Annotated in this window: 53 protein-coding genes (1 of these 53 only partly in view); 27 read left to right on the plus strand and 26 right to left on the minus strand. The window is 65.1% G+C overall.

Going from position 1 to position 55533, the window contains the following annotated elements; all coding sequences use genetic code 11:
* Positions 1-109: 109 nt before the first annotated feature.
* Both ACEN9G_RS15615 and ACEN9G_RS15620 read left to right on the plus strand, forming a co-directional pair.
* A complete protein-coding gene (locus ACEN9G_RS15615) occupies positions 110-550 on the plus strand; it encodes a pilin (RefSeq protein WP_413346089.1) in 441 nt (146 codons plus the stop codon).
* A gap of 89 nt (positions 551-639) precedes the next feature.
* A complete protein-coding gene (locus ACEN9G_RS15620; RefSeq protein ID WP_483126747.1) occupies positions 640-2079 on the plus strand; it encodes an O-antigen ligase family protein in 1440 nt (479 codons plus the stop codon).
* On the opposite strand, the gene ACEN9G_RS15625 is transcribed toward ACEN9G_RS15620, so the two are convergent.
* The 8 genes from ACEN9G_RS15625 to pqqA all read right to left on the minus strand — a co-directional run bounded on the left by ACEN9G_RS15625 (position 2080) and on the right by pqqA (position 10074).
* Positions 2080-2796, minus strand: a complete 717-nt coding sequence (locus tag ACEN9G_RS15625) for a flagellar brake protein (RefSeq protein ID WP_413344423.1) — start codon at positions 2794-2796, stop codon at positions 2080-2082.
* Positions 2797-2912: 116 nt separating this feature from the next.
* Complete coding sequence (locus ACEN9G_RS15630) at positions 2913-4958, minus strand: S9 family peptidase (RefSeq protein WP_413344425.1); 2046 nt, start codon at positions 4956-4958, stop codon at positions 2913-2915.
* A gap of 114 nt (positions 4959-5072) precedes the next feature.
* Positions 5073-6785, minus strand: coding sequence for a methyl-accepting chemotaxis protein (locus ACEN9G_RS15635; RefSeq protein ID WP_483126749.1), 1713 nt, complete (start codon positions 6783-6785; stop codon positions 5073-5075).
* Between the two features lie 162 nt (positions 6786-6947).
* The gene (gene pqqE / locus ACEN9G_RS15640; protein WP_413337306.1) at positions 6948-8075 is read right to left on the minus strand and encodes a pyrroloquinoline quinone biosynthesis protein PqqE; all 1128 of its coding nucleotides are present in this window, start codon (positions 8073-8075) and stop codon (positions 6948-6950) included.
* A gap of 7 nt (positions 8076-8082) precedes the next feature.
* Positions 8083-8346, minus strand: coding sequence for a pyrroloquinoline quinone biosynthesis peptide chaperone PqqD (gene pqqD, locus ACEN9G_RS15645; protein ID WP_413337305.1), 264 nt, complete (start codon positions 8344-8346; stop codon positions 8083-8085).
* An 11-nt stretch (positions 8347-8357) separates the two neighbouring features.
* Positions 8358-9047, minus strand: a complete 690-nt coding sequence (gene pqqC / locus ACEN9G_RS15650; protein WP_413337304.1) for a pyrroloquinoline-quinone synthase PqqC — start codon at positions 9045-9047, stop codon at positions 8358-8360.
* Positions 9044-9952, minus strand: coding sequence for a pyrroloquinoline quinone biosynthesis protein PqqB (gene pqqB / locus ACEN9G_RS15655; protein ID WP_413337303.1), 909 nt, complete (start codon positions 9950-9952; stop codon positions 9044-9046). The genes pqqC and pqqB overlap by 4 nt, the downstream gene beginning before the upstream one ends.
* Before the next feature lie 47 nt (positions 9953-9999).
* Positions 10000-10074 (minus strand): pyrroloquinoline quinone precursor peptide PqqA, encoded by a 75-nt coding sequence (pqqA, locus tag ACEN9G_RS15660; RefSeq protein WP_081984033.1) that lies wholly within the window; start codon positions 10072-10074, stop codon positions 10000-10002.
* Positions 10075-10265: 191 nt separating this feature from the next.
* Here pqqA and ACEN9G_RS15665 point away from each other — a divergent pair, with 191 nt between their 5' ends.
* Positions 10266-10658 (plus strand): VOC family protein, encoded by a 393-nt coding sequence (locus tag ACEN9G_RS15665; protein WP_413337302.1) that lies wholly within the window; start codon positions 10266-10268, stop codon positions 10656-10658.
* Here the strand turns inward: ACEN9G_RS15665 and ACEN9G_RS15670 are convergent.
* The 3 genes from ACEN9G_RS15670 to ACEN9G_RS15680 are packed head-to-tail and all read right to left on the minus strand — an operon-like array spanning position 10655 to position 12089.
* Positions 10655-11059: a hypothetical protein gene (locus ACEN9G_RS15670; protein ID WP_413337301.1), complete on the minus strand. Its 405-nt coding sequence runs from the start codon at positions 11057-11059 to the stop codon at positions 10655-10657. The genes ACEN9G_RS15665 and ACEN9G_RS15670 overlap by 4 nt on opposite strands.
* A 1-nt stretch (position 11060) precedes the next feature.
* Positions 11061-11585, minus strand: coding sequence for a penicillin-insensitive murein endopeptidase (locus ACEN9G_RS15675; RefSeq protein WP_413337300.1), 525 nt, complete (start codon positions 11583-11585; stop codon positions 11061-11063).
* 12 nt (positions 11586-11597) lie between these two features.
* A complete protein-coding gene (locus tag ACEN9G_RS15680) occupies positions 11598-12089 on the minus strand; it encodes an Hcp family type VI secretion system effector (protein ID WP_413337299.1) in 492 nt (163 codons plus the stop codon).
* Between the two features lie 400 nt (positions 12090-12489).
* Between ACEN9G_RS15680 and ACEN9G_RS15685 the strand changes: the two genes are divergently transcribed.
* Positions 12490-13389 (plus strand): HNH endonuclease, encoded by a 900-nt coding sequence (locus ACEN9G_RS15685; RefSeq protein WP_413337298.1) that lies wholly within the window; start codon positions 12490-12492, stop codon positions 13387-13389.
* A 58-nt stretch (positions 13390-13447) separates the two neighbouring features.
* Here ACEN9G_RS15685 and moaC read toward each other — a convergent pair whose 3' ends face one another.
* The gene (gene moaC, locus ACEN9G_RS15690) at positions 13448-13933 is read right to left on the minus strand and encodes a cyclic pyranopterin monophosphate synthase MoaC (RefSeq protein WP_413337297.1); all 486 of its coding nucleotides are present in this window, start codon (positions 13931-13933) and stop codon (positions 13448-13450) included.
* Positions 13934-14029: 96 nt separating this feature from the next.
* On the opposite strand from moaC, the gene ACEN9G_RS15695 reads away from it, so the two are divergent.
* Positions 14030-15625, plus strand: coding sequence for a M48 family metalloprotease (locus ACEN9G_RS15695; protein ID WP_413337296.1), 1596 nt, complete (start codon positions 14030-14032; stop codon positions 15623-15625).
* Between the two features lie 104 nt (positions 15626-15729).
* Here ACEN9G_RS15695 and ACEN9G_RS15700 read toward each other — a convergent pair whose 3' ends face one another.
* From ACEN9G_RS15700 to ACEN9G_RS15710, 3 genes are read right to left on the minus strand one after another with little or no spacing between them, the layout of a single operon-like run.
* Entirely contained in the window at positions 15730-16332 is a 603-nt protein-coding gene (locus ACEN9G_RS15700; RefSeq protein WP_413337295.1) for a DUF2946 family protein, read from the minus strand.
* Positions 16333-16335: 3 nt separating this feature from the next.
* On the minus strand, positions 16336-17337 hold the full coding sequence (locus tag ACEN9G_RS15705) for a YheT family hydrolase (RefSeq protein WP_413337294.1): 1002 nt from the start codon (positions 17335-17337) through the stop codon (positions 16336-16338).
* Between the two features lie 37 nt (positions 17338-17374).
* Positions 17375-17569, minus strand: coding sequence for a zinc-finger domain-containing protein (locus ACEN9G_RS15710; RefSeq protein ID WP_036236204.1), 195 nt, complete (start codon positions 17567-17569; stop codon positions 17375-17377).
* 223 nt (positions 17570-17792) lie between these two features.
* Here ACEN9G_RS15710 and ACEN9G_RS15715 point away from each other — a divergent pair, with 223 nt between their 5' ends.
* The 12 genes from ACEN9G_RS15715 to ACEN9G_RS15770 all read left to right on the plus strand — a co-directional run bounded on the left by ACEN9G_RS15715 (position 17793) and on the right by ACEN9G_RS15770 (position 30749).
* Positions 17793-18536, plus strand: a complete 744-nt coding sequence (locus ACEN9G_RS15715) for an AzlC family ABC transporter permease (protein WP_413337293.1) — start codon at positions 17793-17795, stop codon at positions 18534-18536.
* On the plus strand, positions 18529-18873 hold the full coding sequence (locus ACEN9G_RS15720; protein WP_160409477.1) for an AzlD domain-containing protein: 345 nt from the start codon (positions 18529-18531) through the stop codon (positions 18871-18873). Before ACEN9G_RS15715 ends, ACEN9G_RS15720 begins: the two co-directional genes overlap by 8 nt.
* A gap of 40 nt (positions 18874-18913) precedes the next feature.
* Positions 18914-20119 (plus strand): phosphoglycerate kinase, encoded by a 1206-nt coding sequence (locus tag ACEN9G_RS15725; protein ID WP_413337292.1) that lies wholly within the window; start codon positions 18914-18916, stop codon positions 20117-20119.
* 58 nt (positions 20120-20177) lie between these two features.
* A complete protein-coding gene (pyk, locus tag ACEN9G_RS15730) occupies positions 20178-21626 on the plus strand; it encodes a pyruvate kinase (protein ID WP_413337291.1) in 1449 nt (482 codons plus the stop codon).
* A 160-nt stretch (positions 21627-21786) separates the two neighbouring features.
* The gene (fba, locus tag ACEN9G_RS15735; protein WP_413337289.1) at positions 21787-22851 is read left to right on the plus strand and encodes a class II fructose-bisphosphate aldolase; all 1065 of its coding nucleotides are present in this window, start codon (positions 21787-21789) and stop codon (positions 22849-22851) included.
* 241 nt (positions 22852-23092) lie between these two features.
* Positions 23093-23989 (plus strand): phosphoribosylaminoimidazolesuccinocarboxamide synthase, encoded by an 897-nt coding sequence (locus ACEN9G_RS15740; protein ID WP_413337288.1) that lies wholly within the window; start codon positions 23093-23095, stop codon positions 23987-23989.
* Complete coding sequence (purE, locus tag ACEN9G_RS15745) at positions 23989-24495, plus strand: 5-(carboxyamino)imidazole ribonucleotide mutase (RefSeq protein WP_371767239.1); 507 nt, start codon at positions 23989-23991, stop codon at positions 24493-24495. The genes ACEN9G_RS15740 and purE overlap by 1 nt, the downstream gene beginning before the upstream one ends.
* The gene (locus ACEN9G_RS15750; protein WP_413337287.1) at positions 24495-25685 is read left to right on the plus strand and encodes a 5-(carboxyamino)imidazole ribonucleotide synthase; all 1191 of its coding nucleotides are present in this window, start codon (positions 24495-24497) and stop codon (positions 25683-25685) included. Before purE ends, ACEN9G_RS15750 begins: the two co-directional genes overlap by 1 nt.
* Positions 25682-26707 (plus strand): L-threonylcarbamoyladenylate synthase, encoded by a 1026-nt coding sequence (locus ACEN9G_RS15755; protein ID WP_413337286.1) that lies wholly within the window; start codon positions 25682-25684, stop codon positions 26705-26707. The genes ACEN9G_RS15750 and ACEN9G_RS15755 overlap by 4 nt, the downstream gene beginning before the upstream one ends.
* Positions 26708-26816: 109 nt before the next feature.
* On the plus strand, positions 26817-28328 hold the full coding sequence (locus ACEN9G_RS15760; RefSeq protein WP_413337285.1) for an alpha/beta hydrolase family protein: 1512 nt from the start codon (positions 26817-26819) through the stop codon (positions 28326-28328).
* Positions 28329-28524: 196 nt separating this feature from the next.
* Positions 28525-29895, plus strand: coding sequence for an SGNH/GDSL hydrolase family protein (locus ACEN9G_RS15765; protein ID WP_413337284.1), 1371 nt, complete (start codon positions 28525-28527; stop codon positions 29893-29895).
* Between the two features lie 176 nt (positions 29896-30071).
* A complete protein-coding gene (locus ACEN9G_RS15770; protein ID WP_413337283.1) occupies positions 30072-30749 on the plus strand; it encodes an OmpW/AlkL family protein in 678 nt (225 codons plus the stop codon).
* Positions 30750-30811: 62 nt separating this feature from the next.
* On the opposite strand, the gene ACEN9G_RS15775 is transcribed toward ACEN9G_RS15770, so the two are convergent.
* A complete protein-coding gene (locus ACEN9G_RS15775) occupies positions 30812-32005 on the minus strand; it encodes an acyl-CoA dehydrogenase (RefSeq protein ID WP_413337282.1) in 1194 nt (397 codons plus the stop codon).
* 132 nt (positions 32006-32137) lie between these two features.
* On the minus strand, positions 32138-32638 hold the full coding sequence (locus ACEN9G_RS15780; protein ID WP_413337281.1) for a flavin reductase family protein: 501 nt from the start codon (positions 32636-32638) through the stop codon (positions 32138-32140).
* A gap of 106 nt (positions 32639-32744) precedes the next feature.
* On the opposite strand from ACEN9G_RS15780, the gene msrA reads away from it, so the two are divergent.
* Positions 32745-33284 (plus strand): peptide-methionine (S)-S-oxide reductase MsrA, encoded by a 540-nt coding sequence (gene msrA, locus ACEN9G_RS15785; protein ID WP_413337280.1) that lies wholly within the window; start codon positions 32745-32747, stop codon positions 33282-33284.
* Between the two features lie 2 nt (positions 33285-33286).
* Here msrA and ACEN9G_RS15790 read toward each other — a convergent pair whose 3' ends face one another.
* Positions 33287-34501: a class I SAM-dependent methyltransferase gene (locus ACEN9G_RS15790; RefSeq protein WP_413337279.1), complete on the minus strand. Its 1215-nt coding sequence runs from the start codon at positions 34499-34501 to the stop codon at positions 33287-33289.
* 38 nt (positions 34502-34539) lie between these two features.
* On the minus strand, positions 34540-35736 hold the full coding sequence (pdxH, locus tag ACEN9G_RS15795) for a pyridoxamine 5'-phosphate oxidase (RefSeq protein WP_413337278.1): 1197 nt from the start codon (positions 35734-35736) through the stop codon (positions 34540-34542).
* Between the two features lie 100 nt (positions 35737-35836).
* Here pdxH and tcdA point away from each other — a divergent pair, with 100 nt between their 5' ends.
* Genes tcdA through cysK form a run of 3 tightly spaced genes read left to right on the plus strand, consistent with a single transcriptional unit; the run spans position 35837 to position 38256 of the window.
* The gene (tcdA, locus tag ACEN9G_RS15800) at positions 35837-36715 is read left to right on the plus strand and encodes a tRNA cyclic N6-threonylcarbamoyladenosine(37) synthase TcdA (protein ID WP_413337277.1); all 879 of its coding nucleotides are present in this window, start codon (positions 35837-35839) and stop codon (positions 36713-36715) included.
* A gap of 35 nt (positions 36716-36750) precedes the next feature.
* The gene (locus tag ACEN9G_RS15805) at positions 36751-37293 is read left to right on the plus strand and encodes an FKBP-type peptidyl-prolyl cis-trans isomerase (protein ID WP_413337276.1); all 543 of its coding nucleotides are present in this window, start codon (positions 36751-36753) and stop codon (positions 37291-37293) included.
* Positions 37294-37323: 30 nt separating this feature from the next.
* Entirely contained in the window at positions 37324-38256 is a 933-nt protein-coding gene (gene cysK / locus ACEN9G_RS15810; RefSeq protein ID WP_413337275.1) for a cysteine synthase A, read from the plus strand.
* 48 nt (positions 38257-38304) lie between these two features.
* Here the strand turns inward: cysK and ACEN9G_RS15815 are convergent, their stop codons facing one another.
* From ACEN9G_RS15815 to ACEN9G_RS15835, 5 genes are all read right to left on the minus strand, one after another.
* Positions 38305-39294, minus strand: coding sequence for a cation diffusion facilitator family transporter (locus ACEN9G_RS15815; protein ID WP_413337274.1), 990 nt, complete (start codon positions 39292-39294; stop codon positions 38305-38307).
* Complete coding sequence (locus ACEN9G_RS15820; RefSeq protein WP_036236165.1) at positions 39291-39608, minus strand: ArsR/SmtB family transcription factor; 318 nt, start codon at positions 39606-39608, stop codon at positions 39291-39293. The genes ACEN9G_RS15815 and ACEN9G_RS15820 overlap by 4 nt, the downstream gene beginning before the upstream one ends.
* Positions 39609-39697: 89 nt before the next feature.
* Positions 39698-42484, minus strand: a complete 2787-nt coding sequence (locus ACEN9G_RS15825) for a M16 family metallopeptidase (RefSeq protein WP_413337273.1) — start codon at positions 42482-42484, stop codon at positions 39698-39700.
* A 15-nt stretch (positions 42485-42499) separates the two neighbouring features.
* Complete coding sequence (locus ACEN9G_RS15830; protein ID WP_413337272.1) at positions 42500-43390, minus strand: metallophosphoesterase family protein; 891 nt, start codon at positions 43388-43390, stop codon at positions 42500-42502.
* A 2-nt stretch (positions 43391-43392) separates the two neighbouring features.
* Positions 43393-43875, minus strand: coding sequence for a CinA family protein (locus ACEN9G_RS15835; RefSeq protein WP_036236278.1), 483 nt, complete (start codon positions 43873-43875; stop codon positions 43393-43395).
* Between the two features lie 370 nt (positions 43876-44245).
* Here ACEN9G_RS15835 and ACEN9G_RS15840 point away from each other — a divergent pair, with 370 nt between their 5' ends.
* Genes ACEN9G_RS15840 through ACEN9G_RS15850 form a run of 3 tightly spaced genes read left to right on the plus strand, consistent with a single transcriptional unit; the run spans position 44246 to position 49378 of the window.
* On the plus strand, positions 44246-44788 hold the full coding sequence (locus ACEN9G_RS15840; RefSeq protein ID WP_413381797.1) for a TOL_0243 family YfiR-like periplasmic protein: 543 nt from the start codon (positions 44246-44248) through the stop codon (positions 44786-44788).
* Between the two features lie 4 nt (positions 44789-44792).
* Positions 44793-46799, plus strand: a complete 2007-nt coding sequence (locus tag ACEN9G_RS15845) for a sensor histidine kinase, YfiR-like protein-associated (protein ID WP_413343711.1) — start codon at positions 44793-44795, stop codon at positions 46797-46799.
* Entirely contained in the window at positions 46796-49378 is a 2583-nt protein-coding gene (locus tag ACEN9G_RS15850) for an EAL domain-containing protein (RefSeq protein WP_413343709.1), read from the plus strand. Before ACEN9G_RS15845 ends, ACEN9G_RS15850 begins: the two co-directional genes overlap by 4 nt.
* A 1-nt stretch (position 49379) precedes the next feature.
* Here ACEN9G_RS15850 and thiL read toward each other — a convergent pair whose 3' ends face one another.
* A complete protein-coding gene (gene thiL, locus ACEN9G_RS15855) occupies positions 49380-50354 on the minus strand; it encodes a thiamine-phosphate kinase (protein ID WP_483126750.1) in 975 nt (324 codons plus the stop codon).
* A 9-nt stretch (positions 50355-50363) separates the two neighbouring features.
* Positions 50364-51299 (minus strand): AraC family transcriptional regulator, encoded by a 936-nt coding sequence (locus ACEN9G_RS15860; RefSeq protein WP_495605438.1) that lies wholly within the window; start codon positions 51297-51299, stop codon positions 50364-50366.
* 112 nt (positions 51300-51411) lie between these two features.
* On the opposite strand from ACEN9G_RS15860, the gene ACEN9G_RS15865 reads away from it, so the two are divergent.
* The 3 genes from ACEN9G_RS15865 to gmd all read left to right on the plus strand — a co-directional run.
* Positions 51412-51948, plus strand: a complete 537-nt coding sequence (locus ACEN9G_RS15865) for a carboxymuconolactone decarboxylase family protein (protein WP_413342766.1) — start codon at positions 51412-51414, stop codon at positions 51946-51948.
* 144 nt (positions 51949-52092) lie between these two features.
* Positions 52093-54405, plus strand: a complete 2313-nt coding sequence (locus ACEN9G_RS15870) for an NADP-dependent malic enzyme (protein WP_413342768.1) — start codon at positions 52093-52095, stop codon at positions 54403-54405.
* 363 nt (positions 54406-54768) lie between these two features.
* Positions 54769-55533, plus strand: the 5' portion of a protein-coding gene (gene gmd, locus ACEN9G_RS15875; protein WP_413342770.1) for a GDP-mannose 4,6-dehydratase. The gene runs 279 nt beyond the window's last position; the window shows 765 of its 1044 coding nt (coding positions 1-765); its start codon is at positions 54769-54771; the stop codon falls past the right edge of the window.

A 55533-nucleotide genomic window follows, 5' to 3' on the forward strand; every position in this document is an offset into this window, starting at 1 on the left:
CGTACGGAAACGAGCTGGCACGCCCATTGCATAGTGTAAGGGCAGAAGCAGGCAGTAACCAGATACGCAGTACCCCTTAATTTTGCAGTGCCCCACCTGGAGAGACATCATGAAAGCACCGAAAATCGTCAAGAAAGCCCAAGCCGGCTTCACCCTGATCGAACTGATGATCGTTGTCGCGATTATCGGTATCCTGGCCGCCGTGGCCATTCCGGCTTACCAGAACTATGTTGCCAAGTCGAAGTTCACGGCTGCGCTGGCTGAAGTGTCGGCTGGTAAGACCGGTTTCGACGTCAAGATGAACGACGGCACGGCCCCGGCGGACCTTACTGAAGTCGGCCTGCAAGCTTCGACGACCAACTGCGCGATGGAGCTGAAGGACACGACCGGTGGTGGCCTGGTTTGCACGATCGTCGGTGGCCCGGCTGTCGTGAAAGATTCGAAGATCACCCTGACCCGCGGCACGGATGGCACCTGGTCCTGCGCAAGCGACATCGCCGACGCTGCCGACAAGGCGAAAGTCGCCGGCACGACTTGCACCGGCAGCTAATCTGTCCTGACTCAACGGACATAGCGTCAAGGAGCCGCCCAGTGTAAGCTGGGCGGCTTTTTTTATTACCGGATCGAACGAGGTCTAGCGTGCTTACGACGGGAACCCATCCATCGGCGCTGTTGCGGATGCGCTTCACGGCGCTGCTGTGCCTGGCGCTGTTGGCCAATTTCATGGTGGTGGCCGGCCACGATCACCAGCGCCTCGTCCAGATCGGCACCGTGCTGCTGGGCGGCAGCATCGCCCTCGTCGAGCGCAAGACCCTCTCCAGCCTGTTTTCCGGACGCCCCGGCATGGCGCTGGCTGCGTTCTTCCTGCTCGGCATCCTGAGCACCGCGGCGGCCTTCTCGCCGCGCTTTGCCGCCTTCGAAGTCGCGAACCTGTTTTTGCTCTACGTGCTGGCCGCCATGGCCGCGGCCGAGATCGCGCGCAACGGACAACCGGCCCTCCTGCTCGTCCTCCGCTGCCTGGGCGGTATGTGCGCGTTTTATGTCTTCCTGTTCATCGTCGCGTATGTCGGCGGCCTCAGCCTCGGTATCCCGCTGGCCCGGGACGACTTCACGACCAACTTCAGCAACATCCGTTTTTTCAACCATACGCAGACCTCGACGTTGCCCCTGCTGATCCTGCTGTGCTGCCTGACGCCGCGTGCGTCCAGGTTGCGCTGGCTGTGGATGGCGGTGGCGACGTACTGGTGGATGGCGTTGTATGCCACGGCGGGCCGCGGCACGCTGGTGGGCATGATGGCCGGTTGCGCCGTCGCCGCCGTGCTGGCGCGGCGCCGCGCCGCGCCGTACCTGCGCCACGTCGCCACGACGGCGGCACTGGGCCTGGTCGCGTACTTCTTCTTCCTGACCGTCGTGCCGGCGTTGCTCGGTGCCGCCGGCATGAGTTCGTTTTCGTCCGCGTTCCAACGCACGGCCGCCGATCCGGCGTCCGGCCGCATGCTGCTGTGGCGGCTTGCCGCCACGCTGATCGAACAGCATCCGTGGCTTGGCGTCGGACCCATGCATTTCGCACACCATGCCGGTTATCTGCACATCGGTGCCCATCCGCACGACTGGCTGTTCCAGGTTGCCGTCGAATGGGGATTGCCCGCCCTTGCGTGCCTGCTTGCCGCCATCGCGTACGGGCTGCGCGCCCTGCTGCGATCCGGCGCGCGCGTCCGCGACGACGACGGCGCCAACCAGGCCATCTTCGCCGCGCTGCTCACGGGCGCCGTGGCGATCCTCGTCGACGGGCTCGTGTCCGGCATTTTCGTGATGCCGCAGAGCCAGCTCGCCGTCGCGTTGTATCTCGGGTGCGCCATCGGCTGGCACCGGATCGCCGGCCCGGCGCTAACCGCCGTACCGGGCGGCGTCCGCTATGGCGTAAGTGCGGTGTGCATCGTCGCGGCAATGGTGGGGGTGGTCGCCGGCGCAGGGCCGGATGCCGGCGCCAGGCTGCGCAGCGAGGATCCGACGCCGGCGCAGCAGGCGCTCAACACAGGCTCGCAATGGCCCCGCCTGTGGAAGGCCGGTTACTTCTGATCAGACGATCTTCTGGCGATCCGCCAGCAACGCCTCATACGTCAGGTTCTGCAACAACGTGTAGTGCACGGGATTGAGGCTGACGAACTGGACGCCGTATGCAAACCCCTCGGCCTGTTCCGGCCCGCCCGACAGGGCACTGATGTTGCGCACCGCCGCGCGCGTGCGGACGCGGATTTCCTGGTTGTTGGGCGGGGCCAGCAGCGCGAATTCCAGGTCGATTTCGTCCTCGTCCTGGGGCAGGCTCTTCTTCGATTCGATGCGCGCGCCGTTCACGCTCAGGTTAGTCAGCAGGCAGTCGGCGCCTGGGACGGTCGCGTTTTTCGGGATGACCTTGGCGGGGATGTCGACCTTGACCCGCATCGCCGTGCGCAGGCTCGTGCCCTGGATCGTGCGCGGGAAGGAGATGTGGGCATACAACAACGGCCGGCCGAACACGCGCTCGACCGTGCATGCGAACGAGCACACGTGGATGCCCGAGAATACGCGCATCGTCACGCGCTCGCCCTCGACCAGGGGAATCGGCGCGCCGTTGTCCATCGGGATCTTGACGATCAGGTATTCGTCCTTCAACCAGCCGATCAGCGTGGAAAAATGCTGCACGGGTTTCAGGCGCCGGTGCGTGATGAATTGCAGGCGTACGCCGACCTGCAGGTTCATCGATTCGAATTCGAATTCCTGGGGTTTGAGTTCGCGGTCCGCTTGCGGGTCGTTCATGATGTTTTCATCTTCGTAAGCGACCAATAGTAGCACTGGGGCAATTCTTTGGAAACGAAAAAAACGCCTGTACGTACAGGCGTTTTTCGTCATCCAGGCAAGAATACTGCGCGGATTTACTGCTTCAGGTGCTGGTCCAGCCAGCCGATCACGGTGTGATGCCACAGCACGGAGTTGGCCGGCTTCAGTACCCAGTGATTCTCGTCCGGGAACACGAGCAGCTTGCTGTCGATGCCGCGGCGCTGCAGCGCCGTGAACGTGGACAGGCCCTGGGTCGTCGGGATGCGGAAGTCGAGGTCGCCCTGCACGACGAGCATCGGCGTCTTCCACTTGTTCACGTGCAGCACCGGGTTGAAGCGCTCGTGCTTGTCCGGTACGGCGAAGTACGGACCGCCGTTTTCCCAATCGGTGAACCATTGTTCTTCAGTGGAATACGCCATGCCGCGGGTGTCGAACACGCCGTCGTGGTTGACGATGCATTTGAAACCATCGGACCAGTTACCCTCGATCCAGTTCATCATGTAGCCGCCATACGACGCGCCCAGCGCGCACGCGTGCGAACGGTCCAGCCAGGCGTACTTCGCCGTCGCCGCGGCCAGGCCTTTCTTGAGGTCCTCGAGCGGCTTGCCGCCCCAGTCGCCGCTGATCGCGTCCGTGAACTTCTGGCCGTAGCCGGTCGAGCCGTGGAAATCGATGAACACGGTCGCGTAGCCCGCGCCCGCGTACACCTGCGGGTTCCAGCGGTAGCTCCAGCCGTTGCCGAAGCTGCCCTGGGGGCCGCCGTGCACGAGGAAGGCGATCGGATATTTCTTGCCCGGCTCGTAATTCCACGGCTTCATCACGTAACCATGGACGGTATCGCCGTTCGCGCCCTTGAACGAAAACTGTTCATAGTCGCCCCAGCGTACGTCGGCCAGCTTCTCCTCGTTCACATGGGTCAATTGCTTGGATTGCGTCGTGCCCAACTGCATGCCGAACAGTTGCGCGCCCGATGCGAGGTTCGTTTGCGTGAAAGCGATGGTATTGCCGCGCACGTCGAAGCCGCCGATGGAACCCTTGTCAGTCAGCGGCGACACTTTGCCGCTGGCCACGTCGATCGCAAACAGGCGATGCTGGCCGATGTCCTCGGCGTCCGCGATGAGCGTCTTGCCGTCGGCCGTCCACTGGATACTGCCCGGCGAGCGGTCCCAGCTGTCGGCCACGTTGCGCTTCTTGCCGGTGGCGAGATCGAGCAGCACGATGTGGTAGCGGTCCGCCTCGAAGCCGGGACGGGTCATGGCCAGGTAGGCGAGGGTGCGGCCGTCCGGCGAAAACACCGCTTTCGTATCCCAGGCGTTATTGTCGGCAGTCAGGTTGCGCGGCGTGCCGCCCGTGGCGGCGACGGTGTACACGTCGAAGTTCGTCGACCACGCCTCGGTCTTGCCCGCGATGCGGACCGAGAACACGACGGTCTTGCCGTCCGGGCTGAAGCGGAATTCCTCGCGGTCGCCGAACGGTTTCGACGGCACGTCGCCGTCGAGCGCGCCCGACAGGCTGACGGGCGTGCCGTTCACGCGGCCGGCCGCATCCAGCGGCGCCGCGTACAGCACGTTGTTGCGGCCGTCCGACCACGTGTCCCAGTGGCGCACGAACAGGCGGTCGTAGACCTTGCCGCTGGCCTTGTCCTTCTCTTTCGCATCCACGCGCGCCTTCGTGCAGGCGAGGTCGGCGCAGTCGCGGAATACGGCCATGCTGAGCAGCATGCGGTCGCCCGTCGGCGCGACGCGGAAGGCGTCCACGTCGAGCGGCAGATCGGTCACGCGGACCGCGTCGCCGCCGGCCGCCGGCACGCGCCACACCTGGCCCGACCCCGATCGCGCCGACAGGAAGTAAATCGCGTCGCCGTTCGGCGACCATTCCGGATCCGTGCTGCTGGCGGCATCCGACGTCAGGCGTTGCGGCGCCGGATTGGCGGCGCGCAGGTCGACCAGGTAGAGGTCGGTATGGCCGCGGTTCTTGCCCATGTCGGTCGTGCGCACCGTGTAGACGACGCGGCCGCCGTCCGGCGACACCGCCGGGCTGCCGACGCGTTCCATCGTCACCAGGTCTTCGACCGTGAATCCGCGCGGTGCGGCCGTCGCGCCGAGCGCCGTGCCCGTCAGGGCGGCGGCCAGCGCCAGCATACGTAATTTCATCCTGTCCTCTCGCTTGTGGCTTGTGAATACACGGCTGCGCCTGTTGGCTCAGCCGGTGAAAGGCAGCAATTTACCACGCGAAAGATGGAGCAGGGAACGGCCTCAGAACTCTTCCCACTCGTCCGCAGCGGCCGACGCCTTCGCGGGCGCGCGTGCCGGCGCCGGCTTGACGACAGGTGCCGGCTTCGGTGCCGCCAGCGTCGCGGCACGTTTCGCGGCACGGACCGGCGCCGCCGGTGCAGCCGCCTTTACACGGTCGTCGAGGCGGAACACGCTGACCAGCTCCGCCAGCTTGCCCGCCTGGTTCTGCAGGGCTTCCGACGCGGCCGCGGCTTCCTCGACGAGGCCCGCGTTCTGCTGGGTCACGTTGTCCATCTGGCAGATCGCCTGGTTGATCTGCTCGATGCCGCTGGTCTGCTCCTGGCTGGCGGCGCTGATCTCGGCCATGATGTCCGTCACGCGCTGGATGCTTGAGACGACCTCGTGCATCGTGCTGCCGGCCTGGTCGACGAGCCTGGTGCCGATCTCGACCTTGTCAACGGAGTCGCCGATCAAGCCCTTGATTTCCTTGGCCGCGGCGGCCGAGCGCTGGGCCAGCGTGCGCACTTCGCCCGCGACGACCGCGAAGCCGCGGCCCTGTTCGCCGGCGCGCGCGGCCTCGACTGCCGCGTTCAGCGCCAGGATGTTCGTCTGGAACGCGATGCCGTCGATGACGGTGATGATGTCCACGATCTTCTTCGACGAATCGTTGATCGAGCCCATCGTCTGCACGACCTGCGCCACGACGTCGCCGCCCTGGCCGGCCACGGTCGACGCCGTCTGCGCGAGCACGTTGGCCTGGCGCGCGTTGTCGGCGTTCTGCTTCACGGTCGACGTCAGCTCTTCCATCGACGACGCCGTTTCCTCGAGCGAGCTGGCCTGCTCTTCCGTGCGCGACGACAGGTCCAGGTTACCGCTCGCGATTTCGGCGGAGGAGGAAGCGATGGCGTCCGTGCCCTGGCGCACCTCGCTGACGATGCGGGCCAGGCGGTCGCGCATGGATTTCATCGCGAACAGCAGGCTCGTCTCGTCGCCGGCGCGCAGTTGCACGTCGGTGCCCAGGTCGCCGGCGGCGATGCGGCCTGCGACTTCGGCTGCATAGGCGGGCTCGCCGCCCAGCTGGCGCGTGAAGCTCCGGGTGATCAGGATACCGAAGCCGGTGCCGAGCAGGGCGCTGAGCGCGACCAGCACGAGCAGCGTGGCGCGGCTGTTTTCATATGCGTTCTTGTTGCTCAGATTGGTTTCCTGGGCCATCGCTTCCTTGTTATGGGCCAGATCCGCCAATTTGGCGTCCAGGTCTTGCGACTTCGGCAGCATCGTGCCGAACAGGTAGTCGACGGAATCGCGCTTCGTCTCGAGCGGCTCCGCTTTCACGCGCTTGACCAGGTCCGCGATCATGCCGTCGAAGTCGCGCAGCTGGGCGTCGGCTTCGGCAAAGATGCGCTTGCCTTCGTCCGAGTGGAACAGCGGACGCGCCTTGTCGAGGTTTTCCTGCAGCTGCTGCCTGTACTTGTCGGCGTTGGCCAGCATCCTGGTGCGCTGGTCGTCGGTCGACGCCAGCATGGCGCTGCGCAGCGAACGGCCGAGGGAGACCTGGTTCAGATCGGCTTCCTTGACGTAGGAAATGCCCAGCAATTCCTTCTGGTACATGCGCTTGGCGCGCTCGTTCATCTGGGTCATGTTATAGATCGCAATGCCGGCGACGATGGCGCCGAGCACGACGACGGCAAGAAAACCAAGGGTCAGCCGGGTCGCGACCTTCATCTGCTTGAACATGGCACATCTCCTGATGATGAGTTCAGGTAAATGTTAATTGATGTGCGGAAATAATTCGTGAGAATTCGGGTCCGTATGTACGATCTGGCGCGTTTTTCCAACACTTACTTAAATGCCTGCTTAGTTCGATATCTGTTCAATAAAAGATCGTTGAGTAGAGACCTATTTCTTGGGATTTTTCCGGAACACGATCGGTTGCGCCGGCTGCCACACGGCGTCTTGCTGTGTTCGCTGCGCATGCATGACGATCGCCTGCACGTCGTCATGCCGCGCCGACTTCGCGCACACCGGGTCCGCGTTTGCGGCGTCGCCCGTCAGCGCATGCGCCTGGCAGCGGCAGCCGCCGAAGTCCTTCGCCTTGTCGTCGCACGTGCGGCACGGATCCTTCATCCAGGCATCGCCGCGGTAGCGGTTGAATGCGTCGCTGTGGTACCAGATGTCCTTCACGCGCGTGTCGCGCACATTCGGAAAATCGATGCCCGGCAATGTGCGGGCCGCGTGGCAGGGCAGGGCGGTACCGTCCGGTGCAATGCCGAGGAATACGCCACCCCAGCCGTTCATGCACGCCTTGGGCCGCGCCTCGAAATAGTCGGGCACGACGAACAGGATGCGCATCTTGTTGCCGATCCTCGCGCGGCATGCATTCACGACGCTTTCCGCACGCGCGACCTGCTCCCGCGTCGGCATCAGCTGGTCGCGGTTGACGAGCGCCCAGCCGTAATACTGCGTGTTGGCCAGTTCCAGGTACTCGACGCCCATCTCGAGCGCCATGGCTATGATCCGCTCCACGTGGTCGAGATTGAAGCGGTGCAGCACGACGTTCAGCACCATCGGATAGTCGTACTGCTTGATGAGCCGGGCGACGCGCGCCTTCAGGTCGAACGTTTTCGTGCTCGACAGGAAATCGTTCAGTTCGCGCGTCGAATCCTGGAACGACAGCTGGATGTGGTCCAGCCCCAGTTCCTTCATGCGCGCGAGGCGCGATTCGGTGAGGCCGATGCCGGACGTGATCAAATTCGTATAAAACCCCAGCCGGCGGCCTTCGCCGACCAGTTCTTCGAGATCGTCCCGCAGCAGCGGCTCGCCGCCCGAGAAGCCGAGTTGCGCGGCGCCGAGCTGGCGTGCCTGGCGCATTACGTCGAACCATTGCTCGGTCGTCAGTTCGGTGCGGTCATTGGCGGAATCGACCGGGTTGTAGCAGAACGGGCAGTGCAGCGGGCAGCGATAGGTCAGCTCGGCCAGCAGCCACAGCGGCGGCGCGATGGCGGGGCGGAAGGTCGGGGCGTTCATGATGGGCTCACACGATCCAGCCGCGCTCGCTGGCGACGCGCAGGAAATCGTCGACGTCCTCGCGCAGGCCGCCGCAGTTGAACGCCTGTTCGAGCTCGCCGACGATGGCCGGCACGGTACGGGCGCCATCGCAGCGTTTCAGGATCTCGGCGGCGCTCTGGCTCAGCTTGACCATCCCTTCCGGATACAGGAGCACGTAGTTGCCTTGGGCCTCTTCCCACTGCATGCGGAAGAGGCGCGACAGGGCGGGTTGATCGGGAACGGTGTGCATGGCTTGCCTCCTCAGGGATAGGCCTTCTCGATGGCGTCGAGCATGGACCACAGGATGTCGAGCTTGAATTGCAGGATCTCGAGCGCGCGCTCCTGCTGGGCGCGGGTGGTGAAATGGCCGAGCGTCACTTCCAGACCGTGCTCGACGTCGCGCTCGGCGAGCGAGATGCGGCTGCGGAAATACTGCAAGCCATCGGGATCGATCCACGCGTAATGCGTCGGCCAGTTGGCCAGCCGGTCCTTGTGGATCTTCGGCGCGAACATCTCCGTCAGCGACGAGCACACGGCTTCCTGCCACGGCGCCTGGCGCGCAAAATTGACGTACGCATCGACCGCGAAGCGCACGCCGGGCACGACGTGCTTGTGCGACCACAGCGCGTCGCGCGTGAGCCCGACGGCTTCGCCGAGCCGCACCCACGCCTCGATACCGCCGTCGTTATCTCCCCAACCGTCATGGTCGAGGATGCGGCGCACCCACCGGCGCCGCGTGGCGCGGTCCGGGCAATTGGCGATGATGGCGCCATCCTTTTGCGGGATATTGACCTGGTAATAAAACCGGTTGGCGACCCAGCCGCGGATCTGGTCCGGGCCCAGCAGGCCCTCGTTCATGTTGACGTTGAACGGATGGTGGATGTGGTAGCCGGCACCCCGTGCGCGCAATTGCGCCTCGAACTCGTCGCGGCTCCATGCTTCGGTACTCATATCGTGATCTCCATGCCGTCGAACGCGACCTCGATGCCGTGGCGCGCGAGCAGGGCGCGTTCGTCGGAGTCTTCGTCCAGGATCGGATTCGTGTTGTTGATGTGGATGAGCACCTTGCGCCGCGCTCCAATCCCGTCGAGGGCGGCGATCATGCCCCCGTCGCCCGATTGCGGCAGGTGGCCCATGTCGGCCGCCGTTTTTTGGGAAAACCCCAGCGCGATCATCTCGTCCGCGTGCCAGAACGTGCCGTCGACGAGCACGCAATCCGCTGTCTGCAGCGCGGCGTCCACTTGCGGATCGATTGCGCCAAGGCCAGGTGCGTAGAACACGGATTTGCCTGTTTGCGTGTCTTCGATCAGCAGGCCGATGTTGTCGCCCGGGTGCGGATCGTTGCGGTGGTCGGAATACGGCGGTGCCTTGCTGTTCAGTGCGAGGGGCGTGAAACGGATGCCGTCGATGCCGGGCACGTGAAGGCCGTCTTCGATCGGCAGCTCATGCCAGCGCACGCCGCAATAGTGCGACAGCACGGGCACGAGCGGCAGACCCTGGTTGAGTTCGCGCCAGACCGGTGCGGTGCAATAGAGCGGTAGTTCTTTCCCTTCGCGCAGCATCAGGAGGCCGGTGACATGGTCGATCTGCGCATCCATCAGCATGACGGCGGCGATGCCCGTATCGCGCTGGCCGCGTGCCGGCTGCAGGGCCGGTGTGGCGCGGATCTGCGCGAGGATATCCGGCGACGCGTTGATCAGCACCCAGTCGGTCCCGTTGGCCGACACGGCGATCGACGATTGCGTGCGCGCCGTCGCGCGGAGGGTGCCGTTACGCAGGCCAGCGCAATTGCGGCAATTGCAGTTCCACTGCGGGAAACCGCCTCCGGCTGCGGAGCCTAATACGACGATGTTCATGACGGGGATCCGGTAAGCCCGCGGCGCTGCCGCGGGCGTGGGCTGCATCAGCGATTCGCGATGTACATCGTGATTTCGAAGCCGAAACGCCAGTCGATGAATTCGGGTTTGGTCCAGGCCATGGTTGTCTCCTTGATCGTTGGATGGGTTATGAATGCGCGGCGCGCAGTCAAGGAGGAATTCGCAATATCCATGCCACATGGCCGGCGCTGTCTCGCCGGGGCAGGCCTGTGTCAAAGATGAACAGTTGTATTGCACGACGATACATCTGTGACAGAATTGTTCAGTTTCGTGTGAACACTGGGAGACGCAGATGGACGAACGATACAAACCGGACGGCTATAACGCGGTATCGCCGTATTTGCTCGTGAAGGATGTGCGCGCCATGCTCGATTTCCTCGCCCACGCGTTCGGGGCGACCGAGCTGCGGCGCCAACCGGACGCCGACGGCGGGATCCGGCACGCGGAGGTCAGGATCGGGGATTCCGTGGTGATGATGGGATGCCGGCCGGGGGCGGAGCTGATCGCCTCGGTGCACGTCTATGTCGAGGATGTCGACCGGGTCTATGCGCGGGCGCTGGACCATGGCGCAACCAGCTTGTCCGAGCCGCGCGACCAGCCGTATGGGGACCGGACGGCGGGGGTGCAGGATGCGCAGGGGAATTACTGGTGGATCGGGACGCGGTTGCGTGGGAGCGGTAGCTAGCAACTCACGGTTCCGACGCTGTCCCCAGTTCGAAGGTCGAGACCGATCCAGCATCGATAGGGGCCATCTTTCGTTCCCTTGTCCTGCGCGGTGTAGCTGCAATGAAGGCCTTTTTTTTCCCGCATCCGGTCGCCCGGTTCTCCGGTACATGTTTCGGGCAGGTCCGGACCAATGGAATCGAAAATGTCTTTCGCAGACTTGCCATCGACGAGAACTGTCAGCTTGCGATCGCTCGCCGTTGCCGGCGTGCGATCTGAAACGATGCCGGAATGGACCTTGTAGATTGCCCCTTGCAGTGGTTTCCAGAGACGGTACGGATCGGAAGACGGGGCGGCAGCATGGGCGAGCGACAGCGCGATCGCCGTCGCGCCCAAGGTCAGTAAGGTTATCGTTTTGCGCATGTCAGCCCCGTAGCTTCACATGAAAATGATGGTCGTGATTCGTGGCCTTTCTGACGAACGGGATATCAGGGCCGTTAAACAATACAAAAGCGACTGGAGCAAATGTTCTGAACATCTCGATCAGCTTTGCGGTGCCTTGTTTGTCATACTCCGCATCCCACCAGAACACCGGAAGTTCGAGACCGTCCTTGCGTAGCGGCCGCACATCAACCTCCAGCCCGCTCATATGTGAGTTGTGATCCGGGGTTCTCGTGCCGTCCGGGAGGCTGATGTCTCCGATACCGATACGTCGCTTATCGATGGCCTGCCACTCCAGCGCCACACGAAGCACGGCCGTCATCATGATCGGGTGAGCGTACTGATAGGCGCCTTTGGCCGGCTTCTTGTAGAGATCACCATACGCATAGTAGCCCGAGTCCATCGGCGCTTGTGGAAGCATGAAGAAGCCGCGCGAATCCTGCGTCGGGCGAGGACGGATCGGGTCGGGGCACCTGTCGTCGTCTTCGGTCGTCCATTCGGTAGGCATGGGAAGCCTCCGTCAGGCGCATTTGTTACAAGCCAAATCCCAGCCGCCCGTTGTCGATCCACCGGCGCCCCCGCCGATTTTCTGCTGGGTGTACGACCATTTGATCTTGGAGAAGCGCAGTCCGATTTCGTCATGCAGGATGCCGCCCCCATGCACCATTTGCTCCATGTTGGCGATCATGACGTTTTCTAACTCGACTTGGTAATACTTGACGCGGGCGCCATCGCCATCAGCGCGCATGAACTCCAGCTTGGCCTTCGGGATCGTTTTTCCCATCGAACAAGTCTGCATCAAAACGGGTGAGGCGAGGTCCGCAAGCTTACTGATTGCGAGGGTGCGGTGCTCGCAGCGTTCCGCAGTATGGCCGCCTCCTGTGGATGCGGTTGCGCTACGGGGCTGTGTGACGCCCCATTGTGCCGATGTCAGCTCGATCCATCCTTGGTGAGCAGAGTCTGCTGACTCGCCCTTGATTCCATCGATACTCAGATAAACGTCAGTAGCCATGCTTCTCTCCAGTACAAGTTGAGTGAAGCGAATATTTTCGACCGGGCCGCTGGCGCCGTCGTTGGTAACTGTCAAGTGAAGTGAAGCGGAAAATCAAGTCCCAAGAATGGGGCTTCTGGAATTCTCATTGATCATTAAACGGGCGCCCGTGCGGACAAATCTTCTTTCGTTGACCGACCCTTGAAGAGTGGCCAGCTACGGATGGGCATATGACCCAACGAGTCTATACATAGCCTCCAGAATGACGAAAGGCCTGATTGAAAATATGCCCAAGCCGACAACAGAGTAATTTTTCATGGTGCGCCCTTCTGCTAAACCCTTGGCTTGCGAGAGCGTGTTACATTAGTTGCTACCTAAAGCAATGACGGGGTACAAATGCGCGCCCATCCAGAGGAGTGTGATGAAACGGCCAATAATTAACGTTCGCTTCTACGAAACATATCATTTTGCGTTCGCCATAAAAAATATTCTTCAAGATCAATTTGAGTACATTCGTTCGCTTAATGATTTTTATGGTGATGATTCCTACTTGCGCTTTTCTGAGCCGTATCAGCCTTATTCGGCATTTCATCAATTCTTGGAATTTATACTTGAGGAGCTTCTCGTCGACGACACCGAAAAATTCGATTTGAAGAGGTGGAGGAATTTAGCGGAAAGGTTTAAGGATATACCTTCATTGGGTGACGAATTTAAGGTGCCGACTTTGCCGATTGAAGATGCGCTTCGATATCATGGATTCGAGTTTGAGAGTTTCGTCGATTGGTTGCAATCACAAGAGGTAACGGTTGCAGACGCTGACGAGGATCACATCTACGATTATCTTAATGAACTAAGGCTCTGTGGCCCGTACGAGGAACTGTTATATCAATCGGTCAAAGAAGCGTTTTTTCTTCTATTTGGAAACCGTGACGTCCTTCTACTCTTCAACGAGATGATCGCGCGCCAGATGTGCAATGCTCAAATGGACGAGTTGACAGATGAGCATGCTGAATACTTTGCACAGTCGGGTGTCCTAAAGCGCGCTTATATGCCTGAATGGGTCAGGCGAGCAGTCTTCTATAGAGACCGCGGCATGTGTGTTTCGTGTAAGGTTGATCTTTCAGGAATACTGAACATTTGGGGCGAGAGTCATTTTGATCACATTGTGCCGCTGGCATCTGGCGGCCTAAATGACGTTACAAATATTCAACTTTTGTGCGCGTCCTGCAACCTCAAGAAGGGTGATGGAAGTATTTTCACAACTAGTGTTTACGAGGATTGGTATCCCCTTCCAATAGATAAACCTGATACAGGCTCTTAATGCCGCCAGGCAGAGTTCTGCCCAGTGGCGCTCGTGTTTCCAAATCATGGCAAATTAATCACACCGCCGCCGTCCAGTCGCCCGACTTGCCGCCATGCTTTTCCAGCACCCGCACATTGGTCATGACCATCCCCCGATCCGCCGCCTTGCACATGTCATAAATGGTCAGCAAGCCGACCTGCACGGAAGTGAGCGCTTCCATCTCGACCCCGGTTTTTCCATAGGTCTCGACCTGCGCCCGGCAATGCACGCTGTTGTTCGCCGCATCGATCTCGAAATCGACGGCGACCCGCGTGATGGCCAGCGGATGGCACAGGGGGATGAGGTCGCTCGTCCGCTTGGCCGCCATGATGGCCGCGATGCGCGCCACGCCCAGTACATCGCCCTTCTTGGCCGAGCCCGACGTCACCAGTGCCAGGGTGGCCGGAAGCATGCGGATGGTGCCGGCGGCGACGGCGATGCGGTGGGTCGCGTCCTTGGCGCCGACGTCGACCATGTGGGCTTGTCCGGTGGCGTCGAAGTGGGTCAGGGGGGAGGTTGTCATGTTGTCGAGGGAACGAAGTAACAAAATATGGCCCAGCAGTAGCAACCGCCAGGAAGCGGTTATCATAGCATCGTGAAACCTAACCCGATTTCAGCGATGTTGCAGCTTTCACCAAGGTGGCCGTGGCGCCGTGTCGCGGCGTCTGTCGGCCTGGTCGTGGCCACCGCCGGCGCACTTGCCGCCCCTACCGTTCCCGTCCTCCACGGCGGCGCCGATACGACCGGATTGCCGACGCTCGGCGATACCGCGCGTGCCGACTTGTCGCCCTTCCTCGAGCGCAAGCTGGGCGAGGAGATCATGAACGATATCCGGCGCGATCCCGATTACCTGGACGACGACGCGATCATCGAGTTCCTGAACAATTTCGGCGAAAACCTCGTGTCGTTCGCGCCCGGCGCGCGCGGCGAGACGAATGCCGATTTCTTCTTCTTTGCCGTGCGCGATCCGATGATCAACGCATTCGCGCTGCCCGGCGGCTTCATCGGCGTGCACTCGCAGTTGATCATCTCGGCGCAGAGCGAGTCGGAACTGGCGTCCGTGCTGTCGCACGAGATCGGACACGTGCAGCAGCGCCACATCGCGCGCATGATCGGCCAGCAGAAGCAGGATGCGCTGTTGCCCCTGGCCGCGCTGCTGCTGGCGGCGCTCGTCGGCAAGGCCGGCGGCGGGGCCGATGCGGCGATGGGCGTCATGCTGGGCGGGCAAGGTCTCGCCATCCAGCGCCAGCTGAATTTCAGCCGCGACGCCGAACGCGAGGCGGACCGCGTCGGTTTCCAGACGATGCGCGCGGCCGGCTACGACACGTCGGGCATGGTGGCGTTCTTCAAGCGCCTGCAGAGCACGACACGCGTCTATGGCGAGGCGCCGGCCTGGCTCAGCAGCCACCCGCTGACGGGCGAGCGCATCGCCGACATCCAGGCGCGCATCCGCGACAATCCGAAGCCGATCCACATCCGTCCGGACAGCATCGAATTCCACCTCGTCCGCGCCCGCGCGCGCGTGCTGCAGGACGAAAGCCAGAAGGGGCGCGACGAAGCGAAGTCCACGTTCGACAGCCAGCTGGCCCAGCCGAACACGCAGCAGCAGACGGCCGCGATGTACGGCCTGTCGTTCCTCGCGCTGAAGCAGGGCGACCTGAAAGGGGCGCAGAGCTGGCTCGACAAGGCGAAGGCATCGACCAAGCCCCGCCCCGGCGTGTTTTCGAGCGAGCGCAGCGGCACGGACGGCAGCGCCATGTTCGCCGCCCTCGGCACCGAGATCAAGCTGGCGCCGGGGCAGCCGCCCGCCGTCGTCCACCAGGCCGTGCAGGATGCGGAAGCCGCGTACCAGAAATTCCCGCTGTCGCGCATGCTGGCACGCCAGTATGCCGACGCGCTGATCGCGGACGGCCAGCTGGACAAGGCGGCCCAGTTCCTGCGCGACCAGGTGCAGCAATACCGCGAAGAGCCCAAGCTGTACGACCAGCTCGCCAAGACCTATGCGGCCCAGGGCAAGATCGCGCTGCAGCACATGGCGCTGGCCGAATCGTATGTGTTGTCGGGCGCGTTGCCGGCGGCCGTCGACCAGCTCAATCTCGCGCGCAAGGCGAAGGATGTGTCGTTCTACGACCAGGCCGTGATCGATGCGCGCGAGCGCGAGCTGAACGAGCGGCAGAAGGACGAGAAGAAAGAGAAGAAGGACAAGGATCGGTAACCCAAAACCACGTCGCCCCTGCGAAGGCAGGGGCCTAATTTTGCGTGAGCGACCTGCGCAAAAATTCGGTTCCCGCCTTCGCGGGAACGACGTTCAAATGTTATCTATTTTTGCCCTTGCAGCAAGTCCGGCCGCCGCACGAACCCGAAGCGTGCCGGCACCTCGTCCGCCATCAACCGTCCAACGGCGATGCGCCTGTCCTGCCAGCGCAGCGCCAGCTCTCCGGCGCCGCCTTCCAGCCACGCCATCACGTCGTCGTCCGACGCAGGACGGCCATCCAGCTCGAGCGCCTGCAGCAATTGCGCCACGTCGCGGTCGTCCACCTGGGCCACCGTCCGGCCCGCACGCAGCACGATGCCGCCGGCCTCCGTCATGAACGCTTCCTCCGGCGCGCCCAGCGGTTGTCCGGTGTGCAGCACGAGGCCCTGCGCCGGATCCGTGCGCGCGATGAAGGGCGTCGTCTCGAGGTTGATGTACACGCGCTGCGGACCGTTCTGGAAATACCAGCAGCCGCGCTCATCCGATAAATAATTGCGGGCGATGAAGCCGACCAGCGCGGCGTTCGTCAGCTTGTCGCCGGGGGCGCCCGCGCGCTGAGCGGCCTCGTCGCGCATGCGCCACGCGCCGCGCGCATCCAGTGCGAGCCAGCCGTAGCAGTACGGCACGTTCGGCCACTTGGCCATTGCCTGTTTTACGATGTCGTCCATGGTTCAAGCTTCGCACAGCCGCGCGGGCGCGGGCGCGCGCATGGCCGTGTCGTCGAAAAATGTCAGGATGCGTTGCGGCAGCCAGTCGAGCCGCCCAGGGAAGGGACCGACGGAAAAGCCGACGTGACCGCCCGTCGCGGGATACTCCAGGGTCACCGCGTGTGCAGCTGTGCGCGGCAGGTGCCGGCCGGGCAGGAACGGGTCGTTCTGCGCATTCAGCACGAGCGTCGGCACGACGATGTCGTGCAGGACGTGGCGGGCGCTGGCGCGGTGCCAGTAATCGTCCGTGTCGCGGTAACCGTGCAGCGGGGCGGTGACGACGTTGTCGAAACTATATAAATCGTTCGCGGCGAGCAGGCGGTCGCGGTCGAACAGGCCGGGAAAGCGTTCCAGCTTGGCCAGTGCCTTTGGCTTCAGGGTCTGCAGGAACATGCGCGTGTACAGGCGGTTGAAGCCGGCCGACAGCGCGGCGCCGCCGGCCGCCAGGTCGAGCGGGGCGGAGATGGCCACGGCGGCATCGACGATGCCCGCGCCATGGCCCTGTTCGCCGAGCCAGCGCAGCAGCGCGTTGCCGCCCAGCGAGACGCCGGCCACGTAGAACGGCCCGGGATGGCGGGAGCGCAGGCGGCGGATGATCCAGTCGAGTTCTTCGGCGTCGCCGGAGTGGTAGAAGCGGGGCGCGAGGTTCGGCTCGCCCGAGCAGCCGCGGAAATGCGGGATCGCGCCATGCCAGCCGCGCGCTTTGGCGGCCGCCATCAGCGACCGCGCGTAATGGCTGTCCGACGACCCTTCCAGGCCATGGAACAGCAGTACGCAGGGAGAAGCAGGGGAAGCGCCGTCGACGAGGTCGACGTCGATGAAATCCTGGCCGCAGGGGGTGTTCCAGCGTTCGCGCCGGTAGGCGACGGCCGGCTTGCGGATGCAGACGGCGGGATAAATCGTCTGCAGATCACCGCCCGGCAGCCACCACGGCGCCTGGTAGCCTGCTGCGCCCAGTTGGTTCACGGCAGCTCCCGGACAGAAGGGAATCAGTGATGCGAAATCAGTGATGCGCCAGCACGGTGCCCGGCTTCAGGCGGTACTGGGTGCCGCAGTACGGGCACTTCGCGTTGCCGTCATGATCGAAGTCCAGAAAGACGCGCGGGTGGGACGACCACAGCGGCATGGCAGGGTTCGGGCAATAGGCCGGCAGGTCCTTGGCTTCCAGTTCCACGACCGGGATGGTCTTGTCGTTCATTCATTTCTCCGTCAGCAAATAGGCAGGAAGTACAACATTCCCAAAACCACGATTCTAACGGATTCGACCTGATTGCCGGAATGGTCCGGTAGAATAGCGATCTTAATACTGTCGAGTAGAATTTCCGACAGGGAAATCTACGCGCATTTTCACGCCCTCGTTTCATGTCCGAACGCAGCCTGTCCGCCATGCTTGTCGACCGCTTTTGTTGCAGGAACGCGACATGAGCGGAGTGCGCATGGAGAGCGGCGACGATGTCGACGGTCACGACCCGGTCGCCTGGCGCGAGGGTTTCCACGTCGGCCTGCCCACGCTGTTCGGCCTCGGCGCATGGGGCATCGTGGTCGGGGTCGCGATGGTCAAGAGCGGCCTCACGGTGCTGCAAGCCAGCGCCATGACGCTGATCGTGTATTCCGGCTCGGCCCAGCTCGCATCGCTGCCGCTGATCGCCACCGGCGCACCCATCGGCGTCATCTTCGCCACCGCCTTCGTCGTCAACCTGCGGTTCGTCATCTTTTCCGCACTGCTCGCCCCCCATTTCTCGCACCTGCCGGTGGTGCAGCGTTTTTATCTTGGCCATATCTCCGGCGACCTGACCACCGCGCTCTTCCTGCAGCGCTACCCCCGCACGACGCCCGAACGGGGCAAGCTGTCATTCCTGAAGGGCTTGCTGTATCCAAGTTGGGTCGCGTGGCAGGTCGGCACGTTCATCGGCATCTTCCTGGGTAGTGCCGTGCCGACGGAATGGCAGCTGGGCTTTGCCGGCACGCTCGCCATCCTGTGCATCCTCGTCCCCCTGGTCATGAACAGCGCGGCCCTGTGCGGCGTGCTGGTGGCGGGCATCGTGTCCGTGCTGGCGCATGGCCTGCCGTACAAGCTGGGGCTGCTGCTTGCGGTTCTCGTCGGCATGGTCACCGCCATCGCCATCGAGGAAACGCAGGAACGCCGCAAGGTCCGCCATGGCTGACTGGGAAATCTGGACCGTCATCGTGGTGCTGAGTGTCGCCACCGCGTGCTGCCGCAGCGCCTTGTGGATGGTGGGCCACCGCGTAACGATTCCCCGGCGGGTGCAGGAAATGCTGCGCTATGCGCCCGCCTGCGCGCTGGCCGCGATCGTCGCGCCCGATTTCATGCTGGGGCCGCAGGGGGAGGTCGAGCTGGCCGTCACGAACCCGAAACTCCTGGCCGGTATCATCTCGCTTGCCTACTACCTGTGGCGGCGGAACATGTTGCAGACCATCGTTATTGGCATGGTGGTATTTACTGTGCTGCGCGTTTCTGGTGTTTTCCATGGGGTCGGCTAAGGTAAAATAGCGTTTTTTAAACATTCCAAGATTGTTGACAATGGCCGTTCTCAATTTCACCCGCTTGCAAGACCTGATCGACCAAGACGCGCTGAAAGGCAAGCGCGTCTTCATCCGCGCCGACCTGAATGTCCCGCAGGACGACGCCGGCAACATTACGGAAGACACGCGCGTGCGTGCTTCGGTTCCCGCGATCCGCGCTGCGCTTGATGCGGGTGCGGCCGTGATGGTCACGTCGCACCTGGGCCGTCCGACCGAGGGCGAGTTCAAGCCGGAAGACAGCCTGGCGCCGGTCGCCAAGCGCCTGTCCGAGCTGCTGGGCTTGCCGGTCGAACTGAAACAGAACTGGGTCGATGGCGTCGACGTCGCGCCGGGCCAGGTCGTGCTGCTGGAAAACTGCCGCGTCAACAAGGGTGAGAAGAAAAACTCGGACGAGCTGGCCCAGAAGATGGCCAAGCTGTGCGACATCTATGTGAATGACGCCTTCGGCACCGCGCACCGCGCCGAAGCGACCACGCACGGCATCGCGAAGTTCGCGCCCGTGGTCGCCGCCGGTCCGCTGCTGGCGGCCGAGCTGGATGCGCTGGGCAAGGCCCTGGGCGCGCCGCAGCGTCCGCTGCTGGCGATCGTCGCCGGCTCCAAGGTGTCGACCAAGCTGTCGATCCTGCAGAGCCTGGCCGACAAGGTCGACAACCTGATCGTCGGCGGCGGCATCGCCAACACGTTCATGAAGGCCGTGGGCCTGAACATCGGCAAATCGCTGGCGGAAGCGGACCTCGTCGGCGAGGCGAAAACCATCATCGACAAGATGGCCGCCCGTGGCGCGACCGTGCCGATCCCGGTGGACGTCGTGTGCGCGAAAGAGTTTTCGCCGACCGCCGCCGCAACCGTCAAGGATGTGAAGGACGTGCTTGATGACGACATGATCCTGGACATCGGCCCGAAGACCGCGGCCCAGCTCGCCGAACAGATCGCCAAGGCCGGCACCATCGTCTGGAACGGCCCGGTCGGCGTGTTCGAGTTCGACCAGTTCGCCGAAGGCACCAAGACCCTGGCCCAGGCCATCGCCGCATCGAAAGCCTTCTCGATCGCGGGCGGCGGCGACACCCTGGCTGCCATCGCAAAATACAATATTGCCGACCAAGTCGGCTATATCTCGACCGGCGGCGGCGCCTTCCTCGAGTTCCTCGAAGGTAAGACGCTTCCGGCGGTGGAGATCCTGCTGCAGCGTAGCGCTGCGAAATAACACCTCACGGTCACCGGCGCAGCCCACGGGCTGCGCTTTTCACTTCAAGGATAGATCAATGTCTCGTGGTACCAAGATCGTCGCAACCATCGGCCCCGCTTCCTCCGACTTCGATACGCTCGTCCGCATGATCCGCGCGGGCGTGGACATCGTGCGCCTGAATTTCTCGCACGGCCGCGCCCAGGACCATATCGACCGTGCCAACCTGGTGCGTCGCGCCGCAGCCGAGTGCGGCCGCGAAGTGGCGATCATGGCCGACATGCAGGGCCCTAAGATCCGCGTCGGCAAGTTCGAAGAAGGCAAGATCCTGCTGAACAACGGTGACCGCTTCATCCTGGACGCCCGCTGGGGCGAGAACGGCGAGCTGGGCAACCAGGAACGCGTCGGCCTCGACTACAAGGCACTGCCGAACGACGTCCGTCCGGGCGACACGCTGCTGCTGAATGACGGCCTGATCGTGCTGATCGTCGAGCGCGTGGCCGGCAGCGAGATCCACACCATCGTCAAGGTCGGCGGCGACCTGTCCAACAACAAGGGCATCAACCGCATGGGCGGCGGCCTGACGGCGCCGGCGCTGACCGCGAAGGACATGGAAGACATCAAGACCGCGATGACCTTCCAGGCCGACTATCTGGCGATCTCGTTCCCGAAAACGGCGACCGACATGGAAATGGCGCGCCAGCTGGCGAACATCGCCGGCGAGCCGTTCGGCCACAAGCCGATGATGATCGCGAAGATCGAGCGCGCGGAAGCAATTCCCGTGCTGCAAGAGATCCTGGACGCCTCCGACGGCATCATGGTCGCCCGCGGCGACCTCGCCGTGGAAGTGGGCAACGCGGCCGTGCCGGCGCTGCAGAAGCGCATGATCCGCATGGCGCGCGATTGCAACAAGCTGGCGATCACCGCCACGCAGATGATGGAATCGATGATCGTCAACGCCGTGCCGACCCGCGCCGAAGTGTCGGACGTGGCCAACGCCGTGCTGGACGGCACCGACGCCGTGATGACGTCGGCCGAGACCGCCGCCGGCAAGTGGCCGGTCGAGACGGTCGAGATGATGTCCGCGATCTGCGTCGAAGCGGAACGCTCCGAATACAACAAGCTGGAAGCCGACTTCCTGAACGTGCAGTTCACCCGCATCGACCAGTCGATCGCGTACGGTGCCCTGTTCACCGCGCACCACCTGCGCGTGAAGGCGATCGTGGCGCTGACCGAGTCCGGTTCGACCGCGCTGTGGATGAGCCGCCACCGCGTCGACACCCCGATCTTCGCCCTGACGCCAAGCGTCACCACCCAACGCAAGGTTGCGTTGTATCGTAACGTGCATGCGTACCACCTGACGCAGCGCGGCGACAGCAGTGCCGTCCTGAAACAGGCGGAAGATTTGCTGGTGGCCAACGGTATCGTCAAGAAGGGCGACACGATCGTCGTCACGTGGGGCGAGCCGATGGGCCAGGTCGGCGGTACGAACGCGCTCAAGATCGTTCGCGTCGGTGAATTCAATTAAGAGGGAGCTCAACACCTGAGCGCGCGGCCGCAACCGCGGCCGCGCCAGACTGTCGAACGGATGATGTGCATGGCTGACGCGCCTTCGCGCGAGGCCAGACGCACGCACGCGCAGAAGGTGTGAGACCGGAAAGGTTTCTTTATTCCTATGGAGCTAAACCATGGCACTCGTATCAATGCGTCAACTGCTGGACCACGCCGCCGAACACGGCTACGGCCTCCCGGCGTTTAACGTCAACAACCTGGAGCAGGTCCAGGCCATCATGGCCGCGGCCGACCAGACCGGCAGTCCGGTGATCATGCAGGCTTCGGCCGGCGCCCGCAAATATGCCGGCGAAGCCTTCCTGCGCCACCTGATCGACGCCGCCGTCGAAGCCTACCCGCACATTCCCGTCGTCATGCACCAGGACCACGGCCAGTCGCCGGCCGTCTGCATGGCCGCGATCCGTTCGGGCTTCACGTCCGTCATGATGGACGGCTCGCTGGAAGCGGACGGCAAGTCCGTCGCGTCCTACGACTACAACGTCGAAGTGTCGAAGGAAGTGGTGAAATTCGCGCACTCGATCGGCGTGACCGTCGAAGCGGAACTGGGCGTGCTCGGTTCGCTGGAAACGATGAAGGGCGACAAGGAAGACGGCCACGGCGCCGACCGCACCATGACCCGCGAAGAGCTGCTGACCGACGTGGCACAGGCCGCCGACTTCGTCGCGCGCACCCAGTGCGACGCGCTGGCCATCGCCATCGGCACCTCGCACGGCGCCTATAAATTCACGCGCAAGCCGACGGGCGACATCCTCGCCATCGACCGCATCAAGGAAATCCACGCGCGCATCCCGAACACGCACCTCGTGATGCACGGTTCGTCGTCGGTCCCGCAGGAACTGCTGGCGATCATCCGCGAATTCGGCGGCGACATGAAGGAAACGTATGGCGTGCCGGTCGAGGAAATCCAGGAAGGCATCAAGCACGGCGTTCGCAAGATCAACATCGACACCGACATCCGCCTGGCGATGACGGCCGCGATCCGCAAATACCTGTTCGAGAATCCGGCGAAATTCGACCCGCGCGACTACCTGAAGCCGGCCCGCGAAGCCGCGACGCAGATCTGCAAGGCACGCTATATCTCCTTCGGCTGCGAAGGCATGGCGGCCAAGATCAAGCCGATTCCGCTGGAGAAAATGGCGGAGCGCTATAAGGCTGGTGAGCTGGCGCAGATCGTTCAGTAATAGCTGTCCCGCACCGTTAGCACGTCGTCCCCGCGGAGGCGGGGACCCAATTTTCTCGACTCAGCCACGAAATTGGGCCCCTGCCTTCGCAGGGGCGACGGTTCTTGCAGTCATCCATTGCCGCTTTTGACGACGATGACGTAAGAATCACGTAAAATATCGCTTTGGCACCGGCTCTCACTGGCCGCCGCCCATCCGACCGGCACCTTCGCCGGTTTCGCTTTATCAAGATATCCCCTCTATGAAAAGCCTCTACCAATCCACTATTTCCTCCCTGCCATTGCTGGGCCATGGCAAGGTCCGTGACAACTACGCCGTCGGCGACGACAAGATCCTGATCGTCACGACCGACCGCCTGTCGGCCTTCGACGTCGTCATGAACGAACCGATCCCCGGCAAGGGCATGGTGCTGAACCAGATGAGCGATTTCTGGTTCGAAAAACTCGGCCACATCGTGCCGAACCACCTGACCGGCGTGGCGCCGGAATCCGTGGTCGCACCGGAGGAAGTGGAGCAGGTCAAAGGCCGCGCCGTCGTCGCCAAGCGCCTGAAGCCGATCCTCGTGGAAGCCGTCGTGCGCGGCTACATCATCGGTTCGGGCTGGAAGGATTACCAGGCGACCGGCTCCGTCTGCGGCATCCAGCTGCCGGCTGGCCTGCGCCAGGCCGACAAGCTGCCCGAGCCGCTGTTCACCCCGGCCGCGAAAGCCGACCTGGGCGAGCACGACGAGAACATCAGCTTCGCCGACATGGAACAGCGCATCGGTTCCGAACTGGCGAATAAAATCCGCGACATCAGCATCCAGCTGTACAAGACCGCCGCCGACTACGCGGCCACGCGCGGCATCATCATCGCCGACACCAAGTTCGAATTCGGCCTGGACGAGAACGGCGTGCTGCACCTGATGGACGAAGTCCTGACCGCCGATTCCTCGCGTTTCTGGCCTGCGGATTCGTACGCGCCGGACATGTCGCCGCCGTCGTTCGACAAGCAGTTCGTGCGCGACTACCTGGAAACGCTGAAGGACTGGAACAAGGCCCCGCCGGCGCCGGCGCTGCCGCAGGACGTCATCGAAAAAACCCAGGCCAAGTACTTCGAAGCCATCGAACGCCTGACCGGCGAGAAGCTGAAGGTTTAATGATGGCGGATCAGAACAAGCCGCTGGTCGGGGTAATCATGGGTTCCAGCTCCGACTGGGACGTGATGCAGCACGCCTGCGCCATGCTGAAGCAGTTCGGCGTGCCGTTCGAAGCGCAAGTGATCTCGGCGCACCGCATGCCGGACGAGATGTTCGCGTACGCGGAATCCGCCCGTCGCCGCGGCCTGCGCGCCATCATCGCCGGTGCCGGCGGTGCCGCGCACCTGCCGGGCATGGTCGCCGCGAAAACGGTCGTGCCGGTGCTGGGCGTGCCCGTGCCGTCGAAATACCTGCGCGGCGAAGACTCGCTGCTGTCGATCGTGCAGATGCCGAAGGGCGTTCCCGTGTCGACGTTCGCCATCGGCGAAGCCGGCGCCGCGAATGCCGCGCTGACCGCGATCGCCATCATCGCCACCACCGACGACGCCCTGGCGGGCCAGCTTGAACAATTCCGCCAGCAACAGACCGCCGCCGCCAAGGCCATGACCCTGCCTGTGAACGACTGATGAGTACTACGAAGTCACTAGCCTATTTGCCGGAAGCCGCGGAACCCGCGTGGCTCGGCGTGATGGGCGGCGGCCAGTTGGGCCGCATGTTCGCCCACGCCGCGCAGGCGATGGGCTACCGCGTGGCCGTGCTGGAGCCGTCGGCCGATTGCCCGGCCGGCCAGGTGGCCGAACGCCTCGTCGAGGCCGGCTATGAAGATGCGGCCGGCCTGGATGCGCTGGCCGCGCAATGCGTGGCCGTCACGACGGAATTCGAAAACGTCCCGGCCGCCAGCCTGTCGCGCCTCGCGCAGCGGGTGTTCGTGGCGCCGAACGCGCACGGCGTGTCCGTCGCCCAGGACCGCATCGCGGAAAAATCCTTCTTCGTCGCCTGCGCGGGCAAATCCGGCGTGATGCCGGCGCCGCACAAGGTGATCGCGAGCGATGCCGACATCGACGCGATCGCCGAGGACCTGCTGCCCGGCATCCTGAAAACGGTGCGCATGGGCTACGACGGCAAGGGCCAGGTGCGCGTGCGCACGCGCGAGGACGTCCGCGCCGCATTCGAGGCAATGGGCCGCGTGACCTGTCTGCTGGAAAAGATGCTGCCGCTCGCGTACGAGGTGTCCGTGCTGACGGCGCGCGGGGCGGATGGTCAGTCGGTCGTCTACCCGATCGCGGAAAACGTGCACCGCGACGGCATCCTGTTCACGACGACCGTGCCGGGCCCGAACGTGTCCGACGAATGCGCGCGCAAGGCGCAGGATGCGGCGCGTGCCATCGTGGCCGAGCTCGGTTACGTCGGCGTGCTGTGCATCGAATTCTTCGTGCTGGCGGACGGTTCGCTCGTCGTCAACGAGATGGCGCCGCGGCCGCACAACAGCGGCCACTACACGATCGATGCGTGCATCACGAGCCAGTTCGCGCAGCAGGTCCGTGCGATGGCGAAACTGCCGCTGGGCGATGTGCGCCAGCATTCGCCGGCCGTCATGCTGAACATCCTCGGCGACGTGTGGTTCGAGGGCGAGGCCGTCCGTGAACCGGCGTGGGACCAGGTGCTCGCGCTGCCCGGCGCCAACCTGCACCTGTACGGCAAGACGGACCCGCGCCGCGGCCGCAAGATGGGCCACGTGACGTTCGTCGCGCCGACGCTGCAAGAGGCGCAAGCAAACTTTGCGCAGGCCTGCACCATCCTCGGGATCGCGCCGTGACCGATGTGATCAAGGCCGCCGCGCGCGCGCTCGAGGCCGGCCGCCTCGTCGCGCTGCCGACCGAGACCGTGTACGGCCTCGGCGCCGATGCGGAGAATCCGGCTGCCGTCGCCGCGATCTATGCCGCCAAGGGCCGCCCGCAGGATCACCCCGTGATCGTGCACGTGGCGCCTGGCGCCGATCTCGACTACTGGGCCACCGACATCCCGTCGGAAGCGCGCCAGCTGGCCGACGCCTTCTGGCCCGGTCCGCTGACGATGATTTTAAAACGCGCGCCGCACATTCCGGACGCCGTCTCGGGCGGCCAGGACACGGTCGGCATCCGCTGCCCGTCGCACCCGGTTGCCATCGAACTGCTGCAGGCGTTCAAAGGCGGGAAGGGCGGCATCGCGGCGCCGTCCGCGAACAAATTCGGTGCCGTCAGCCCGACGACCGCGCAGCACGTGCGCGACGAATTCGGCGACGACATCGGAGAACACGGCCGCATCGCGTTCGTGCTGGATGGCGGCCAGAGCGAGGTCGGCATCGAATCGACGATCGTGGATCTGTCGCGTCTCGCCACGCACGGCCCCGTGCTGCTGCGTCCGGGCCATATCTCGGCGGATGCCATCGCGGCCGTGATCGACCAGGTGCCGGCCCGTCCGGATGCCGCGGCACCCCGCGCCTCGGGCACGCTGGAATCGCATTACGCGCCGCACACGCCGGTCGCGATGCAGGACACGGCGACCCTGGCCGAGACCTTGTCCAGGTTGCAAGGGGCGGGACGCAAGGTCGCCCTGATCCATTACGCCGACTTGCCGGCCACGCACGCGGCCGTCCGCCTGCCGAATTCTCCGGAAGGCTTTGCGCATGCGTTGTATGCGGCGCTGCGCGCGATGGATGGCACGGGTGCCGACGTCATCCTCGTCGAGGCGCCGCCGCAGGATGGGCCATGGCTGGGTGTCAACGACCGCCTGCGCCGCGCCGCGCATGGTTCGACCGGCATCGTGCACGGGTTGATAAACAACACTACCGCGCTGTAATCAGTCGGGAATCTTCCCAAAAACGCCTGTCCGGTGCATGCTACTCGGCAATCCCGGCCCGCCTTTCTGCGCGGGCCTTTTGCCTTGATCAGTGAGTCGAAGGACATCCATGCGTTCCCTCTTAACCCTGGCCTGCAGCCTTGGGCTGGGCTATTTGCTTGCCGCTTGCAGCGGCGGCACCACCGCCGGCGGCACGCCGACCGGCGTCGCGAATCCTGAACCGCTGCCCGTCGCGACGCGCGGCAGCCTCGTGGGGCTGGCCGCCTCCGTGGCCGTCAACGTCGGCGGTGCAAGTCTCACCACATTGACTCCGACCGTGCTGGCCGGCTTCCTCGAATCGGCCCAGCAGGGCACCCTGGCCGTCGCGGGGCAACCGCAGTGCTCGGTCTCCGTGTACAAGGTCCACTACAACACCATCGGCGGCGCCGGCGAAGCGACGGACGGCAGCGCCGCCGTCTTCGTGCCCACCGGCGGCGGCGCGTCGTGCAGCAACTCGCGGCCCGTCGTGCTGTATGCGCACGGCACCTCGTTGCAGAAATCCTACGACATGGCCGACATCGCCAACAACACGGAAGCGCGCCTCGCGGCGGCCGTGTTCGCGGCCCAGGGCTTCATCGTCGTCGCGCCGAACTATACGGGCTACAGCGGTTCGTCGCTGGGCTACCACCCGTACCTGGATCGCGTCGCGCAGGCCGCCGACATGATCGACGCGCTGCGCGCCGCACGCACGTCGTTCGGGGCGATCGGCGCCAAGGATTCCGGCAAGCTGATGGTCACCGGGTATTCGCAAGGCGGCTATGTCGCGCTGGCCACGCAGCGCGCCATGCAAGACCTGGGCACGAACGAGTTCACGTTGACGGCGGCGTCCGGCATGTCGGGTCCGTATGCCATCGCCCGCTTCGGCGACGACCTGTTCGGCGGCGCACCGCGGAGTGGTGCCACCGTGATCGTGCCGATGATCATCAACGCGGGCCAGCATGCGAGTGCCGCGCTGTACGCGACGCCGTCGGACGTTTACGAGACGCAGTACGCCGCATCCATCGCCGACCTGGTGCCGGGCAGCCTCGGCAGCGGTGACCTCGTCGACCAGGGCAAGCTGCCCGAGTCCGCCCTGTTCGCTGCGGATTCGCAGCCGCAGACGCCCGGCTACACGGCATATTTCGGCGCCAACAACCTGATCCGCACGGCCTACCGCAGCGGCTACCTGGCCGATCTCGCCGCGCATCCGTGCGACCAGAGCGCGACGTCGCCGCTGGCCTGTACTCCGGCTCACAACCTGCGTAAATGGCTCGTGCGCAATGATCTGCGCAGCTATATGCCCAATGCACCCACGATGCTGTGCGGCGGCCACGACGACCCCGTCGTGCCATTCTTCAACACGACGTCGGCCGCGAGCTATTTCAGCGCGCGCGGCAGCAGGATCACGCTGCTCGACATCGACGATACCCCAAGCCTGAACGACCCGTACCGCTCGGCCAAGGCAGGCTTCGTGGCGGCCAGGACGATCCTGCGCGCGGCGTCGGGCGACGGTGCCGTCGCGTCGGCCTATCACGCCGGTCTCGTGGCGCCGTTCTGCATGGCGGCGACGCGTGATTATTTTCAGACAACATTGTCACATTAAGACATGAATTCACCGGCGGCATTGCTATAATCGGCCGCGCTGCCGGCCTCGTTTCCAGCCGTCGCAACAGGGTGTTGTTGCCGGCGCACGACAAAGCTTTTCGCTATACAACGATGCCGAACACTGGCATATTAGTTGGCACACGAATAGCACGGCCGTTCGTTGCAAAAAGAGAAAAATTTCTTTAGGAGACACAATGCGTAAGACCTCATTCGCGCTCGCGCTGTTGACCGCTGCCGTCCTGACGGCTTGCGGCGGCAGCAGCACCAGCCCTCGCGGCGGCGACCAGACCCCGGTCACCAAATTCAGCGCACAGGTATCGTTCGGCGATAGCCTGTCCGACGTTGGCTCGTATGCCGTCGGTGGCGTCAAGGCGCTGGGCGGCGGCAAGTTCACGATCAACGGCGACAACACGTCGATCAACGCTGACCTGACGGGCAAGAACTGGACCGAATTCGTCGCAGCCCAGCTGAAGCTGCCGGCACCGTGCGCGGCCCAGACCGGCCTGCAGGGCGACGCGACCAAGGGCTTCGCCGTGCCCGTTACGTTCAACACCAATTGCCTCAATTACGCGCAGGGCGGCTCGCGCGTGACGAATCCGATCGGCCCGAACAACAAGGCCGTGAACCCGACGCTGGGCCTGACCACCGTGCCCGTGGTGACGCAGATCGAGAACCACCTGGCCAAGAACGGCGGCAAGTTCAGCGGTACCGAACTCGTGACCGTGCTGGCCGGCGGTAACGACATCCTGTTCCTGCTGGGCCAACTGTCGACGAACGCCACCGCCGCCGGCACCGCCGCCGGTTCCCAGGCCTTCGCCGTGTCGCTGACGACCCAGCTGGCCGCCGGTGCGACGAACCCGGCCACCGCGGCCCAGGCGATCGGCCTCGCCATCCAGACGGAAGCAGCGCGCGCGGGCCACACCGACGCGTCCATCGTGCAAGCCGCCGTCACCGCCGCCGTCATGGCCGGCAACACCGCCGCCGCGCAGGCGACCGTGTACGGTCCGATGGTCGCCAAGGCCCAGGCCGACGCCACGGCCGCCGGCCAGAAGGCGGGCGCCGATTACCTGACCGCCAACGCCGCGGGTGTCGTCACCGCGATGGCGACGGCCGGCGCCGAGCTGGGCGTCCTCGTCAAGACGCAGATCGTCGCCAAGGGCGCGAACTACGTCGTCGTGAACAACCTGCCGGACGTGGCATCGACGCCGTCGGGCAAATCGCAGTCGGCCGCCGTCCAGGCGCTGATCGGAAAAGCCGTCGACGCCTTCAATGCGCAGCTGAAGGCCGCTGTCGCCAGCGAGCCGAAGGTGCTGTACGTCGACCTGTGGAGCGTCAGCCACGACGAGGTGATCAACCCGGCGCCGTACGGCCTCACCAATACGTCGACCCCGGCCTGCGGCCCGAACGCGCTGGGCACGACGTCGCTCGTCTGCAATGCGAAGAACGTGATCGCAGGCGACGTCAGCCGCTACATGTTCGCCGACGACGTGCACCCGACGCCGTTCGAGAACTGGCTGATCGCGCGCTACGTCCTCGAGCAGATGGCCGTGAAGGGCTGGCTGTAATCGTCACGAAGGGGACCTCGAAAACCGTCGCGAGCGGCCGCAATGTCGGGCGAGAAGCGGAGCTGTACGAGAGTACAGCGAGCATCGCAACCCGACAGTGCAACGCGCAGCAGGTTTTTCGACGTTCACGACAGGCCCGTCCGCGGGAGGGCCATCAATAAGAATCAGGAGATAACATGAAAGTAAGTTCCAACGTCGTGAAACTGCTGGTCGCCGCGGGTGCGCTGGCCGTGGCGGGCAGCGCCGCGGCACAGGCCAAGGGGAAGTGGGCCGTGTCGCTGGGCGCCATCGAGATCGAACCGAAGGTAGAAAGCGGCGCGATTTCCGCCCCGGCCCTGCCGAATTCGCTGGGCGACGTCGGCAAGGACACGGAACCGGTGGCGATCATCAACTACGGGATCACCGACAACATCACCGCCGAATTCACGATCGCGAAGCCGTACAAGCACAGCATCTACGGCGCAGGCGCCATCGCCGGCACGGGCGAGCTGGGCACGGCGCATGCCTTGCCGCCGACGTTGTTCGCGCAATACCGTTTCTTCTCGCCGAACGCGGCGTTCCGTCCTTACGTCGGCCTGGGCGTGACCTATGCCTACTTTTACAAGGAAACCGGTTCGTTCCGCCTGACCGCGCTGACGAACCCGGGTGGTCCGGCCACGACGTTTAGCATCGACAACAAACTGACTTATTCGGGCCAGATCGGTGCCGTCTGGAACTTCAACGAGAAATGGTTCCTCAACGCCGCACTCGTGAAGACCCGCCTGCGGACCGACGTGCACTTCTCGACGGGGCAGAACCAGCACATGAAGCTGGACCCGAAGTCGACCGTGCTGACCCTGGGCTACAAGTTCTGAGCGCGTTTCGCGCAATAAAAAACCCGCCGTGTTCGGCGGGTTTTTTTCGTGCACCGGGGCGATCAGAACGCCGCGATACCGGTCTGCGCGCGACCCAGGATCAGCGCGTGGATGTCGTGCGTACCTTCGTACGTGTTGACGACTTCCAGGTTGACGAGGTGACGCGCCACGCCGAACTCGTCGCTGATGCCGTTACCGCCCATCATGTCGCGCGCCATGCGTGCGATGTCGAGTGCCTTGCCGCAGGAATTGCGCTTCATGATCGACGTGATCTCGACCGCGGCCGTGCCCTCGTCCTTCATGCGGCCCAGGCGCAGGACGCCCTGCAGGCCCAGCGTGATTTCCGTCTGCATGTCCGCCAGTTTTTTCTGGATCAGCTGGTTGGCGGCCAACGGCTTGCCGAATTGCTTGCGGTCCAACACGTACTGGCGCGAACGGTGCCAGCAGTCTTCCGCGGCGCCCAGCGCACCCCAGGCGATACCGTAGCGGGCCGAATTCAGGCACGTGAACGGACCCTTCAGGCCGCGCACTTCCGGGAACGCGTTTTCTTCGGGGCAGAATACTTCGTCCATCACGATCTCGCCCGTGATCGACGCGCGCAGGCCGACCTTGCCATGGATGGCCGGCGCCGACAGGCCTTTCCAGCCTTTTTCCAGCACGAAGCCGCGGATCTTGCCTTCGTCATCCTTCGCCCAGACGACGAACACGTCGGCGATCGGCGAGTTCGTGATCCACATCTTCGAGCCGGACAGCGAGTAGCCGCCGTCGACCTTGCGCGCGCGCGTGACCATCGAGCCCGGGTCGGAGCCGTGGTTCGGTTCGGTCAGGCCGAAGCAGCCGATCCACTCGCCGGTGGCCAGTTTCGGCAGGTATTTCTGCTTCGTTTCTTCATTGCCGAATTCGTAGATGGGCACCATCACGAGCGACGATTGCACGCTCATCATCGAGCGGTAGCCGGAATCGACGCGCTCGACTTCGCGCGCGATCAGGCCGTAGCTGACGTAGTTCAGGCCGGGGCCGCCGTATTGCTCGGGGATGGTCGGGCCCAGCAGGCCGAGCTCGCCCATCTCGCGGAAGATGGACGCATCGGTGGTTTCGTGGCGGAAGGCTTCGAGGACGCGCGGCAGCAGCTTGTCCTGGCAATAGGCCGCGGCGGCGTCGCGCACCATGCGTTCTTCGTCGAGCAACTGCTCGTTCAGCAGCAACGGATCATCCCAATGGAACTGGGCTTTGCGGGTCGTATCGGAACGGCTCATGGGGCTCCTGTCTCAATCTTTGTAAGAATGTGGCGGGCGAATGGATGGCCGCCCGGGACGAGCCATTATAGAAACCCCGCCCCGTCACATCTTTTCAAACTGCGACAGGCATTTTCATTTTTCAAACAAGGATCAGGTGCTGCCGAAGCGGCCGCCATGGAACAGCAGGGCGGACTGTGGATGCACGGCGCAGTCTTCCACTTCGCCCACGAAGATCACGTGGTCGCCTTCCGGGTAGCGGCTGCGGTTGTGGCATTCGAACCAGGCGGAGACGCCCTTCAGGATCGGCAGGCCGGTGCGCGACAATTCGTACTCGACGCCTTCGAACGGATCCTGGCCACGGCGCGAGAACCGGCGCGCCAGCTCTTCCTGGCCGGCGGACAATACGTTGATGACGTAGTGCGAATTGCCGGTGAAGATGGGCAGGCTGTTGGCGACGTTCGACAGGCTCCACAGCACCAGCGGCGGCTCCAGCGATACGGAATTGAAAGAGGACGCGGTCAGGCCGCGGAATTTGCCGTCGCCCAGGCGGGTCGTGATGACGGTGACGCCGGTCGCGAATTGGGACAGGGCCTGGCGAAAATGGGCGGAATCGAAACCGCGCGTGGTGGCGCGAGGTGAGCTGGTGTTCATGCGCGCATTATGCCATCAATGGCCGGCGGTCCCCCGAGCCTGCACGACCGCGCACTTTCGTTTACAGTGAAACCATGAACAACTATTTATCCCTCGAGGAGTCAGCATGAGCCAGCAATCAGCAACCGAAGTGGCCATCCTGGGCGGCGGGTGTTTCTGGTGCCTGGAAGCGGTTTACCTGGAAGCGCGCGGTATTCTCCGCGTGGAATCGGGCTATATGGGCGGCGAGATTCCCGCGCCGACCTACGAGCAGGTGTGCGCGGGCACGACGGGCCACGCGGAAGTGGTGCGCCTGGAATTCGATCCGAACGTGATCAGTTATCGCGACATCCTGGAAATCTTTTTCACCATCCACGACCCGACGACGCCGAACCGCCAGGGCAACGACGTCGGCACGCAATACCGCTCGGTGATCTTCTTCACGTCGCCGGAACAGGAAGCGACGGCGCGCAAGGTAATGGCCGAGATGGCCGCCGTGTGGGATGCGCCGATCGTCACGCAGGTGCTGCCGGCCGAGCAGTGGTACAAGGCCGAGGACTACCACCAGAATTATTTTGCGCAGCACCCGTTGCAGGGGTATTGCGCGTTCGTGGTGGCGCCCAAGGTGGCCAAGTTCCGCAAGGTGTTCACGGATCGGGTGAAATAGCGCTAGCGATACATGTACCGCCGCGACCACGGAATCAGGTCCGGTTCTTCGCCCGCCTTGCCGCACACGATCTGGTACAGGCTGATCCAGTCGTGTGCGAAGCCGTACGCGCAGCCGGCCAGGTAGACGTGCCAGATGCGGAACGTCTTCGGATCGCACGTCGCCCGGATGCGGTCGGCATTGTTCTCGAAATTCTCGGTCCACAGCGCGCACGTGCGGGCATAGTGGCGGCGCAGGTTTTCCACGTCGCGGACCTCGAGTCCGCCTTCCTGCATCGTGCGGATGACGGTGGACAGATGCGCCAGCTCGCCGTGGGGGAACACGTATTTGTCGATGAACTCGCCACTGCCGTGCGGGCTGTTGCGCTGCTCGACATCGGTCGTCGTGATGCCGTGGTTCATCACGACACCACCCGGCGCCAGCAGCTTGCTGATGCGGCGGAAGTATTCCGGTAAATTGTCCACGCCCACGTGCTCGAACATGCCGACGCTCGTGATGCGGTCAAAACTGCCCGCGACGTCGCGATAGTCCTGCAAGCGGATCTCGACACGGTCCTGCAACCCGGCCTGCGCCACGCGCTCGCGCGCCAGCTCGTACTGGCGTTCGGACAGCGTGACGCCGACGCAGCGCGCCCCGAACTTGCCGGCCGCACGGATCACGAGCGCGCCCCAGCCGCAGCCGATGTCGAGCAGCGTCTGGCCCGGCTGCACGCCGATCTTGGTGAGGATGTGGTCGATCTTCTTTTGCTGGGCCGTGGCCAGGTCCTCGTCGCCGCTCTCAAAATAGGCGCAGGAATACACCATGGCCGGGTCGAGGAACAGGCTGTAGAACTCGTTGGAGACGTCGTAGTGGTAGCGGATTGCCTCGGCATCCTTCTCGCGCGTGTGCGGCGAGACGAGGCGCAGGGCGGCGCTGGCGACGCGGCTCGCGCGCGCCGGCTTGCCCGTCGTTTCCGCGAGGGCGGAACCCACCTGGATCATGTCGGCCGCGCGTCCTTCGATCTCGAGCGCGCCTTCGACATAGGCCTCGCCGAGGTTGCCCAGCGACGGCGCGAGGAGGTAGCGCAGGCCGCCCGGGTTCGGGACGCGGATTTTCACGCGTGGTTGCTCAGGGGACAGGTCCACCTGCGCGCCGTTCCATAATTCCACGCGCAGAGGCAGGTTGAATTTACTGCGTATGCCTGAGGTCCAGGCGGAAAGCTTCAGTTGATCGAACACGCGTCTTCTCCGGCTGATCCTGAACCGGATGCACCGGGTCAGGGTTGCAAACGTTGCCGCGTCCAGCCGCCATCTTCCTGCCGCGTGTAGACGATGCGGTCGTGGAAGCGTGAACGCCGCCCCTGCCAGAACTCGATCCGTTCCGGCACCAGGCGAAAACCGCCCCAGTGTTGTGGTCGTGGCGGTGCTTCGCCATACTGACGCGCCACTTGCTCGTAGTGTTCTTCGAGGGCGGCACGGTTTGCGATCGGCTCGCTTTGTTCGGACGCGATCGCCGACAGCCGGCTTTTCAATGGTCGGCTGTTGAAATACTTATCGCTTTCCTCGGCACTCGTGCGCTCAACTCTGCCTTCGATCCGCACTTGCCGTTCAAGTTCACTCCAGAAGAATAGCAGAGCTGCAAAAGGCTTGCTTGCCAGCTGCTTGCCTTTCTGGCTGTCGTAATTCGTGTACCAGGTGAAGCCGCGCGCATCGAATTGCTTGACGAGAACAATGCGCGACGTCGGCCGCCCATCCTCGCCCACGGTGGCCACGCTCATCGCGTTCGGCTCGTTCACTTCGGCCTTCAGCGCCTCCTCGAACCAGCGCGTGAACTGGTCCATCGGGTCGTCGGCGACGTCGCTCTCGTCCAGGCGGGCCTGGCCGTAATCCTTGCGCAGGTCGGCGACTTTTTCGCCGATGGAAGATGCCGGGGCCACCGCCTGTTCGAGGCCGCGGCGCTGGCGCATCGCGCCGCCCAGGCGCGCCATCTGATCCGGACCAAAGAGGCGCAGCGCCATCGGCGCGACGATGCCTTCTTCGCGTTCCATATGGCCGTGATAGCTCTGCACGAAGCGGCGCACGATCGAAGCCGACAGCTGCGTGCCGCTGCCGTCCGCGATCCCCGCCAGCTGCTCGTGCAGGTCTTGCCACATTGCATCCATGTCCTTGTGTTCCTGCAAGATCATGGGCGCGAGCGCCTGCAGCGTGGCCGCATCGTCGCCCTTGGCGACCGCGAGCAGCATCGGCAGCAGGTCCTGTTCTTCGTCTTCGTGGTGCAGGTGGGCGGCCTTGTCGAAGTATTTCAGTACGGCCGTTGCCGCCTGGCGCGCCTGCTCGTCGGCGCCGTGTTCGGGCAGGTGGGCGAGCAGTTTTTCCATGGTCGCAAGCTGTTTGCGGATGCGGCCGTGGCAATGCTTGAGGACGGCGACGGGTTGGTCGAAATCGGGAGCGGGGTCGGCAAGAAGGTTGTTCATGATCGCTGTTGTGGACGTGCAGAATGCGGGAAATTTTTTGATTGACTGAAAGTTATTTTAGAGCAATGAGCGCCATTCCGTCCGGTAAAATGAAGGGATCATGACTACGATTTCCACCTCCCTCTTCGATGACGTCGACTTCGAGCGGCGCTTCGGCGGCATTGCCCGCCTCTACGGCGAGCGTGCACTGGAACGGTTCCGTGCGGCGCACGTTTGCGTGGTCGGCGTCGGCGGCGTCGGCTCCTGGATCGTCGAGGCGCTGGCCCGCAGCGCCGTCGGCCGGCTCACGCTCATCGACCTCGACAACGTGGCCGAATCCAACATCAACCGGCAGATCCAGGCCCTGTCGACCACGGTCGGCATGCCCAAGATCGAGGCGCTGAAACAGCGCATCGCGCTCATCAATCCGTACTGCCAGGTCGATCTCGTCGAAGATTTCATCGATCCGGACAACATTCCGCAGATGATCGGCACGGACGGTTTCGACTACGTCGTCGACGCGATCGACAGCGTGAAGGCCAAGGCCGCGCTGATCGCGTACTGCAGCCAGCATGCGATCCCGCTGATCGTCATCGGCGGCGCCGGCGGCCAGCTGGATCCGACCAAAATCGAAGTGCGCGACCTCGCCCGTACCGAGCAGGAACCGCTGCTGAAAAAAGTGCGCAAGATCCTGCGTGCCCGCTACGGCTTCGCGCGCGGCGAAAAGAACAAGTACCACATCGACGCCGTGTTCTCGATGGAACCGCTGCGCTACCCGCAGTCCGGCGACGGCGACGCCTGCGAAGTCGACGCGAACAGCATCACCGGCCTGAACTGCGCCGGCTTCGGCTCGAGCATGGTCGTCACCGCGACGTTCGGCATGGTCGCGGCCGGCCACATGCTGCGCAAGATGGCGGAGGAGGCGAATGCCGTGCCGGTGCCGGATCATGTAACCGAATCCGTCGACGCTGTGCAACCCGAGGAGGCCTTGTTATCATAGGATCAGTTTTTTACTGATTCGTGAAAAGAGGCTCCATGATCCGTCGTATCGCCCTCGCGAGCCTGCTGCTGGCGGCCGTCGCCGCCAACGCGCAGGACGCATCCCAGCAGGCCGGCGACGGCCTGCAAGGTCCCAAGGACCCGGCCCAGGCCACCGCCAACGCGGCCCATCCCGGCAACCCGAACAATCCCGTCGACCCGACGCCCGCTGGCCAGGAACAGCAAGGGCCGAAGGTGCAGGTCGTCGACCACGTGATCGGCAAGGGTGCCGAAGCCAGCGTCGGCAGCACGGTCGTCGTCAACTACACGGGCTGGTTCTACAAGCCGCTGGCCGCCAGGCAACGCGGCCGCAAATTCGACTCGTCGCTGGACGCGGGCCGCGAACCGCTCGAGTTCCAGCTCGGCGCGCGCCAGGTCATCAAGGGCTGGGAGCAGGGCGTGCAGGGCATGAAGGTGGGCGGCAAGCGCACGCTGATCATCCCGAGCGAACTCGCGTACGGCAAGCGCGGCGCAGGCGGCGGTTCCATTCCGCCGGATTCCGACCTGATCTTCGACGTCGAACTCTTGAAGGTCAAGTAAGTCCACAATTCACTCAACCGGGAGGACTGCATGCGTATCGCGAACGACGTGACGGAACTGATCGGCAATACCCCCTTGGTGCGGATCCGCCGCCTGGCGCAGGGCGCCGGCGCCGATCTCACCGCCAAGCTCGAGTTCTACAATCCGGCCCACAGCGTGAAGGACCGGATCGGCTGGGCCATGATCGAAGCGGCCGAGCAGGCCGGCAAGATCGGCCCGAACACCATCATCGTCGAGCCCACCAGCGGCAACACGGGCATCGCGCTGGCGATGGTCTGTGCGGCGCGCGGCTACCGCTGCCGCCTCGTCATGCCGGAAACGATGAGCAACGAACGGCGCATGCTGCTGCGCGCGTACGGCGCCGAACTGGTGCTCACGCCGGGGCCGGAAGGCATGCTGGGCGCCATCCGCCGCGCCGAGGAAATCGTCGCGGCCGACCCGAACTGCTTCATGCCCCAGCAGTTCAACAATCCCGCCAACCCGGAAGTCCACCGCCGCACGACGGCCGAGGAAATCTGGCGCGATACCGATGGCAAGGTCGACATCCTCGTGGCCGGCATCGGCACGGGCGGCACGATCACGGGCGTGGCCGAAGTGATCAAGGCGAGGAAGCCGTCGTTCCAGGCCATCGCCGTGGAACCGGAAGCGTCGCCGATCCTGTCGAAGGGCACGAAGGGCCCGCACCCGATCCAGGGCCTCGGCGCCGGCTTCATTCCGGACGTGCTGAACACGAAAGCCTACGACGAAGTCATCACCGTCAAGAACGAGGATGCTTTCGAGACGGCTCGTGCGGCCGCGCGCGAGGAGGGGCTGCTGGTCGGCATCTCGTCCGGCGCTGCCCTGTGGGCCGCGATCCAGGTCGCCAAACGGCCGGAAAATGCGGGCAAGCTGATCGTGACGATCATTCCGTCGTTCGGCGAGCGCTATCTCAGTACGGCGTTGTACGCGAACCTGGCCGGCTGATCAGGCTTTCCATGTAAAAACGGCCCGCTTGCATGCGGGCCGTTTTGTTTAGTGCGCGTGTGAGTGACCGTGATGATGGTCATGATCATGATCGTGATCGTCATGCGCCTCCGGCCCATCGTGCAGGCAGCAACTGCTGTGCTTGGTCGTCCCTTGTTCCACCTGCAGCGTGCAGTGATGGATGGCGAAATCCTCGCGCAGGTGCCCGACGATCTCGTCGATGGCCGCATCGCCCGGATAGCCGCCCGGCATCACGAGGTGGGCCGTGAGGGCCGTTTCCGTCGTGCTCATCGCCCAGATGTGGACGTCGTGCACTTCGGTCACGCCGGGTTGCGCGGCCAGGAAGGCCGTGACGCCCGTCGCGTCGACACTGGCCGGCACGCCCGCCAGCACCATCTGGATCGATTCCTTGAGCAGCGACCACGTCCCCACGACGATCACGACGACGAGCACGAGGCTGACGACCGGGTCGAGCCACGACCAGCCCGTGTAGATGATCACGACGCCGGAGATGACGACGCCGAGCGACAGCAAGGCATCCGCCGCCATGTGCTGGTAGGCGCCGCGCACGTTGATGTCGTCCTTGCTGCCGGCCACGAACAGCCAGGCCGAGAAGCCGTTGATCAGCACGCCGACGAGGGCGACGATCGACACCGTCGTGCCGGCCACCGGTTCCGGATGGGCGAAGCGATGCACGGCTTCCCACGCGATGGCGCCGCACGCGACCATCAGCAGCAGGGCGTTGGCGAGGGCGGCCAGGATGGTCGTGCCGCGCATGCCGTACGTGAAGCGGCGCGTGGGCGCGCTCTTCGTCAGCAGCGCGGCGCCCCAGGCGAGGCCCAGCCCCAGCACGTCGGACAGGTTGTGGCCGGCATCGGCCATCAGCGCCGTCGAGTTGGCGATGAAGCCGTAGATGAATTCGATGGCGACGAACGCGGTGTTCAGGCCGATGGCAATGCCGAACGCGCGGCCGTTGTCGCCCGGCGCCGGGTGATGATGGTGGCCATGTCCATGGCCGTGGGAATGGTGGTGACTCATGCGTCCAGTCCGGTGGTGGGTTCGGCGATGTGTTCGAACATATTGGAAAGCAGGCCGCTGATGTGGGCATCGGCGGCCGCATAGAACACCTGCTTGCCTTGGCGCTCCGCCTTGACGATGCGGGCCGCGCGCAACAGGCGCAAGTGGTGGCTGACCAGCGAACTGGACAGGTTCAACGCGCCGGCGATGTCGCCCACGGCAGTCGGCTGCGCCAGGCAGGCGAGCACGATCCGCAACCGGGTGGGGTCGCCCAGCAGGTGGAACAGGTCGGCGAGTTCGTCGACCGCGTTGTCGATGTCGGGTGGGATGCTCATGCTTAACGTTTGAAGAACTGTTCACATGTTAAGCGCATCGACGTGGCGGACGCAAGCCATATCGTATGCGCGCATGGTGAAGCGATGCGTTAAGGAAGCTGGCCGTCCGTATCGCGCGTTTCGGGCTGCCCCAACCCAAGCTTCTGCAACTGCGGCAGAATCGCCGCCCGATCCCCGACGGCGATGACTTTCAGCTGATCAGGCTTCAGGTATTTCTGCGCCGCCGCCTGCACCTGCGCCGCCGTCACGGCGCGGAACCGGTCGGGCAGGGTGCGCCAGTAATCCGCCGGCAGGTCGAACACGAAAGTCTCGGCCAGGCTCGCCCCGATACCGCTGTTCGTTTCGAACTGCCCCGGCAGCGAATACACCTGCGAGTCGCGCGCGCCCGCCAGTTCGGCCGCAGGCAGCGGCTTGTCGCGCATGCCGTTCACTTCCCTGAAGATCTCGGAAATGGAAGCCCCCGTGACATCCGTGCGCACGCTGCCCGCGATGGTGAACGGGCCCGGTGTGCGGTCGTAGCGGAACGCCGAGAACACGCCGTAGCTGTAGCCCTTGTCTTCGCGCAGGTTGAGGTTGATGCGGCTCGAGAACAGGCCGCCCAGCGCCGCGTTCATGACCTGCATGGCCGGATAGTCCGGCGTCCTGCGCGCGGCCGCGATCGTCGTCACGCGCAGCGCCGTCTGCGGCGTGCCCGGCTTGTCGACGACGACGAGACGTGCCTTGGTGCCGGCAGGATCGCCGACCGACGTCACGGCAGCATCGGCGCGTTCCCAGCCGCCGAAGCGGGCCGTTGCCAGCGTGCGCAACTCGTCCGCCGTGATGTCGCCGGAGACGACGAGGGCCGCATTGCCCGGCAGGTAGTGGCGGCGCCAGAAGCGCACGAGGTCTTCGCGCGTCGTCGCGCGGATCGCCTGTTCGGTGCCCAGCTGGCCGTAGCCGTACGGGTGATCCGGGCTGTACAGCGCACCGGCCGCGGCGACGACGGCGACGAGGGCGGGATCGTCGCGCTGCTGCGTCAGTTCGCCGATGCGGGAGGCGCGCTGGCGTTCGACTTCCGCGGTCGGGAAGGCCGGGTGCAGCACGACGTCGGCCAACACGTCCAGCGCCTGCGGGAACGTGGAACGCAGCGCGAGCAGCGACACGGTCGACGCGTCCGCCGTACTCCCGCTGCCGAGGAAGGCGCCGAGCTGCGCGATCTCGTCGGCGATGCGCGGCGCGCTGCGGGTGGCGGTGCCTTCGTCCAGCATCTGCGCCGTGAAGCCGGCGAGGCCCGGCTGGTCGGAGGGATTGGCGTCGGAGCCGCTTTTCACGACCAGTTCCGCCGCCACGAGCGGCAGCGCGGGGTTCGGGTGGACGATGACCGTCAGCCCGTTCGGCAGCTTGAACGCGTCGCCCTGCGGCAGCGTGAAGCGCGGCGCCGGACCCGGTTTCGGCGGCGTGCGGCGCCACGCTTGGTCGCGGTTGATGCCGGCGGCGCGGTCGGTCTTGCCGGTCTTCGAGACTTGGGGCGGTGGCGGTGCCGGCACGTCGGGGCCGAGGTCCGGCTTGCCCGGCACGCCGGCGACGATCACGCGCGCGTTCGGCTGCAGGTAGGCCTGCGCGACGCGGCGCACGTCGGCGGCGGTGACGCGGCGCAGGCGCTCGATGTCCTTCGGCAGGTAGCCCGGGTCGCCCGTGTACTGGTTGTACTGGTTGATCTGGTTCGCGAGGCCCGTGCCGCCCAGCTTCTCGATCGACGTCAGCATCGCCGTCTCGATCGTGTTGCGGGCGCGTTCGACTTCCTGCTCGGACGGTCCCGCGTCGCGCAGCGCCTTGAGTTCCGTATCGATCGCCGTCTCCAGCTCGGACGGTTCGTGGCCCGGGCGCGCGGTCGCGTCGACGATGAAGGTCGACGTGAGCGCGTTGGAATTCTGCGCGGCCGCCGCTTCCTGCGCGATCTGCCGTTCGTACACGAGGGTTTTATACAGGCGGCTCGATTTGCCGCCCGCGAGGATCTGCGCCGTCACCGCCAGCTCGGCGTCGCCCGGCTGGAAGGCCGGCGGCGTGAGCCACGCCATGTACAGGCGCGGCAGCTCCACGCGGTCCGGCACCGTGATGCGGCGCTCGCGCGCGATGGCTGGCGTCGCGACCTTCGGATGCACGACCGGCGGACTCTTTTTGAAGCTGCCGAAGTATTTGGCGACGAGGGCGCGCGTCTTGGCCTTGTCGATGTCGCCGGCGATCACGATGCTGGCGTTGTTCGGGCCATAGTAGCGCTTGAAGAAGTCGCGCACGTCGGCCAGCTTCGCGTTCTGGATGTCGGCGTGCGAGCCGATGACGGCCGCGTAATACGGGTGCGTCTTCGGGAACAGCGCGTGGTTCAGCGCTTCCTCGACGACGCCGTAGGGACGGTTCTCGACGCTCTGGCGGCGCTCGTTGCGCACGACGTCCTGCTGGTTCGACAGCGCCGCCTGGTCCAGCACGTCGAGCAGGTAGCCCATGCGGTCGGCGTGGACCCACAGCGCGAGTTCGAGCTGGTTCGACGGTACCGTGTCGTAGTAATTGGTGCGGTCGTAGTCCGTGCTGCCGTTGCTGTCGGTGGCGCCGGCGCCTTCCAGCAGGCGGTCGGCGAGGCCGCGCGGCAGGTGCCGCGTCCCGGCAAACATCATGTGCTCGAACAGGTGGGCGAAGCCGGTGAGCCCTGGCGCCTCGTTGGCGGGGCCGACGTGGTACCAGATGTTGACCGCCACGATGGGCAGGCGGTGGTCCTCGACGAGGATCACTTCCAGGCCGTTGGGCAGCGTCGTCTTGTCGTAGCGGACCTCGGGCACCTCGGCCGCTGCTACCGGCCCTGCGAGGAGGAGCAGCAGGGAAAAACAGGAGAGGAGACGTGTCATGCGGGCTCCGTTGTTTTAATGACAGGCGGCGCTGCCGCGGTCGGGTGGGGCGATGCTGAAGGACGCGAGCCGCGTCGACTCGACGAATTCCCAGCCGTACCCGCCCGCGTACAGGCGCAGGCGCAGCACGCCGGTGCGGTTGCTGTCGCGGACTTCGCTGTGCGCGACGGTGAACAGGAACGGCGTCGGATACGCGCCGCCGGTGCCGACGACGAACTGGCGAATGCCGTGCGTCGGGTCGAGCCGGCCATCCGCATCCTGCGGAGCGAAGCGCTCGTAGTCGTGGTCATGGCCGGACAGCACCAGCTCGGCGCCGGCCGCGTACAGCAGCTGCCAGGCGTCGCGCATCTTCGGGATGCTGCCGTGGCCGCCCGAGCTGTACAGCGGATGGTGCCAGTAGGCGAGCGTGCAGCGCGCGGGGTGGGCGGCGAGGTCGGCGCGCAGCCAGTCCAGCTGGGCCGCGTGCTGGGCCGGGGCGAGGTTGCTGTCCAGCGAGATGATGTGCCAGGTGCCCAGCTCGAAGCTGTAGTAACCGCGGCCGGCGCGCGCGCCCCACCAGTCGAAATAGGGCTTCGCGCCCGGCGTGTAGTACTCGTGGTTGCCGGGTGCGGGCCACGTGCGGTCCTTGAAACGGCCCCACGTCGGCGCATAGCAGCCGGTGAATTCCTTCATGGCGCCGCGCGGATAGGTCAGGTCGCCCAGCGCCAGCACGACGGCCAGCGGGTCCTGCGCGAGGCCGGCGGCGACGGTGGCGGCCGTGTCGGCCGCGCCCGAATACGCCGGATCGCGGTATGCACAGCGCGCGATGTCGCCGGCCGCGTACACGGTGATGCCCTGGTCCGGGCTTGCTGCGGCCGCGTCCAAGGAAGCGGCCGCCAGGAGCGCGGCCGCGGCCAGACGGCGCATCCTTACTCGAGCAGCCGCAAGAGGCCGGCCAGCGCGTGCGCCACCGTCTGCTCGCGTACCGCGTGGCGGTCGCCGGAGAACACGAGGCGTTCGGTGTACGTCGTGTCGCCCTTCGACCAGCCGAAGCACACCGTGCCCACGGGCTTGCCGGGCACGGCGCCGGTCGGGCCGGCGATGCCGGTCGTGGACACGGCCACGTCGGCGTTGCTGTTGGCGACCGCGCCCTCGGCCATCGCGCCCGCGACTTCCTCGCTGACGGAACCGAATTGCGCGATCAGCGCGGCCGGCACGTCCAGCATCTCCGTCTTGGAGGCGTTCGAATACGTCACGAAACCGCATTCGAACCAGCCGGTCGAGCCGGGGATTTCCGTGATGGCCTGGGAGACGCCGCCGCCGGTGCAGGATTCGGCCGTGGCCAGCAGCAGGTTCTTGGATTCGAGTGCCCGGCCTACACGGGTGGCCAGGTCGATGATGTCGTTCGTCACGTGTCGCTCCTCCTTGTAATGGCGGTAGCAGAGAACCGCCAGGTCTCCAGGATCCAACCGAGTGCGCCGCCGTGTGCCGGTCGCGGAAACGTTCCGCTGCGCGCTCGCGTCCATTCTAGCGCGCCTTCCCGCCCTGCGGCATCGGAATCTTAACGAAAAGCCATTCTTGCGGTTATGCCTTTACCGTCCTTACAAACGCAAATGTCTTTACTGCTGTAAATGACAGGCCCCGTTCCGTGCGACATCGTCCCCGGTCGTGCTGCTATCCTGCTCGCCTTGCGGGCTGGCCCGCTTGTTGTTCATTGACCGAACCAGGACCTCGCATGCCGCTCGACCGTTTCGCGCATGACCATCCGGGGCCGGCATACTCATGATGGTCTTTTCACGCGCAGCCGCGCGGCCTGTCCGCCGGGCGGCGCTGTGCCTGCTGATCCTCGCGGGTGCCGCCCACGCCGGCACAGGCCCCCTTGGCGCGCCTGAGCACAAGCTCAAGGCGGCCTACCTGTACCGTGTGGCCACGTTCGTCGACTGGCCGGACGCCGCGTTCGCGCACGCCGGCAGTCCGTTGCTGGTCGGCGTCGCCGGTAACGACGCGCTGGCCATCGAAGCCGCACAATTCATGACGGGCCGCCTCGTGCATGGCCGCGCGCTGGCGGTCCGCCGCGTCGACCCGCGCGCGCTGCCGCCCGGCCTGCACGTCCTGTACGTGGCCGCGTCGCCCGCGCGCGGCCGGTTGCTCGCGGCCGTGCGCAGCCAGCCCGTATTGACGGTGTGCGACGGCGTCCCCGCACCCGGTTGCGTCGTCGGACTCGTGGCCGACGGGGATCGCCTGCGGCTGCGCATCGACCGGCTCGAAGCGATGGCCGCGCAGCTGCGCATCAGCGCGCGCCTGCTGGCGCTGGCGACGTGGTGATGCCATGATCCGTCCGCGCCGCTCCATCCGCGAAAAACTCGTCACGATCGTGATGTCGACGACGCTCGCCGCGCTGGCCGTGTCCGTCGGCACCGTCGTCGTCTACGACCTGCGCAGCTATAAACACGCGCTGCTGACCGACCTCGCGACGCAGGCCGAACTGGTGGGGCACATGACGTCGGCCGCGCTGGCCTTCGACGACGCGCGCCTCGCGCGCGAGAACCTGGCCCTGCTGCGCAGCCGGCCGTCGGTGCGCGCCGCCGCGATCTACGACGAGAAGGGCGCGCTGTTCGCGACCTATGTGGCGCCCGGCGCGGACAGCACGTTCCCGGTGCGGCCCGCGAAGGGCGGCCGGTCCGTGCATGCGGGCGGCACGGCAACCTATGTCGGGCGCGGCGACGAACTGGTGCTGTACAAGCCGATCAGCGAAAACGGCGACCTGCTCGGCACCGTCTACCTGCGCTCGGAAAACCAGCTGATGGAACGCATGCGCGACTACCTCGTCATCTGCGCGTGCGTGACGGTGCTGGCCCTGTTCACCGCGTGGCTGCTCGTGCGCCGCCTCGGCCACACGATCACGACGCCCATCGATGCCATCACCCGCATCGCGCGCGAAGTCGTGGCGCGGCGCGACTATTCGCGGCGCGCACCGCGCATCAGCGAGGACGAGGCGGCGGAACTCGTCGACTCCTTCAACGCGATGCTGACCGAGATCGAACAGCGCACGCGCGCGCTCGAAGACTCGAACCGCGAGATCGCGCGCCTGAACGAAGGCCTGGAAGCGCGCGTGCAGGAACGCACGGCCCAGCTGGAGCTCGCCAATTCGGAACTGGGACTCGCGATCGACGAAGCGCGGAATGCCAACCAGGCCAAGTCCGCGTTCCTGTCGTCGATGAGCCATGAGCTGCGCACGCCGCTCAACGCCATCCTCGGCTTCGCGCAGATCCTGGCATCGAAGGACATGCCGACGACGCCGGAGCAGAAGCTCGAATTCTCCGGCCATATCCTGAAATCCGGCCGGCACCTGCTCACCCTGATCAACGAGATCCTCGACCTGGCCAAGGTCGAGGCGGGGGCCGTGAGCCTGTCGATGGAGCCGGTGCTGCTGGCCGAGGTGCTCGCCGAATGCGAGGGCATGATCGCGCCGCTGGCCGCCGCGCGCGGCGTGCGCGTGCTGTTCCCGGAGGCGCCGGCGGCGCGCCTGCTGGCCGACCGTACGCGCCTGAAGCAGGTCCTGCTGAACCTGTTGTCGAACGCGGTGAAGTACAACCGCGACGGCGGCGCCATCGTCGTCGATTGCGCGCAACCGGCGCCGCAGCGCCTGCGCCTGTCGGTGCAGGACACGGGCATGGGCTTGAGCCCTGAACAGGTCGCGGGCCTGTTCCAGCCCTTCAACCGCCTGGGCCAGGAAGCGGGCACGCAGGAAGGCACGGGCATCGGCCTCGTGGTGACGCGCCGCCTCGTCGAGCTGATGGGCGGCGAGATCGGCGTGACCAGCAGCCCCGGCGTGGGCAGCGTGTTCTGGATCGAGCTGGCCGTCGCCGGTACGGATGGCGCGTTGCCTGCCGCCCCGCCTGCCGCGCGGTCGGTGCCCGTCCCGGCGGACGGCACCGGACCCGGAGAGCCGCATACGGTGCTGTACATCGAAGACAATCCGGCCAACCTGAAGCTCGTGCAGGAGATCGTGCGCTTCCGGTCCGACCTGCGCCTCGTGAGCGCGCCGGACGGCCACTTCGGCCTGTCGCTCGCGCGCAGCCAGAAACCCGACGTCATCCTGATGGACCTGAACCTGCCCGGCCTCTCCGGGTTCGAGGTCCTGGCGCAGTTGCGCCGCGAACCCGAGACCGCGCGGATCCCGGCCATCGCGGTATCCGCCAACGCCATGCGCGCCGACATCGACCGCGCGCTGGCGGCCGGCTTCACGTACTACCTGACCAAGCCGATCGACATCGGCCAGTTCAACGAGGCCATCGACGCCGTACTGTCAGCCCGAATGAGGACGACCCCATGATTTCCCCCACCGACATCCGCCACGCGCACATCCTCGTCGTCGACGACGAACCGGTGAACGTGCAGCTGCTCGAGTTCCTGCTCAAGACCAGCGGCTACGAGCACGTCGCCAGCACCACCGACCCGCGCCAGGTCGCCGCGCTGCACCTGCAGCATCGCTACGACCTGATCATCCTCGACCTGCAGATGCCGCACATGGACGGCTTCCAGGTGATGGAAGCGTTGAAGCCGATGGAGCGCGAGTCCTGGCTGCCCGTGCTCGTGGTGACGGCGGAGCCGGACAAGAAGCTGGCCGCGCTGGAAGCGGGCGCGCGCGACTTCATCGGCAAGCCGTTCGACACGGTGGAGGTCCTGACGCGCATCCGCAACCTGCTCGAAGTGCGGCTGTTCCACAAGGAGTCGCAGGACTACGGCGCGCGCATGGAGCGCACGGTGCGCGAGCGGACGGCCGAGCTGCAGCGCTTCCGCGGCGCGATGGACGCGACCACCGACGCCATCTTCCTCGTCGACGCGCGCACGATGGCGATGGTCGACGTCAGCGACGGCGCCTGCCGCATGCTGGGTTTTTCGCGCGAGGCGTTGCTGCGCATCGATCCGGTGGCGCTGGGCCTCGCGGAACGCGCTCAGCTCGAACGCTATGCGGACCCGGCGTCCACGTCGCGCGAGCACGACATCGTCGAGACGGAGCTGCTGCGCGCGGACGGGCAGGGCGCGGTGCCGGTCGAGATCAGCTGGCAGCTGCAGCAGCAGGACAACAGCCACCGCATCCTGATCGCCGTCGCGCGCGACATCAGCGAGCGCCTGCAGGCCGCGCAGCGCCTGAAGCACATGTCGAACTACGACAGCCTGACCGGCCTGCCGAACCGCAGCCTGTTCTTCCACACGCTGCGCGACGCCATCGAACTCGCGCAAGACAAGAACTGGCGCATCGCCGTGCTGTTCATCACGCTCGACCGCTTTAAAATCGTCAACGACTCGCTCGGCCCCGCGTTGGGCGACGAGCTGCTGCGCCAGTTCAGCACGAGACTGGTGCGCTGCGTACGCCTGCGCGACACGATCGGCCGGCTCGGTGGCGACGAGTTCGCGCTGATCCTGACGATGACGCGCGAGCAGACGGAGGACGAAGCGGTCAGCGTCGCCAACGAGGTGCGCGAGGCGCTGCGCGCGCCGTTCGACCTGAACGGCCAGCAGGCCGTGCTGACGGCCAGCATCGGCATCGCGATGTACCCGGACGACGCCACGGACCCGGGCACGCTGGTGAAATACGCGGACGTGGCGATGGTGCGCGCGAAGGAGGCGGGCCGCGACGGCTACCGCTTCTTCACGGCCGGGATGAACGTGCAGGTGCTGGCGCGGCTCGACCTCGAACTGGCGCTGCGCGCGGCCATCGACGGCGAGCAGTTCGAGCTGCACTACCAGCCCAAGCTGGACCTGAACACGGGCCGCGTGACCGGCGTGGAGGCGCTGCTGCGCTGGCGCCGTCCCGGCGTCGGCCTCGTGTATCCGGCCGAATTCGTGCCCGTCATGGAAGACACGGGCATGGTCGTGCGCGTGGGCGCGTGGATCATCGACGAGGCCTGCCGCCAGATCGCCGCGTGGAATGCGGAGGGCGTGCGCGACGTACGCGTGGCCGTCAACGTGTCGAGCCGCCAGTTCGTCGAGGGCGACCTGGAAGGCGACATCCGCGCGGCGCTGGCGGAGCACCGCGTGGATCCGGGCCTGCTCGAACTGGAGCTGACGGAAAGCGCGCTGATGTCGAACTTCGAGCACACGGTGCAAGTGCTGGAGCGGTTGAAAGCGCTGGGTATCCGCATCGCCATCGACGATTTCGGAACCGGCTATTCGAGCCTCGCGTACCTGAAGCGCTTCCCGATCGACAAGCTGAAGATCGACATCGCGTTCGTGCGCGACATCACGACGAACCCGGACGACGCCGCGATCGCGCTGGCCATCATCAGCATGGCGCACAGCCTGCACATGCAGGTGATCGCGGAGGGCGTGGAATCGCGCGCGCAGATGGCGCTGCTGCGCCGCCACCGCTGCGACGAGATCCAGGGTTTTCATTTTTCGCGCGCGCTGCCGCCGGCCGACCTGGCCCGGCTGGTGCTGGAGAACCGCGCCCAGCCGACGCGCCCGGCGGAGGACGACCGCAACGTCCAGACGCTGCTGCTGGTGGACGACGACGTCAACGTGCTGGCCGCACTGCACCGGCTGTTCAGGCGCGACAACTACCGCGTGCTGACGGCCGCGTCGCCCGCCGAGGGCTTCGAATTGCTGGCGCTGTACCACGTGCAGGTGATCCTGTGCGACCAGAAGATGCCCGTGATGAACGGCACCGAATTCCTCAGCAAGGTCAAGGAGATGTATCCGGACACGATGCGCATCATCCTGTCCGGCTACACGGGCGTGGAGACGGTGCTCGATTCGATCAACCGGGGCGCCATCTACCGCTTCTACACGAAACCGTGGAACGAGACGGAATTGCGCGACAACGTGCGGCTCGCGTTCCGCCAGTACTGGCTCACGCACGGGCCGTACGATGACCGCAAGACGCCGCGCGGTGACGAGGAAGCGGCGTAGGTCAGCCCGCGCTGAAATGGTCCCAGCCGGCCAGCTGCAGATCGAGATCTGTGCCGTCCGCATCGACGAGACGCAAGCCCCGTTCGGAAGTGATCGACCCCACCCGCGTCACGGCCGTCCCGCTGGCCGCGCCGGCGGCCACGATCGCATCGCGCTGCGCCACCGGCGCCGTGAAGCACAGTTCGTAATCGTCCCCGCCGGCCGCGGCGAAGCGGCGGCGTAGTCCGATCGGCTGGCGGGCCAGTGCCGGGCCGGCCGGCAGCGCGTCCACGTCCAGCACGGCGCCCACGCGCGACGCGGCGAGGATGTGCTTCAAATCGCCCACGAGGCCGTCCGAGATGTCCAGCGCGGCATGCGCGAGGCCGCCTTCCGCGAGCAGGCGCCCGAGCGCCACGCGCGGCGTGGGCGCGTGCATGCGCTGGCCGGTGGCGGCGTGGTCGGCGGCATCCAGCGCGACCTCGCTGCGGCGCGCGGCCAGCCACAGGCGCGCATCGCCCAGCGTGCCCGAGATCCAGATGTCGTCGCCCGCGCGCGCGGCGTCGCGCCGCAGTGCCTGGCCGGGCGCCAGCTCGCCGAAGATCGTGATGCACACGTTCAGCGGGCCCTTGGTCGTGTCGCCCCCGACCAGCTCGCAGCCGTGGGCGTCGGCCACCGCGAACAGGCCGCGCGAGAAGGCGTCGAGCCAGTCGGGTTCCGCCGCCGGCAGCGACAGCGCCAGCGTGAAGCCGAGCGGCCGGGCACCCATCGCGGCGAGGTCCGACAGGTTCACGGCGAGACACTTGTGCCCGAGCGTGAACGGGTCGGCGCCGGCAAAGAAATGGCGGTCCTCGACCAGCATGTCGGACGAGACGGCCAGCACCTTGCCGGGCGTGGGGGACAGCAGCGCGCAATCGTCGCCGATGCCCAGGAAGGTGTTGGGACCGGGCGCGCGGTCGCGCTGGAAGTAGCGCTTGATGAGATCGAATTCGGAGAGCATGCCGCGATTCTAATCCGTGACCGCCGCCACGTGGGCCGCGCGCCGGTAGCCGCCGGGCCCGATCCCGTAATGGCGCTTGAACACGCGGTTGAACGCGGCTTCCGACTGGTAGCCGACGGCCAGCGCGACGTCGCCGACGGCGCCCTCTCCCTGCAGCAGGGCGCGGGCGGCGCGCGCCATGCGCAGCTGGGTCAGCATGTCGGCCGGCGGCATGCCGCACAGGCGCGCGAACAGGCGGGCGAACGTGGCGCGCGACATGTGGCACGCCTCGGCCAGGTCTTCCACCTTCCACGGCCGTTCGGGCGATTCCAGCATGCGGGCGAGCGCGTTGCCCAGGCGGCGGTCGGCCAGGATGGCGAACAGGCCGGGCGCCTCGTGACCGGTTCCGGCCAGCCAGGCGCGCAGCAGCAGCGCGAACAGGGCGCCCGACAGCTGGGCGACGACGACGTCGCCGCCGGGCCGCACCACCGTCGTCTCGTGCTGCAGCAGCCGCACGAGCGCGTGCTGGCCGGGGAAGTCATCGGCGCGGCGGGCGCGCACGACCATCACGTCGGGCAGGGCGCGCGCGAGGGCCTGGCGCGCGGCGCCGTCGAACACGAAGCTGCCGCACAGGATCGCCGTGGCGGGTCCATCGCCTTCGTTGCCCTTGCGTTGCAGCGGGCCGTCGGCGCCGAGCGATCGCACCGGGGCGGCGTCCGCGGCCGGCCCCGCGTGCAGGCGGTGCGCGCTGCCGCTGGGGAAGACGACGACGTCGCCCGTCGCAAGGTCCAGCGTGTCGTGGCCGGGGACGTCGACGCGCGCGCCGCCCTCGACGATCACGTGGAACGGCGCCACGCCCGGCGTCGCGGCGGGTTCGTCCAGCACCCAGGGCGCCGCGAGTTCGCAGCGGATGTCGAGGGAGGTGCGGATCGTGTACAGCGACAGCAGGCGGCTCAGGGTATCCATGTCTTTATCAGATGAGACGATTGGGCAAATTATCGCAGCATCCGGGCATTCATCGTACTAGTCCAAGGGCCTAGACTTCTTTCCACACCAACCCACAACGAAAGGAAAGATCATGAGCCGTCTTAACGCACTGGGTACCAACGCCACCGGCCGTACCGCCGAACTCTTTACCGCCATCAAAGCGAAACTGGGCAAGGTCCCGAACGCGTACGACACGATCGGCAACAACAGCGCCGTGGCCCTGGAGGCGCTGCTGGGCTTCGATGCGAAGCTGGCCGACACGAGCCTGTCGAAAAAAGAGATCGAGGTGATCAAGCTGGCCGTCAGCGAAGTGAGCGGTTGCGATTATTGCCTGGCCGCGCACACGCTGATGGGCAAGATGGCCGGCCTGGGCCCGGACGCGATCCTGGCCGCACGGAAGGGCACGCCGGGTGGCGACGCGAAACTGGATGCGCTGTCGACGTTCGTGCGTGACGTAACGGGCACCCGCGGCACCGTGCCGCAGCCGGTGGTGGATGCGTTCAAGGCGGCCGGCTACACGGATACGCAGGTGGTGGACACGATCTTCGCGATCACCAGCATCACGTTCACGAACCTGCTGAACCGCATCAACGACACGGTGGTGGACTTCCCGAAAGCGCCTGCCTGAAGCGGAACGGGGCGGGAAGCGGAGGCAGGTGCCATGCTACCTGCCTCCGGTCACGACTGTCGATACCAAGAAATACGTAGACGGTTCGCGGTGACACTCTGCTAAAATCGGAGACCCCCGGTCAGTTCAGGAAGGCTGCAAAGCATGGATTCGTCAATCGATAAAAAAGAAGAACTACGTCAACAACTGCGGGCTGCCGCGCTCGAGTACCACCAGTTTCCCTCTCCCGGCAAGATCGCCGTCACCCCGACCAAATCCGTCTTGAACCAGCGTGACCTGGCCCTGGCGTACTCGCCGGGCGTCGCCGCGCCCTGCGAAGAAATCGTCAAGGACCCCGCCAGCGCGTATAAATATACGGCGCGCGGCAACCTCGTCGCGGTCATCTCGAACGGTACCGCCGTCCTCGGCCTCGGCAACATCGGCCCGCTTGCCTCGAAACCGGTCATGGAAGGCAAGGGCGTGCTGTTCAAGAAGTTCGCCGGCATCGACGTGTTCGACATCGAAATCAACGAAACCGATCCGGACAAGCTGATCGAGGTGATTGCCGCGCTGGAACCGACGTTCGGCGGCGTGAACCTCGAGGACATCAAGGCGCCCGAGTGCTTCTACATCGAGCGCAAGCTGCGCGAGCGCATGAAGATCCCGGTCTTCCACGACGACCAGCACGGCACCGCGATCATCGTCGGCGCCGCCATCCTGAACGGCCTGAAGGTCGTCGGCAAGGATCTCAAGAAGTGCAAGATGGTCGTGTCCGGCGCGGGCGCCGCGGCGCTGGCCTGCCTCGACCTGGCGGTCGACCTCGGCTTCCCGATCGAGAATATTTACGTGACCGACCTCGCCGGCGTCGTCTACAAGGGCCGCACCGAGCTGATGGACCCGGACAAGGAACGCTTCGCCCAGGATACGCCGGCCCGTTCGCTGGCCGAGATCATCCCGGACGCCGACATCTTCCTGGGCCTGTCCGCCGGCGGCGTGCTCAAGCCCGAGATGGTCGCGAAGATGGCGCCGAACCCGCTGATCCTGGCGCTCGCCAACCCGAACCCGGAAATCTTGCCGGAAGACGCGAAGGCCGTCCGCGACGACGTCATCATCGCCACTGGCCGTTCGGACTACCCGAACCAGGTCAACAACGTGCTGTGCTTCCCGTACATGTTCCGCGGCGCGCTGGACTGCGGCGCGACGACGATCACGCGCGAAATGGAAATCGCCGTCGTGCACGCGATCGCCGACCTGGCCCACGCGGAACAGTCGGACATCGTGGCGTCGGCCTACGGCATCTCGAACCTGTCGTTCGGTCCGGAATACCTGATCCCGATGCCGTTCGACCCGCGCCTGCTGACGCACATCGCGCCGGCCGTCGCCAAGGCCGCGATGGAAGGCGGCGTCGCCACCCGTCCGATCGCCGACCTGGCCGCGTACGCCGAGAGCCTGCAGCAATTCGTCTACCGCAGCGGCAGCTTCATGAAGCCGCTGTTCCAGATCGCCAAGAGCGCGCCGGCCGAGCGCAAGCGCATCGTCTTCGCCGAGGGCGAGGAAGAGCGCGTGCTGCGCGCGGTGCAGGTCGTCGTCGACGAGAACCTGGCCCGCCCGATCCTCGTCGGCCGTCCGGCCGTGCTGGAAAAGCGCATCGAGAAATTCGGCCTGCGCCTGAAGCAGGGCAAGCACTTCGACGTCATCAACCCCGACTTCGACGAGCGCTACCGCGATTACTGGCAGTCGTACCACCAGATGGTGATGCGCAAGGGCGTCACGGAAGACCTCGCCAAGCTGGCGATGCGCCGCCGTCACACGCTGATCGGGGCGATGATGATCCACAAGGGCGACGCCGACGGCATGATCTGCGGCACCTACGGCACGACCGACGTGCACCTGCAGTACATCGAGCAGGTGCTGGGCAAGCGTGCCGGCAGCAACGTCTATGCGGCGCTGAACTTCATCATCACGCAGGAACGCCAGATCGCGATGGTCGACACGCACGTCAACGAGAATCCGACCGCGGAAGAGCTGGCCGAGATCACGCTGATGGCGTCCGAGGAACTGGAGCGCCTGGGCATCACGCCGCGCGTGGCGCTGCTGTCGCACTCGAACTTCGGCACGTCGAACAGCGCGTCGGCCAGGAAGATGCGCGCCGCGCTGGCCCTCATCCAGCAAAAGGCCCCGAACCTGGAAGTCGACGGCGAGATGCACGGCGACACGGCCCTGGACGCGAAGCTGCGCGCCAAGATCATGCCGCAATCGACGCTGAAGGGCGACGCCAACCTGCTCGTCATGCCGAACATCGAAGCCGCGAACATCGCCTACAACGTGGTCAAGACGGCGGCCGGCAGCGGCGTCGCCATCGGCCCCGTGCTGCTGGGTTGCGCGCGTCCGGTGCACATCCTGACCCCGTCGGCCACCGTGCGCCGCATCGTCAACATGACGGCGCTGTGCGTCGTCGACGCCGTCTCGGAGCGTTGATACGACACCTTTGTGTTGTAGATTTGCCACCTGTGACGAAATGACTCAAAAGGGCCCATTGCGGCCCTTTTGTCATTGAAATGTAGAAGTTCCCGACATTTCGTGAATATGTAATAAAGCTTGAGGCACTCGTAACAATGCGTAATCACGCGACGTGTTTGCGGGCTTTCAGGCGATAATAGACGAGTACATATTGCTTCTTTTGCACGATTTCTTTTGTGCAAAGGCCCAGGCACCACTCTGTTACAATGCGGGGTTGTTGGAAAATTATCTGGTCCGCGCCAGCGCGGCCGACGACCCGCATGCCGACCCGCCTCGGCTGTTGCGGCGGCCGCTACGGACCACCACTGGATCACCAAGAACATGCAAACAACAAAAAAGGCCCTGATCACCGGTATTACCGGGCAGGATGGAGCCTATCTGGCACAATTGCTCCTGGAAAAGGGCTACTCCGTGACCGGCACTTTTCGCCGGTCCAGCTCGGTTAATTTCTGGCGCATTGCCGAACTCGGTATCGAGCAGCATCCGAACCTGAACCTCGTCGAATACGACCTCACCGATCTCTCCTCGAGCATCCGCCTGATCGAATCCACCCGTCCCGACGAGGTGTACAACCTGGCCGCGCAGAGCTTCGTCGGCGTTTCGTTCGATCAGCCCGTGACCACCGCCTCGATCACCGGCATCGGCGCCGTCAACCTGCTGGAAGCGATCCGCATCGTCCACCCGAAAGCGCGCTTCTACCAGGCCTCCACGTCGGAGATGTTCGGCAAGGTGCAGGCCGTGCCGCAGGTCGAGTCGACCCCGTTCTATCCGCGCAGCCCGTACGGCGTCGCCAAGCTGTACGCCCACTGGATGACCGTGAACTACCGCGAGTCCTATGGCATCTTCGGCAGCTCGGGCATCCTGTTCAACCACGAGTCGCCACTGCGCGGCCGCGAGTTCGTCACCCGCAAGATCACGGATTCCGTCGCCAAGATCGTCCTGAACAAGCTGGACGTGCTGGAACTGGGCAACATGGACGCCAAGCGCGACTGGGGCTATGCGCGCGAATACGTGGAAGGCATGTGGCGCATCCTGCAGGCCGACGAGCCCGATACGTTCGTGCTGGCCACCAACCGCACCGAAACG

This window comes from Massilia sp. Masssp94 (assembly GCF_059491305.1).

What these genes read in the sequence shown, in the direction of transcription:
- ACEN9G_RS15615 (WP_413346089.1), top strand. Translation starts at nt 110, where the DNA reads ATGAAAGCACCGAAAATCGTCAAGAAAGCCCAAGCCGGCTTCACCCTG.
- ACEN9G_RS15625 (WP_413344423.1), bottom strand. Translation starts at nt 2,796, where the DNA reads ATGAACGACCCGCAAGCGGACCGCGAACTCAAACCCCAGGAATTCGAA.
- ACEN9G_RS15630 (WP_413344425.1), bottom strand. Translation starts at nt 4,958, where the DNA reads ATGCTGGCGCTGGCCGCCGCCCTGACGGGCACGGCGCTCGGCGCGACG.
- ACEN9G_RS15635 (WP_483126749.1), bottom strand. Translation starts at nt 6,785, where the DNA reads ATGTTCAAGCAGATGAAGGTCGCGACCCGGCTGACCCTTGGTTTTCTT.
- pqqE (WP_413337306.1), bottom strand. Translation starts at nt 8,075, where the DNA reads ATGAACGCCCCGACCTTCCGCCCCGCCATCGCGCCGCCGCTGTGGCTG.
- pqqD (WP_413337305.1), bottom strand. Translation starts at nt 8,346, where the DNA reads ATGCACACCGTTCCCGATCAACCCGCCCTGTCGCGCCTCTTCCGCATG.
- pqqC (WP_413337304.1), bottom strand. Translation starts at nt 9,047, where the DNA reads ATGAGTACCGAAGCATGGAGCCGCGACGAGTTCGAGGCGCAATTGCGC.
- pqqB (WP_413337303.1), bottom strand. Translation starts at nt 9,952, where the DNA reads ATGAACATCGTCGTATTAGGCTCCGCAGCCGGAGGCGGTTTCCCGCAG.
- ACEN9G_RS15665 (WP_413337302.1), top strand. Translation starts at nt 10,266, where the DNA reads ATGGACGAACGATACAAACCGGACGGCTATAACGCGGTATCGCCGTAT.
- ACEN9G_RS15670 (WP_413337301.1), bottom strand. Translation starts at nt 11,059, where the DNA reads ATGCGCAAAACGATAACCTTACTGACCTTGGGCGCGACGGCGATCGCG.
- ACEN9G_RS15675 (WP_413337300.1), bottom strand. Translation starts at nt 11,585, where the DNA reads ATGCCTACCGAATGGACGACCGAAGACGACGACAGGTGCCCCGACCCG.
- ACEN9G_RS15680 (WP_413337299.1), bottom strand. Translation starts at nt 12,089, where the DNA reads ATGGCTACTGACGTTTATCTGAGTATCGATGGAATCAAGGGCGAGTCA.
- ACEN9G_RS15685 (WP_413337298.1), top strand. Translation starts at nt 12,490, where the DNA reads ATGAAACGGCCAATAATTAACGTTCGCTTCTACGAAACATATCATTTT.
- moaC (WP_413337297.1), bottom strand. Translation starts at nt 13,933, where the DNA reads ATGACAACCTCCCCCCTGACCCACTTCGACGCCACCGGACAAGCCCAC.
- ACEN9G_RS15695 (WP_413337296.1), top strand. Translation starts at nt 14,030, where the DNA reads ATGTTGCAGCTTTCACCAAGGTGGCCGTGGCGCCGTGTCGCGGCGTCT.
- ACEN9G_RS15700 (WP_413337295.1), bottom strand. Translation starts at nt 16,332, where the DNA reads ATGGACGACATCGTAAAACAGGCAATGGCCAAGTGGCCGAACGTGCCG.
- ACEN9G_RS15710 (WP_036236204.1), bottom strand. Translation starts at nt 17,569, where the DNA reads ATGAACGACAAGACCATCCCGGTCGTGGAACTGGAAGCCAAGGACCTG.
- ACEN9G_RS15715 (WP_413337293.1), top strand. Translation starts at nt 17,793, where the DNA reads ATGAGCGGAGTGCGCATGGAGAGCGGCGACGATGTCGACGGTCACGAC.
- ACEN9G_RS15720 (WP_160409477.1), top strand. Translation starts at nt 18,529, where the DNA reads ATGGCTGACTGGGAAATCTGGACCGTCATCGTGGTGCTGAGTGTCGCC.
- ACEN9G_RS15725 (WP_413337292.1), top strand. Translation starts at nt 18,914, where the DNA reads ATGGCCGTTCTCAATTTCACCCGCTTGCAAGACCTGATCGACCAAGAC.
- pyk (WP_413337291.1), top strand. Translation starts at nt 20,178, where the DNA reads ATGTCTCGTGGTACCAAGATCGTCGCAACCATCGGCCCCGCTTCCTCC.
- fba (WP_413337289.1), top strand. Translation starts at nt 21,787, where the DNA reads ATGGCACTCGTATCAATGCGTCAACTGCTGGACCACGCCGCCGAACAC.
- ACEN9G_RS15740 (WP_413337288.1), top strand. Translation starts at nt 23,093, where the DNA reads ATGAAAAGCCTCTACCAATCCACTATTTCCTCCCTGCCATTGCTGGGC.
- purE (WP_371767239.1), top strand. Translation starts at nt 23,989, where the DNA reads ATGATGGCGGATCAGAACAAGCCGCTGGTCGGGGTAATCATGGGTTCC.
- ACEN9G_RS15750 (WP_413337287.1), top strand. Translation starts at nt 24,495, where the DNA reads ATGAGTACTACGAAGTCACTAGCCTATTTGCCGGAAGCCGCGGAACCC.
- ACEN9G_RS15760 (WP_413337285.1), top strand. Translation starts at nt 26,817, where the DNA reads ATGCGTTCCCTCTTAACCCTGGCCTGCAGCCTTGGGCTGGGCTATTTG.
- ACEN9G_RS15765 (WP_413337284.1), top strand. Translation starts at nt 28,525, where the DNA reads ATGCGTAAGACCTCATTCGCGCTCGCGCTGTTGACCGCTGCCGTCCTG.
- ACEN9G_RS15770 (WP_413337283.1), top strand. Translation starts at nt 30,072, where the DNA reads ATGAAAGTAAGTTCCAACGTCGTGAAACTGCTGGTCGCCGCGGGTGCG.
- ACEN9G_RS15775 (WP_413337282.1), bottom strand. Translation starts at nt 32,005, where the DNA reads ATGAGCCGTTCCGATACGACCCGCAAAGCCCAGTTCCATTGGGATGAT.
- ACEN9G_RS15780 (WP_413337281.1), bottom strand. Translation starts at nt 32,638, where the DNA reads ATGAACACCAGCTCACCTCGCGCCACCACGCGCGGTTTCGATTCCGCC.
- msrA (WP_413337280.1), top strand. Translation starts at nt 32,745, where the DNA reads ATGAGCCAGCAATCAGCAACCGAAGTGGCCATCCTGGGCGGCGGGTGT.
- pdxH (WP_413337278.1), bottom strand. Translation starts at nt 35,736, where the DNA reads ATGAACAACCTTCTTGCCGACCCCGCTCCCGATTTCGACCAACCCGTC.
- tcdA (WP_413337277.1), top strand. Translation starts at nt 35,837, where the DNA reads ATGACTACGATTTCCACCTCCCTCTTCGATGACGTCGACTTCGAGCGG.
- ACEN9G_RS15805 (WP_413337276.1), top strand. Translation starts at nt 36,751, where the DNA reads ATGATCCGTCGTATCGCCCTCGCGAGCCTGCTGCTGGCGGCCGTCGCC.
- cysK (WP_413337275.1), top strand. Translation starts at nt 37,324, where the DNA reads ATGCGTATCGCGAACGACGTGACGGAACTGATCGGCAATACCCCCTTG.
- ACEN9G_RS15815 (WP_413337274.1), bottom strand. Translation starts at nt 39,294, where the DNA reads ATGAGTCACCACCATTCCCACGGCCATGGACATGGCCACCATCATCAC.
- ACEN9G_RS15820 (WP_036236165.1), bottom strand. Translation starts at nt 39,608, where the DNA reads ATGAGCATCCCACCCGACATCGACAACGCGGTCGACGAACTCGCCGAC.
- ACEN9G_RS15825 (WP_413337273.1), bottom strand. Translation starts at nt 42,484, where the DNA reads ATGACACGTCTCCTCTCCTGTTTTTCCCTGCTGCTCCTCCTCGCAGGG.
- ACEN9G_RS15830 (WP_413337272.1), bottom strand. Translation starts at nt 43,390, where the DNA reads ATGCGCCGTCTGGCCGCGGCCGCGCTCCTGGCGGCCGCTTCCTTGGAC.
- ACEN9G_RS15840 (WP_413381797.1), top strand. Translation starts at nt 44,246, where the DNA reads ATGATGGTCTTTTCACGCGCAGCCGCGCGGCCTGTCCGCCGGGCGGCG.
- ACEN9G_RS15845 (WP_413343711.1), top strand. Translation starts at nt 44,793, where the DNA reads ATGATCCGTCCGCGCCGCTCCATCCGCGAAAAACTCGTCACGATCGTG.
- ACEN9G_RS15850 (WP_413343709.1), top strand. Translation starts at nt 46,796, where the DNA reads ATGATTTCCCCCACCGACATCCGCCACGCGCACATCCTCGTCGTCGAC.
- thiL (WP_483126750.1), bottom strand. Translation starts at nt 50,354, where the DNA reads ATGCTCTCCGAATTCGATCTCATCAAGCGCTACTTCCAGCGCGACCGC.
- ACEN9G_RS15860 (WP_495605438.1), bottom strand. Translation starts at nt 51,299, where the DNA reads ATGGATACCCTGAGCCGCCTGCTGTCGCTGTACACGATCCGCACCTCC.
- ACEN9G_RS15865 (WP_413342766.1), top strand. Translation starts at nt 51,412, where the DNA reads ATGAGCCGTCTTAACGCACTGGGTACCAACGCCACCGGCCGTACCGCC.
- ACEN9G_RS15870 (WP_413342768.1), top strand. Translation starts at nt 52,093, where the DNA reads ATGGATTCGTCAATCGATAAAAAAGAAGAACTACGTCAACAACTGCGG.